This window comes from Streptomyces sp. NPDC088725 (assembly GCF_044751305.1).
In the GTDB taxonomy this organism is placed as follows: domain Bacteria; phylum Actinomycetota; class Actinomycetes; order Streptomycetales; family Streptomycetaceae; genus Streptomyces.
The window spans coordinates 285,179-329,428 of record NZ_JBIVLO010000008.1 but is presented as its reverse complement, the minus strand read 5'-3'; the positions used below and the strand labels follow the sequence as shown (position 1 = coordinate 329,428).

The 44,250-nt window shown below is 68.5% G+C and carries 38 protein-coding genes, 1 tRNA gene and 4 pseudogenes (1 of these 43 running past the window's edge); 29 read left to right on the top strand and 14 right to left on the bottom strand.

Features of this window, described 5'->3' with window-relative positions; genetic code table 11:
• From ACIP6N_RS22145 to ACIP6N_RS22120, 6 genes and pseudogenes are all read left to right on the top strand, one after another.
• Nucleotides 1-109, top strand: a pseudogene (locus ACIP6N_RS22145) (IS5/IS1182 family transposase); the annotation flags it as partial.
• Between the two features lie 79 nt (nt 110-188).
• A complete protein-coding gene (locus tag ACIP6N_RS22140; protein WP_401817859.1) occupies nt 189-365 on the top strand; it encodes a hypothetical protein in 177 nt (58 codons plus the stop codon).
• Nucleotides 366-446: 81 nt separating this feature from the next.
• The gene (locus tag ACIP6N_RS22135; RefSeq protein WP_401817857.1) at nt 447-1,739 is read left to right on the top strand and encodes an aspartate aminotransferase family protein; all 1,293 of its coding nucleotides are present in this window, start codon (nt 447-449) and stop codon (nt 1,737-1,739) included.
• A 159-nt stretch (nt 1,740-1,898) separates the two neighbouring features.
• The gene (locus tag ACIP6N_RS22130; protein ID WP_401817854.1) at nt 1,899-3,221 is read left to right on the top strand and encodes a UDP-glucose dehydrogenase family protein; all 1,323 of its coding nucleotides are present in this window, start codon (nt 1,899-1,901) and stop codon (nt 3,219-3,221) included.
• 13 nt (nt 3,222-3,234) lie between these two features.
• Complete coding sequence (locus ACIP6N_RS22125; RefSeq protein ID WP_401817852.1) at nt 3,235-3,696, top strand: GNAT family N-acetyltransferase; 462 nt, start codon at nt 3,235-3,237, stop codon at nt 3,694-3,696.
• Nucleotides 3,697-3,789: 93 nt separating this feature from the next.
• Nucleotides 3,790-4,632 (top strand): SDR family oxidoreductase, encoded by an 843-nt coding sequence (locus ACIP6N_RS22120; RefSeq protein WP_401817849.1) that lies wholly within the window; start codon nt 3,790-3,792, stop codon nt 4,630-4,632.
• Nucleotides 4,633-4,669: 37 nt separating this feature from the next.
• Here the strand turns inward: ACIP6N_RS22120 and ACIP6N_RS22115 are convergent.
• From ACIP6N_RS22115 to ACIP6N_RS22105, 3 genes and pseudogenes are all read right to left on the bottom strand, one after another.
• A pseudogene (locus tag ACIP6N_RS22115) lies at nt 4,670-6,363 on the bottom strand (mobilization protein).
• A gap of 4 nt (nt 6,364-6,367) precedes the next feature.
• Nucleotides 6,368-6,829 carry a plasmid mobilization protein gene (locus ACIP6N_RS22110; RefSeq protein WP_401817847.1) on the bottom strand — a complete coding sequence of 154 codons (462 nt, stop codon included), beginning with the start codon at nt 6,827-6,829 and terminating at the stop codon, nt 6,368-6,370.
• 339 nt (nt 6,830-7,168) lie between these two features.
• On the bottom strand, nt 7,169-7,831 hold the full coding sequence (locus ACIP6N_RS22105) for a hypothetical protein (RefSeq protein WP_401817845.1): 663 nt from the start codon (nt 7,829-7,831) through the stop codon (nt 7,169-7,171).
• 854 nt (nt 7,832-8,685) lie between these two features.
• Between ACIP6N_RS22105 and ACIP6N_RS22100 the strand changes: the two genes are divergently transcribed.
• On the top strand, nt 8,686-9,486 hold the full coding sequence (locus ACIP6N_RS22100; protein WP_401817842.1) for a hypothetical protein: 801 nt from the start codon (nt 8,686-8,688) through the stop codon (nt 9,484-9,486).
• Nucleotides 9,487-9,864: 378 nt separating this feature from the next.
• On the opposite strand, the gene ACIP6N_RS22095 is transcribed toward ACIP6N_RS22100, so the two are convergent.
• The 3 genes from ACIP6N_RS22095 to ACIP6N_RS22085 form a co-directional block, all read right to left on the bottom strand.
• Nucleotides 9,865-10,266 carry a DNA-binding protein gene (locus ACIP6N_RS22095; RefSeq protein WP_401817840.1) on the bottom strand — a complete coding sequence of 134 codons (402 nt, stop codon included), beginning with the start codon at nt 10,264-10,266 and terminating at the stop codon, nt 9,865-9,867.
• Nucleotides 10,263-10,511, bottom strand: coding sequence for a hypothetical protein (locus ACIP6N_RS22090; protein ID WP_401817838.1), 249 nt, complete (start codon nt 10,509-10,511; stop codon nt 10,263-10,265). Before ACIP6N_RS22090 ends, ACIP6N_RS22095 begins: the two co-directional genes overlap by 4 nt.
• A 306-nt stretch (nt 10,512-10,817) precedes the next feature.
• Nucleotides 10,818-11,777, bottom strand: a complete 960-nt coding sequence (locus ACIP6N_RS22085; RefSeq protein WP_401817900.1) for a YDG/SRA domain-containing protein — start codon at nt 11,775-11,777, stop codon at nt 10,818-10,820.
• 1,178 nt (nt 11,778-12,955) lie between these two features.
• Here ACIP6N_RS22085 and ACIP6N_RS22080 point away from each other — a divergent pair.
• Nucleotides 12,956-13,279, top strand: a pseudogene (locus ACIP6N_RS22080) (site-specific integrase); the annotation flags it as partial.
• 173 nt (nt 13,280-13,452) lie between these two features.
• On the opposite strand, the gene ACIP6N_RS22075 reads toward ACIP6N_RS22080, so the two are convergent.
• The 4 genes from ACIP6N_RS22075 to ACIP6N_RS22060 all read right to left on the bottom strand — a co-directional run bounded on the left by ACIP6N_RS22075 (nt 13,453) and on the right by ACIP6N_RS22060 (nt 15,486).
• Complete coding sequence (locus ACIP6N_RS22075; protein WP_401817835.1) at nt 13,453-13,581, bottom strand: hypothetical protein; 129 nt, start codon at nt 13,579-13,581, stop codon at nt 13,453-13,455.
• A 310-nt stretch (nt 13,582-13,891) separates the two neighbouring features.
• A complete protein-coding gene (locus ACIP6N_RS22070; protein ID WP_401817833.1) occupies nt 13,892-14,242 on the bottom strand; it encodes a hypothetical protein in 351 nt (116 codons plus the stop codon).
• 109 nt (nt 14,243-14,351) lie between these two features.
• The gene (locus ACIP6N_RS22065) at nt 14,352-15,014 is read right to left on the bottom strand and encodes a hypothetical protein (RefSeq protein ID WP_401817831.1); all 663 of its coding nucleotides are present in this window, start codon (nt 15,012-15,014) and stop codon (nt 14,352-14,354) included.
• A gap of 398 nt (nt 15,015-15,412) precedes the next feature.
• Nucleotides 15,413-15,486, bottom strand: a tRNA-Gly gene (locus tag ACIP6N_RS22060).
• A 484-nt stretch (nt 15,487-15,970) separates the two neighbouring features.
• On the opposite strand from ACIP6N_RS22060, the gene dcd reads away from it, so the two are divergent.
• Together dcd and ACIP6N_RS22050 are read left to right on the top strand one after the other, a co-directional pair.
• Nucleotides 15,971-16,546 carry a dCTP deaminase gene (dcd, locus tag ACIP6N_RS22055; RefSeq protein WP_401817828.1) on the top strand — a complete coding sequence of 192 codons (576 nt, stop codon included), beginning with the start codon at nt 15,971-15,973 and terminating at the stop codon, nt 16,544-16,546.
• A gap of 19 nt (nt 16,547-16,565) precedes the next feature.
• Nucleotides 16,566-17,057: pseudogene (locus ACIP6N_RS22050) on the top strand (phosphoribosyltransferase); the annotation flags it as partial.
• A gap of 284 nt (nt 17,058-17,341) precedes the next feature.
• On the opposite strand, the gene ACIP6N_RS22045 reads toward ACIP6N_RS22050, so the two are convergent.
• The 3 genes from ACIP6N_RS22045 to ACIP6N_RS22035 form a co-directional block, all read right to left on the bottom strand.
• Nucleotides 17,342-18,298: a Yip1 family protein gene (locus ACIP6N_RS22045; RefSeq protein WP_401817826.1), complete on the bottom strand. Its 957-nt coding sequence runs from the start codon at nt 18,296-18,298 to the stop codon at nt 17,342-17,344.
• A 327-nt stretch (nt 18,299-18,625) separates the two neighbouring features.
• Nucleotides 18,626-20,893, bottom strand: a complete 2,268-nt coding sequence (locus ACIP6N_RS22040) for a (Fe-S)-binding protein (RefSeq protein WP_401817824.1) — start codon at nt 20,891-20,893, stop codon at nt 18,626-18,628.
• Between the two features lie 90 nt (nt 20,894-20,983).
• Nucleotides 20,984-21,547, bottom strand: coding sequence for a sugar transferase (locus ACIP6N_RS22035; protein ID WP_401817822.1), 564 nt, complete (start codon nt 21,545-21,547; stop codon nt 20,984-20,986).
• A 474-nt stretch (nt 21,548-22,021) separates the two neighbouring features.
• Between ACIP6N_RS22035 and dnaK the strand changes: the two genes are divergently transcribed.
• From dnaK to ACIP6N_RS22015, 4 genes are read left to right on the top strand one after another with little or no spacing between them, the layout of a single operon-like run.
• Entirely contained in the window at nt 22,022-23,875 is a 1,854-nt protein-coding gene (gene dnaK / locus ACIP6N_RS22030) for a molecular chaperone DnaK (protein WP_401817819.1), read from the top strand.
• Nucleotides 23,872-24,528 (top strand): nucleotide exchange factor GrpE, encoded by a 657-nt coding sequence (grpE, locus tag ACIP6N_RS22025; protein WP_401817816.1) that lies wholly within the window; start codon nt 23,872-23,874, stop codon nt 24,526-24,528. Before dnaK ends, grpE begins: the two co-directional genes overlap by 4 nt.
• 55 nt (nt 24,529-24,583) lie before the next feature.
• Nucleotides 24,584-25,774, top strand: a complete 1,191-nt coding sequence (dnaJ, locus tag ACIP6N_RS22020; RefSeq protein WP_401817813.1) for a molecular chaperone DnaJ — start codon at nt 24,584-24,586, stop codon at nt 25,772-25,774.
• A 5-nt stretch (nt 25,775-25,779) separates the two neighbouring features.
• The gene (locus ACIP6N_RS22015) at nt 25,780-26,280 is read left to right on the top strand and encodes a heat shock protein transcriptional repressor HspR (protein ID WP_401817811.1); all 501 of its coding nucleotides are present in this window, start codon (nt 25,780-25,782) and stop codon (nt 26,278-26,280) included.
• 103 nt (nt 26,281-26,383) lie between these two features.
• Here ACIP6N_RS22015 and ACIP6N_RS22010 read toward each other — a convergent pair whose 3' ends face one another.
• Nucleotides 26,384-27,391, bottom strand: a complete 1,008-nt coding sequence (locus ACIP6N_RS22010; RefSeq protein WP_401817808.1) for a helix-turn-helix transcriptional regulator — start codon at nt 27,389-27,391, stop codon at nt 26,384-26,386.
• A 129-nt stretch (nt 27,392-27,520) separates the two neighbouring features.
• On the opposite strand from ACIP6N_RS22010, the gene ACIP6N_RS22005 reads away from it, so the two are divergent.
• The 15 genes from ACIP6N_RS22005 to kynU form a co-directional block, all read left to right on the top strand.
• The gene (locus tag ACIP6N_RS22005; protein ID WP_401817805.1) at nt 27,521-27,853 is read left to right on the top strand and encodes a hypothetical protein; all 333 of its coding nucleotides are present in this window, start codon (nt 27,521-27,523) and stop codon (nt 27,851-27,853) included.
• The gene (locus ACIP6N_RS22000; RefSeq protein WP_401817803.1) at nt 27,850-28,170 is read left to right on the top strand and encodes a (2Fe-2S)-binding protein; all 321 of its coding nucleotides are present in this window, start codon (nt 27,850-27,852) and stop codon (nt 28,168-28,170) included. The genes ACIP6N_RS22005 and ACIP6N_RS22000 overlap by 4 nt, the downstream gene beginning before the upstream one ends.
• A gap of 530 nt (nt 28,171-28,700) precedes the next feature.
• Nucleotides 28,701-31,325, top strand: a complete 2,625-nt coding sequence (clpB, locus tag ACIP6N_RS21995) for an ATP-dependent chaperone ClpB (RefSeq protein WP_401817801.1) — start codon at nt 28,701-28,703, stop codon at nt 31,323-31,325.
• 269 nt (nt 31,326-31,594) lie between these two features.
• Nucleotides 31,595-32,122, top strand: a complete 528-nt coding sequence (locus ACIP6N_RS21990; RefSeq protein WP_401817798.1) for a YbjN domain-containing protein — start codon at nt 31,595-31,597, stop codon at nt 32,120-32,122.
• Nucleotides 32,123-32,428: 306 nt separating this feature from the next.
• Nucleotides 32,429-33,568, top strand: a complete 1,140-nt coding sequence (locus tag ACIP6N_RS21985) for an aminotransferase class I/II-fold pyridoxal phosphate-dependent enzyme (protein ID WP_401817796.1) — start codon at nt 32,429-32,431, stop codon at nt 33,566-33,568.
• Nucleotides 33,569-34,411: 843 nt separating this feature from the next.
• On the top strand, nt 34,412-34,930 hold the full coding sequence (locus ACIP6N_RS21980; RefSeq protein WP_401817793.1) for a DUF2617 family protein: 519 nt from the start codon (nt 34,412-34,414) through the stop codon (nt 34,928-34,930).
• Between the two features lie 54 nt (nt 34,931-34,984).
• On the top strand, nt 34,985-36,655 hold the full coding sequence (locus ACIP6N_RS21975) for a polyamine aminopropyltransferase (RefSeq protein ID WP_401817791.1): 1,671 nt from the start codon (nt 34,985-34,987) through the stop codon (nt 36,653-36,655).
• Between the two features lie 164 nt (nt 36,656-36,819).
• The gene (locus tag ACIP6N_RS21970; protein ID WP_401817789.1) at nt 36,820-37,830 is read left to right on the top strand and encodes an SRPBCC domain-containing protein; all 1,011 of its coding nucleotides are present in this window, start codon (nt 36,820-36,822) and stop codon (nt 37,828-37,830) included.
• 9 nt (nt 37,831-37,839) lie between these two features.
• Nucleotides 37,840-38,658 (top strand): aldose 1-epimerase, encoded by an 819-nt coding sequence (locus ACIP6N_RS21965; RefSeq protein WP_401817786.1) that lies wholly within the window; start codon nt 37,840-37,842, stop codon nt 38,656-38,658.
• A 111-nt stretch (nt 38,659-38,769) separates the two neighbouring features.
• Entirely contained in the window at nt 38,770-39,309 is a 540-nt protein-coding gene (pyrE, locus tag ACIP6N_RS21960; protein ID WP_401817784.1) for an orotate phosphoribosyltransferase, read from the top strand.
• Between the two features lie 216 nt (nt 39,310-39,525).
• Entirely contained in the window at nt 39,526-40,557 is a 1,032-nt protein-coding gene (gene fbaA, locus ACIP6N_RS21955) for a class II fructose-bisphosphate aldolase (RefSeq protein ID WP_401817783.1), read from the top strand.
• Nucleotides 40,558-40,683: 126 nt separating this feature from the next.
• A complete protein-coding gene (locus tag ACIP6N_RS21950; RefSeq protein ID WP_401817781.1) occupies nt 40,684-42,198 on the top strand; it encodes an MFS transporter in 1,515 nt (504 codons plus the stop codon).
• Between the two features lie 26 nt (nt 42,199-42,224).
• Entirely contained in the window at nt 42,225-42,638 is a 414-nt protein-coding gene (locus ACIP6N_RS21945) for a DUF3151 domain-containing protein (protein ID WP_401817779.1), read from the top strand.
• A gap of 232 nt (nt 42,639-42,870) precedes the next feature.
• Nucleotides 42,871-43,701, top strand: coding sequence for a tryptophan 2,3-dioxygenase family protein (locus ACIP6N_RS21940; RefSeq protein WP_401817778.1), 831 nt, complete (start codon nt 42,871-42,873; stop codon nt 43,699-43,701).
• Nucleotides 43,694-44,250: the beginning of a kynureninase gene (gene kynU / locus ACIP6N_RS21935; RefSeq protein WP_401817776.1), read on the top strand. 733 nt of this gene lie beyond the right edge of the window; 557 of the gene's 1,290 nt are visible here — the first part of the coding sequence; the start codon lies at nt 43,694-43,696; its stop codon lies beyond the right edge, outside the window. Before ACIP6N_RS21940 ends, kynU begins: the two co-directional genes overlap by 8 nt.

Below are 44,250 nucleotides of genomic sequence, written 5' to 3'. Positions count from 1 at the left end.
GCGCGGCATCGCCACCCGCTACGACAAGACCCCCGAGAGCTACCTCGCCGGACTCCATCTCCGCGCCTCCATGATCTGGATCAAGGACCTCGCCCGGACCATTCATTGATCACAACTCGATACAGGCCCTAGTCGTCGGCCTGCACGCCGACCGGCGGTCGGTCGAGAAGCGGGCCCGCGAACGCGGCATGAAGGTCTTCTACGTCGACACCGAGGGCCTGGAGGAGTTCGGCGAGTACATGCCCTATCCGCTGGAGGGCCCGCAGGACGGCGACGTGATCGTGAAGGCCGAGGCCATCCCCACGCTCGTCCAACTGTGCAACCAGCTCGGCGTGAGCGTCCCAGTCGCCCAGGCCACCGCTTGACCGAACGTCTTCGCCGGGGCGGCGCAGGGCGCTCGTGCGCGGCCCCCTCCCCGTGAGCACACCCGAGAAGGGATTCCTCAAATGGACTTGTACGCCCAGAACCGTGATCGGCTGCTGACGTCGTCCAGGCCGCTCCCCGACTTCGAAGTCGTGGGAACGCAAGGATCATGGCTGCATCTTGAGGGCGGAAGCCGGATCTTCGACGGATCGAGCGGTCTGCTGTGTGCCAACGTGGGCCAGAGCAGTGCCAGGGTGCACGCCCGAATCGAGAGGCAGTTCTTCCGCTACTCCTTCGGTGGCGCTGCCGTCGTCCAGCCCCGCATCCAGATGGAGCTGATGGAGCGTCTGTGCCGGGCGGTCGGCCGCCCCGACGATTCCGTGGCGCTGACCACCTGCGGGACGCTCGGCGTCGAGGTGGCCGTGAGCCTCGCTCGGAACATCACCCGCGTGCGCGACGGGAAGCTGCGCGGCGACATCCTGACCTCGACGTTGAGCTACCACGGGATGTCGGCACTGACCCTTGCTCTGGCCGGGAACCACGCCCGTCGGCCCCGCCCGGAGGACGCGCTCGGCCTCGGGCCCGGTTTTCCGGCGCCCTACCCGCCGACGCACCCCCACGCGGACCGCGACTGCGACGCCTCGTGCGCCGACGAGATCGCACAGGAGATCGACCGCCGCGGCGCCCAGAACGTTGCCGCGGTGCTCATCGAGCCCATCAACGGGACCACGGGCGGTGCCTTCGTACCGCCCGACGGCTATCTCCGGCGGGTCTCGGAAATCTGCCGGGAGAGGCACGTCCTCGTGATCCACGACGAGGTGCTGACCGGGCTCTGGCGCACCGGAACACCGCTGGCCAGCCACTACTGGGACGGCTGCGAACCCGACATCGTGATCCTCTCGAAAGGACTGGGTGCCGGCTACACCAGCGTCGGCGCGGTGCTGGTCTCGCCCGAGATGGCGTGGTGGGTCCGAGATGCGGACGCCGCCCCGCTCCCCGCGATGGGCACCATGGCCACCCATCCCCTCATGGCAGCGGCGTGCCTGGGCGTTCTTGACGAGCTGGAGGTAATGGACTTGGCCGCCTTCGCCGCGCGCGGTGAACGCCTCCGGGAGGCCATGACGTCGCTGAACGGCGTTGGGCCGGTGCGGGACATCCGTGGGCGAGGCTTCCTCTACGGGGTGGAGGTCGCCCCGGGACAGCTCTGGCCCGTGATGAAGGCCGCCGAGGAACGCGGCGTGTTCTTCTACCCGTTCACCGGCGCCGGAGAACCCAAGAGCGAGGGGCTGGTCGTCGCGCCCCCGCTGACCTCGACGGACGAGGACATCGAGTTCCTTGCCACCGCCCTGTCCAGCGCTCTGGACGCCGTGAACTGAACCGTCGGTGCCCGCTGGCTGGCATCCCGGCCGGACTCGTACCACCTGATCGAACAACTCCAGCAAACCCGCGAGCAACCCGACTCGGATCCTGCTCGCCGATAGCGTCTGAGGGACACCGAAGTCGGTGTGCCCTCGACCAGACAAGGACGACCTGCAATGCGTGTTTCCGTGATCGGCTGCGGTCACCTCGGCATCCCGCACGCTGCGGCGATGGCCGAACTCGGCCACGAAGTGATCGGTGTGGACGTCGACCAGGCCAAGGTCGACCGGCTCAACGCCGGCGAGTGCCCCATCTACGAGATCGGTCTGCCGGAACTACTCGCCCGCCACACCCAGAGCGGACGTCTGCGCTTCACCACCGACATCCGCGAGGCCGCCGGCTTCGCCGAACTGCACTTCATTGGCGTTGGCACTCCCATCGACGCTGACGGCCGCTCCTACGACACCGCGCAGGTCTTCGGCGCGATCCGTCAGCTCGCCCCCCACCTCGACCGGGCGTGCACGATCGTCGGGAAGTCCACCGTCACCGTCGGTACCACCACCCAGGTCACCGCCCTCGCGCAGCGTCTGGCTCCTGCGGGCGACCGGGTCGACGTCGTATGGAACCCGGAGTTCCTGCGCGAGGGGCACGCCGTCGAGGACACCCTCCGGCCGGACCGGCTCATCGCCGGAGTTGCCACTGCGGAGGGTGAGAAAGCGATCCGCGCGGTGTACGCCGGGATCATCGACGCGGGTGTACCGATCTTCATCACCGACCCGCAGACCGCCGAGCTGGCCAAGGGCGCCGCGAACACCTTCCTCGGACTCAAGATCAGCTACATCAACGCCGTCGCCGACATGTGCGAAGCTGCGGGCGGCGACGTCTCCCAGATCGTGGACATCCTCGGCATCGACCCCCGCATCGGCGCGGGCGGCATGAGGCCCGGCATCGGTTACGGCGGCGGCTGCCTCCCCAAGGACGTCCGCGCCTTCACCGCTTCCGCCCGGCAACTCGGCGCCGACCGGGCCGCGACCCTCCTGCGCGCTGCCGAGGAGATCAACGAGCACCGTACGGACGTCGCCCTCGGACTCATCACCCGCGCCCTGGGCGACCGCCCCATCAAGGGCGCCCGAATCACCGTGTGGGGCGCCGCGTTCAAGCCCGGCACCAACGACGTGCGCGAGTCGCCGGCCCTCGCCCTCTCCCAGGCACTCCAGCAGACTGGCGGCGTCATCACCGTCCACGACCCGCAGGCCGTACCCACGGCGATGATCCGCAACCCGGAGCTGGACTACACCAACGACCTCGCCGCCTCCCTCGACGACGCGGACCTCGTCGTCCTGGCCACCGAATGGCCCGAATACGGGCAGGCCGACCCCCACGCCCTGGCGGACCGCCCGGCCAACCCCCTGCTCGTCGACTGCCGCACCACGCTCGACCCCGAACCCTGGCACGCTGCGGGCTGGACCGTCCACCAGCTCGGGCGTCCGGGAAAGTAGACCGGGCCGCGCAATGAACAGCGATGACGTGGTCCTTCGCCGTGCAGCCGCAACCGACGCGGGTGCCGCGGCGGACGTGTGGCTCCGCTCGTACGCCGCGGCGCTGCCCTCCGTACGCTGCGCACACGACGAAGCAGACGTGCATGACTGGTTCGCCCGCGTGCTCGTGCCGCAGTACGAGACCTGGGTCGCCGTCACCGGGAACACCGTGGTGGGCGTCCTGGTGCTCAAAGGGAAGGAGCTGAAGCAGCTCTACCTCGAACCGGAATGGCGCGGGCGGGGCCTCGGCGACAGGTTCATGTCCCTGGCCAAGCAGCAACACCCTGACGGCCTGTCGCTATGGACCTTCCAGGTCAACAGCCCGGCCCATCGCTTCTGCCAGCGGCACGGCTTCATCGAGGCCGAGCGCACCGACGGTCAGCACAACGACGAGCAAGAGCCTGACGTCCGGTACGTCTGGAAGCCGCCGACGTAGTCGCTTTCCGCCTCGCCGGATGATGACGGACGGTCACACGAGCACTGAGTGGCCGCCCGCCATCGTGGGGCTCACGGGGCTACGGTTACGCGCATGACAATTCTGATCGTCGGTGGGTCCGGCTTTCTGGGGTCCGAGCTGGTCCGGCAGGCGAGAGCGGCGGGTCACACGACGGTCGCGACGTACGCGACCAAGCCGGGCACCGCCTCCCCCACCGCGTGGTGCCCGCTCGATCTGCGGGACGCGGGAAGGCTGGACACAGTCATGGCCGAGGTGAACCCGCACGTTGTCATCAACGTTTCAAGCGGCCGGGCCGACTGGGCGGTTACGGCGGAAGGTCCGCTCCAGCTCGCGATAGTCGCCGCGAAGCACGGAACCCGCATGGTGCACATGTCCACCGACGCGGTGTTCTCCGGCGTCGGCCGGGTCCAGTACGACGAGTCCTGTCTCCCGGACCCCGTCACCCCGTACGGCGCGGCCAAGGCAGCGGCGGAGACAGGGATTCTCGCGGTGCATCCGAAGGCCGTGGTCGCCCGTACGTCGCTGATCATCGGGCACGGGCGTTCCGTTCACGAGCGCCTGGTGCACCAACTCGCCGCCGGAGCCGTCGACGGTGCCCTGTTCACCGACGACATTCGCTGTCCCGTCCATGTCTCGGACCTGGCAGCCGCGCTGCTCGAACTGGCGACGAGCGGTGCGGCGGGTATCCACCACCTCGCGGGGTCCGACGCCCTGAGCCGACATGAACTCGGCGTTCTGATCGCCAAACGCGACGGCATCGACGCCTCCCGTCTGCCCGCGAGCCTGCGGGCAGAGAGCACCGTTCCCGGAGCCCTCGACGTACGCCTTGACAGCCAGAAGACCCAACGGTCGTTGCGCACCCACCTGCGCGGCGCTCGGGACTTCCTCCGCCTTCGCGATGCGGGCCAGCTCTAGATCGATGTTTCCAAGTGCCCTGTGACAGGTCGGCCGATCAACGTCGGCGTACGTGGGAGGACTGCTGTGCGGCCGTCGGTGTGACAGCCGGCGTCTGGGTCGGGACGGCGGGGAGTCGTGTGGTGCTGCGGGCCGTGGCTGCTTGGGCGCGCGGGCTGGGTGTGTGGCGTTGGCCGAGACGATGGACGCGCCAGGTCAGGGCGCGGGCGGGGTTGCGGACGTCGTCCAGGGTGCGCTGGCCGAGGGCCTGTTCGAGGAGGGTGGTCGGGTTGTGACCGGCGGCCTCTGCGTCGGCGATGGCAGTGGCGAGGGCGTCCCGGCGGCGTCTTCCAGGATGCGGTCGGCGTGTTCGGGGGCGGCCTGCTTGACGTGGCGGGCGTAGCGGTGCTTGGTCTGGAGGCTGGGGGTGCGGCGGGCGAGGGCGTCCAGGGCCGGGACTGCGACGTGGGTGTAGGCGGTCTGGAGGTGGATGAGGGTCTGTTGGGCGGCTGCTTCCTGGTGGGTGCGGTGCCAGTGCCTGGCGAAGGCTACGGCGATGAGGGCGGCGTCCAGCAGCATGGCCAGCCCGGTGCCGTCGGGCGTTGTGGTGGGGGTGCGCAGGATCGTCTGGATGCTACGGCGCAGGACGCGGGTGCTATTGAGGTCGGCTGTGATGCGGGAGCGAGTGGCGCGCTCGAAGGCGGTGGCGGCCCGTTCGAGTACCCGCTTGGCTTCGGCCGGTGCGGTGAGCGGCAGCAGGTCGAGTGCTCCGCCGAGGGCGACGAGCTGGCCCTGGGCGATGTGGTCGTTGCTGTGGCTGAGGTGGTCGGGGATGCGTTCGATGGCGGCGGTGGCCTGGTGCCACGGGTCGGCCATCCGGGCGGGGACGGGTTCGGGGTCGGTGTGGGTGAGGCGGCGGCGGATCTTGGGGAGGGAGAGGTCGCCGGCGAGGGTGGAGCCGGAGAACCGAACCGGTTCGCCGTGTTTGTTGAGGTCGCCGGGCAGGGCGACGCTGTAGCCGAGGACTTCGCCTGACGGGCCGGTCTTGGGCCGTACGTCCACTCCGGTCGCTTCCAGCAGGGCGAAGAACTCCGTCTCACTGGAGGCTGCGGCCACCGCTCGACGGACACGCCGGCGCAGGATCTCACGGGTCGTGGTGTCCTGGCCCTGACGCTTGGCCTTGAAGTGTTCCTTGTTGGTGTGGCGTTTGGCGGCGGTGCCGTCACCGGGCTTGAGTCGGCGCAGGCCGAAGTCGGTCTCGATCATGTGTGCTTCGCGCTGGACAGCGCGGATGTCGTGGTCGCGGCGGGGGCGGCGGCCGTCCTGGCGGACGAGGGTGGCGGCGAGGTGGATGTGGTCATCGGCGTGTCGGACGGCGACCCACCGGCAGGCTTCCTCGTCGCCGTCGGGGGCGATGCCGGCGGCGGCCACGATCCGGCGGGCTATGTCCGCCCACTGGGCGTCGGTCAGGATCGAGTCCTCGGGCGCGGCACGGACCGGGCAGTGCCACACCGTGGTTGCCGGGGCCTTGTCGCCGAGCATTTTCACGGGCTGGTCGAGCTGCGCGGCGAGCTGGTCCTCGACGTCCTTGGGGTCGCGGTGGGGGCTGCGGCCGGGGTCGGGGGCGAAGCCGTTCCAGGACGCCACCAGGTGGGGGTCGGTGTGCTCGTTGGCGCTGCCCGGCCCGTACAGGTAGCCGATCAGACGGCGGGCGGCGCGGACGCCCTTGCCGAGGATGATCTTCGGTATCACGCGGTCACCGTCCCGAGGTCACTTGGGCGACGGCCACGTCCACTCCGGTGATTGACGCCTCGATGTGGCGCAACAGCCGCCACACGAGGTCCGCCTCGGGCCAGGGGGCGTCCCGGTTGAGGTGGCGGGTGAGCTGGTTGAGATTGGTTCCGATCTTGGCGAGCTGCCCGTTGGCCGCCATGAGCGCCTTGACCATGGAGCGGTAGTCGGCGACCGCGGCGATGGGGTCGTCTGCGCGGGCGGCGGCGAGCGAGGTCTCGGCGACGTAACCGCCGACCGGCATGCGGCTCAGGTCGGCGGCCTTCGTGAGGAGGGTGAACTCGCTGCCGCTGTAGCGGGGGTGGACGCGCTTCTCGCGCAGCGTGGGCTCACGCAGGCGACGACGCGGAACGGACGACTGCGTGGCTTCTTCCCGAGTCGGCTCCCCCGGGCCGGCCGACACCGGCGCTCTCTCGGCGCCGGACACCTCCGCCTCCCTGGGGGCGGAGGTCGGGTAAGGACTCCTTACCCGACAACTTGCTCCGCCTGAAAGTGGGTTGTGGTGTATCGGGTGGGGCTGAGGAACCGTTTCGTGGTTCTGCTGGGACATCGTCGTCTCGTTTCCTTGGGTTTCGTGGGGTGTGGCTGCTCGCAGCACGGTTTTCTGCGGGCGCCGGAGTGCTGCTTGTTGTTCGTGGGGGCCGGGGAGAGGCGGACCGCAGCCCTTTCGTGTAAGCATTTCGCCGGAGTCGCCCTGGCTAGAGGTCCGTTGACCGGGAGGCGGACCGGAGTGACCGGTCCGCCCGTGACCTGCGGAGACTTTCGGTCAGTGGCCGTCCTGATCAGGACGCAGTGTGGCCATGACCTGGGTGAGGCGGTCTTCGCTGAGGCTGTGGCCGGCGGACCGTACGGCTTCGCGGACCTGTGCGCGCGTCGGGCTTTCGTGCGCGGCGAACACGGGGCGCGCGCCAGGTCGAGGAGTTCGTCGAGTTCCGCGCTGGGCGGCCTGCCGATCCGGCGGACCGGACTGGATTCGCTGCCCCGGGTGTCGCATCCGGGCGGGTGTGCTGGATCTCCTGCTCGGGGCGTACTGGGGTCTGAGGCTGGTGTTCGCCAGCGACGTGGCCGGTGCGGGCGGACGGCGGCGGCGTCTTCGCGCGGTGATGAGGATGTGGAGGTGGACGGCCCCGGCGAGGGCGAGTGGGGCGATCGTGGAGAGGAGGCCGACGGTGTTGTCGCCGAGCCGCAATCCGGCGGCGTGGGTTTGCTGGTTGAGACGGACGGCGTGGAGGGCGTTGGCCCAGACGCTGGCCGTGGTCGCGGAGGCGAAGAGCAGCCAGACGTAGAGGCGGGCACGGAAAGGAGCGTTGCGCAGAACGAGGAGGGCGCGGACACCGTAGGCGATGAAACCGTCGATGACCAGGGGAAAGAGGTAGGTCAGTGCGGGGCGTACGTGGAGGGCGATGGGTCGCGGTCGGACTCGACGCACGCGTGCGCGCGGAACGGCATTACGTGGCCGAGGCGGAGGCAAGCGGTGCGGAAGTGGTGCGCCGGGCCTGATCCTGGATTGACCGACCGTTCGGAGGCTGACGTGACGCGACGTCAGCCTCCGAAGCTGCCTACCGCCACGCAGAGTGCTCGGCCCTGTCCGCCCGATGGCTGCCTGCATCGGCACCAACACGGCTTTCTAGCAGTTGTGTTGGCTGATGTGGGTGCTCGTGTCGCGATTAACAGTCGTGACGGGCGGTAGCTTTGGAGCGGCTAGAGGTGTGGCGCGCGTCACGCGAAGTCAATCTCAGAATTCGAGAACGTGCTCGAATGAATATTCGACAGGTCTCCGAAGCGTGCTTCGTTGCTCCTATTGACCGCCAGATGTGGTGCACAAGTGGTGCACGGTCCTCGGATTGGACTAGACAACAAGGAAGCCCCGGGCCGCTGGCCTGGGGCTTTTGTGTGGAGCGGGTGGCGAGAATCGAACTCGCGCTCTGAGCTTGGGAATCACCTGGCGCTCGGGCCGCTAATTGGGCCCTGAACTGCGGAAACGAGTCCAACCAGCAAAGGGGGTGGCGTCTTTCCCTGGCTGCTGTTGACCGCTGTTTACTGCCTCTACTGGCACGTTGTGGCACGCCCTTCCTTCCTGCTCGGCTATGGCCCCCTGCGGTCGGCACCTGTGACGTACCGCCGCTGTCGGTGCCAGGTGGCATGCTCGCGGCCATGAGTCTGGATATCTCGTTACGGGCGCGGTGGGGACGGCGTGTACGGGGCTGGGGCGACGAGTCGGTAGCTGAATTTCGCGTCGACCTTGATCGGTTGGGATATGGATGGTGGCCCATCCCACCGCGAATGAAGGTTGCTCTCAGACACACGTCCGCAGCGGAGCTCCCGTGGTTCTTCTTCATGCTTGCTGCGGTCATGCTCGCGTACGTCGTGGTCGTGTACTTCGTGATTGTGCTGGGTTTCTACCGCGGGCGGGAGCCACATTGGCACTGGGTGGCAGCCTGGGTCATCTTGGTCACGCTGCTCATGAAGCTGTGTGTGAAGACGAGAGGCGCCGGTCTTCCGTTCGTCCGCAACCAGCTCACCTTGGCATGCAGGGCAACGATTCGAGCCTGCGCGGAAGCGCATGGCTCCAGCCACGCTCAGCGGCCGGAGAAGCTCTTCGCTGTGGGGACCGCGCTGCGCCGTCTCGAAGGGAACGTGATGCGAGCGCATCGCCGTTCGGGAACAGTCGCCTTCCTGTCTCCCCGCCGGCGAGAGCTGAAGGCCCATGCTGGCCAGGTGGTGGCCAAGCTGCGCGAGGCGGAAGCTGCTCTGGATCACAGCCCCCAGGCCGAAGCGCTTAGCGAGATCGCCGGCTTGGTCGCGACGATCGCCGAACAGTACGTGGACGGATGCATTGGAAGGCTCCTCCCCAAGCCTTTGCTGGAGGGCAAGAAGCCGGTCCGCGACCGAGAGCTGCTACGGGTAGCCGCCGCCGTTGTGCTGATCGCTGGAGGCGTTGTCGGGTTGGCCTTCCTCGGCTTGCCGGACGTGGCGATGGCTGCTGTAGGAACTGCCTGGTCCGTGTTGATACTCATGGCTTTGTTTGGCAGCAATTGGGCGAACCACCTGCCCGTCTTCGAGCTCCTCAAGCCGGGCCCCTGACGGCCCAGGCGGGATGAACAGGGTTCCTGGTGTTGACCATCTTGATGCCGCTGACTTCGCGATGGGCGCAGCGACGAATGTGTGGAAGCCGAGGACTGCGGTGGCCGGTCTCGCGTCGCGCGATGTCGAACGCAAACAAGGCCCGGGTCGATGACCTGGGCCTTTGTCGTGGAGCGGGTGACGAGAATCGGACTCGCGCTCTGAGCTTGGGAATCAGCGGTGCTCGAACGATCGTATTGGCTCTGACCTGCGTGTTTGGTCGAGACGCGCGCGGTTGCAGTGGTCTCTGGGCGCCGTTGTCCGCTCCGCTGGGCACGGATGGGGCAAGGGGCGGTACGGCAGGACCTGCCGAGGCCCGTGCTCGGGTGGGCCGGAGGGTCAGAGAGGAATGACGCGAACCTGGCTGCCGCAGAGCTTGGCCATGTCGTCGCTGTCGGAGGTCAGCAGGGCGACGGGTTTCGGCTGGCGGAGCGCGACCTCGGCGACCGTGGCGTCGATGGCGTACTTGTGCCCGTGCAGTCCGGCGCCCTTGAGGAACTCGGCCGCCGCTTTCGCCGCCTGCTCGGTGACCGGCTCCACCTTGATGCGGGACAGGGCCCAGTTCAGGCGAGGCATGTTGGTACGGGAGTGGGCTACTTCCACGATGGTGTTCGCCCCGATTACCAGGTCGGCTCCCATTTCGTGGAAGACCCTCAGCATCGCGAGGAGCTTGCGGTCCTGCGCGATCCAGGCGGAGAGCCCTTCCGAGTCCAGGACAACGGTTTCGATGCGCTCGCTCACGCGGCGTCCGCCTCGTTGGATGAGCCGGCGGCACCGAAGATCTTCGTGTGGGCGTCGGCGAGTTCCTCGTCGCTGAAGTGTCCGTGCTCCTCCTCGTAGCGGTGGAGATCATCGCCCAACAACTGGTGCCGAATCTGGCGGGCTACGGCCTCCGCCACGTAGCCGGAGACGTTGTCCGTGAGCTTGCGGAGCTCCGCCACCTGGTCGCTGGGCAGCGTGACGGTGATGCGAGTCGTAGAGGACATACCGCAAGCATACTAGAGTATGCGCTGAGAGCTTGCGGCCTCGCCTCACCATCCGCAGCCGAGGTCGCAGGACTAAATCGGCCTTTCGGTCGGCTCCCCCTGTCGCTGACGGCCGCACCGCGCCCGGGTGGATCTTGTCGCGGACGCCTTCGCTCAGCAGGTGCTCGAAGCGGTCGGTGCGGCACGGCATGGTCTCCCCCTCGCGCGGGCGTCCCAGAGGCGCGTACAGGAGGTGGTCCAACGTTGTCGCGCAGCGGTGCGCCCCGCAGCCCTCAGCGCAAGGATCTTCCTAAAGTCCCGTACTCGCTATTCCGTATTGCCATGCTGAATGCGATGGTATGCAATCGACTCCCGGTCAATCTGATGGCTAGGAATCTCTCGGATTACCCCACGCATCGTGTTGTCTGTCCGATTTACAACTGTGAGATCATCATTGATAAGAAGGGTTCCCGTGTTCATTAGTACGTGGCAATTTGCGCACAGGCAAAGAACATTGCTGAGAGAATCTTGGCCGCCCATCCCGAGTGGCCGGATATGCGCACTCTCGGCGTACGCCTGACCATCTTGAAGCGTAAGGCGAGTGCCACACACCTGACACGTGAAGTCGTGAATTTCCTTTACAGATCTGGCGACAGCTGTGCTACGGACAACCCTCTGGATCAAAAGCGGTGATCGCCTTGTTTCGACCGAGCTCCCGGTATCGATGCTCGTCCGATGGCTTAGGCGAACGAGGCGGAACTGCCATACCCTACGGGCATCCAGTCCCTCTTGAGACCAATAATCATCAACTGTGTAGAGCCCCTCGTAACGATAGGCAGTGCTACCACCGTCGTCAGTGCGGCGTACTACGCGGACGGGGATGCGGGTGGACGCGCTCGTCGCCAGCGCTGCGTTGCCGCGGGTGAGTTGCTGGTCTCCCTCCCCGCCCTCGCCGGTATAGATGAGGTCGCTATTGGGTTGCTCATTGATGCCGGTATGCTCTTCGCGGGCAATGATCGACTCCGCGCCAAATCTTTCGGTGCCAGAAATGCTCGCCATCAACGGTCGGTGAAGGCCAGCCTCTCTCAGAGCTTGGCGATTGGAGAACCGCCGTCCCGGAGGCACTCCCGCTACCTCTCCATATCCTGGAGGGAGATTCGGAGGTTCCGCCGTGGAAAGCGACGCGGATTCGGGTAGAGCGGTGGCGAGTTCTCGCACCCGGGCTCGTTCGCCCTTGCGTGCCGTGCGTGCTCGTAACAGCAGCTCTCGTAGCGCGTGGACGGGCATGGCATCCTGGCCCGCGAGTGCTTGATCTGCTCCCTCTTCTGGTTCAGTGGCTGAGGCCAGCCCAAGAAGGAGCTGATCGAGTCGCTCCAGAGTCGGGAAGGTCCGCCCAGCGAGATACGAATCGAGGGTGCGAGCGCTCACGTCACACCGGCGCCCCACCTCCTCAGTTGCAGGGTTTCCATGGTCTCTCCAAACCTCACGAAGCTTGCTGGTGAAGTCGTCCTCTTCGGGCGTGCGACGCGTGGTCGCGACGCCCGTCAGGCGTGATTGCTCGGCAAGGGCCTCCGCGGTCATGCGTCGGCGCTCGTGCCACCTTGCCCGCTCCGCGGCAGACCCCCCTGCCCAGGCGTCGAGCATCTGGTCCAACGTCTGCGCACTCGGCAGTCGCTTTCCGCTCAACGCCGCGTAGACCGCGGTCTTCGATGCGCCAAGCGTGATCGCTGTCTCGACCGTGCCGCGGGCTCTGTCTCGGAGTTCGCGAAGCGAGCGCGCGAAGGCAGACAGAGGGCCGTCCCCCTGTACGGGCATGGGGCGAGTCATGGTTTCACTGTGAAATGCATCACTTAACCCTCCGGCGTGTGTGTGATCTGAGTCATATTCTTGGTTATTGCGGTGTCCTGACCTGCCATTACTTCAATGTATCTGAGTCCCGCGATGTTTTCTGCGGTCTCTGGAGTGCTGGGATCTGTAAGGCTACCGCCAGCGGCTGAGACGATTGCTCTGCAACGAGCGACGGCTCCCTGCGCCAACAGGAAGCCGTCCTCTGCTCGTAGCCCCCATCAACCGGTACGGAGAACTACATGTCTGAGGGTACGGGGAATGCCCTGCCTGGCGAAGTGGGCCAGGTCATGAATAGCCCCATCGTCGTGGAACCGCTTAGGCGTTCCCTCCGCTGGCCGGCTTGGGCTGGTCTTGCTGGGCTGCCAAGCGCCGGGGCAGTTGCTGCTGGGTTTTCGGGCGACGTGGCCCTTGTCGTACTGTCGGCGGTGGCTCCAAGCGTGATCTTTGGCTCGTTCTTTTTCTTCGGGGTTGTTTGCCCGGCGATCTGGTCTCGGAGGCCCCGGCGTCAGAAAGCCGCTCTGGCTGTGATGACCTCACTCCTCGGAAGGGCTCCGCAAGGGAACAATGTTTCCTGACACCGAGATCCGAACCTCCCGGACAGGGCTTCGTCCGGGAGCGGCCGGAAGTGGCGCAGTGCCCGCGACACGATCGGCCTGCCGAAGGAGTTCCGCTTCTACGACCTCCGGCACACGGGCAACACCCTCGCCGCCGACACCGGCGCCAAGCTGAAGGACCTGATGGTCCGCGCCGGCCAGTCCTCGGAACGGGCCCAACTGATCTACCAGCACTCCACGAAGGCGCATCAGCGCAGGCTCGCCGACGACATCGACGCCGGCGTCCGCCGCCAGCGCGCGGCGGGCCGGCCCCTCGGCGCAGCCACTGCCCCCCGAGGCACTCCGGCGCCGCAGATGGGCTCCGGTGGAGCTGCGCGAGCGAGGTAAGTGGCAACGGGTGGAGGTCCAAGCAGACCTCCACCCGCTGCCACTCGGAATGGTCGCTAGGATCCGGCGCTGGCGTTAGCAAGTCAAGGAAGGAATCCTTGTCGTCGACGACCTAGCCCCCGCGCCGATCACGCAGGCGACGCTTCGGAGGCGCCAGATGTCCGGCCCGAGACTCACCGTGCGCGAATCAGTTCACGCATGATCCGTTCTGCGTCAGGTTTGGCGATCTCCCAGCTATCAAGATCTCCATGGACCTTGTAGAAGGGTTCAAGTGCCGCGAGCGCCACTTTGGCCTCAGACATGGCGTCGATGTATCGGTCAACGCTCCGTTCCCGAAGCCGCAAGCTGTAAGCCTCCGCCAGCGCGACATCACCCCCAGATAGGTGGCGTGCACGCCGGTTGGGAGGTGCCTGGCTACCTGAGCGACGCGAAGCGCGGAGATGGCTTGGTTGAACGCCTCCTTCCTCGTGCGTCTCCATGACAGGTGCGACGTCAGCCATGGGGACAGTGAAGCGCCGGTGAATGCACCTACCAGACCAGCAATCGGTGTCACCCAAGCGATAGCTCCGGCCATGATTTCCCCTGTTCGATACGGCCGTATGGCCACGGCCCTTACAGCCACAGGGAGAGGACACTTCCCGCAGCACTCAGCAGAACCCCCGCCACAGCCAGCAGCGCTGGCCATTTGAGCCCTTGGGCAACGAGCGTCAGAGCATTCAACTGGGCGTGCTCGTCGAGGTACTCCACCATCCCCCAGTTCCCATGCGGCGTTCGGATGGCATGTCGAAGAGCAGACTTCTGCTCATCTGGAATCGACTCGTCACGAGCGATGTCATCTAGACGCTGAAGGTCGGACTTGAGCGACCGATAGTTCCTCAGCGCCCCAGCCGCACCCCAGTAGACGCCGGCAACGGAGAGCACAGCGCCAACGCACACCACGACGACGGTGATCACAAACAGCACGTGAGGATGCTACGTGGCTCTGCGGAGAGAATCACTTGATCTGCACGTCCCAAGACCAAGGTGCTGGGCGCAGAGTGTTGCCCTCCAGACTGCTTCGCCTGAGCCCATCTCATGCTGTGTCGCCAGAGCTGGGTCGCCGCTGGTGTACGGGCGCAGCATGTGTCCTCGAAGGCGACGATCGGCGGTTGTTCGGAACTAGTGCGTGCACGGCTTTCTCGATCTTGCTCAGCTTGTCTTCCACACGCTTGGTGGGCCGCTCTTCGAGGAGGACCCACTTCAGAGCGTCGAGATCAACGGTGTACTGAGCCGTCTCTACCTCCCCTTCGGGTCCGTTAGCGTCCACCGTGAAGGTGTAGACGCGGGGCAGTTGAACGTTCTCGAACCGATCTTGGTTGTCCAAGAGGAAGGTCAGACGGCGGCGCGGCGGAAGGATGGGGATCGGCCGCGCCAAGATCTCTTGCATGACCTGAGTGAGATCCGGCTCTCCAGGTCGCGGCTCCCACCCGGACTCAAGCGGTGGGTCGCAGGAGATGCGAACGTCGCGGGCAACGGTCGGACCGGTGTTCTCGATGATCAGCAGAAGCGACCCGTGGTTGCCGTCGGGCTGAATGTCGACGATGACGTATGGCTCGTTCTGCTCCCGGTGAATACGTTCTGAGAGAACCAGTTGCTTGTTTGCGGCTACGCGTGCGATAGCGGCTTGCCAGGTGGCGATAAGGGCGGCGACGACGGCAACGATGACCGTCCACTGGTCGGTCGTAAGTTGATCCATGAGCTGACGTTACCGACAGGGGCCGACAAGGCAACGCTTTGCGATGAGAGCGAGACTGCCAATGCCGGGTGCTCGATCGTTGTGGCGAAGGGGCGCGTCCCTAGCTGGTAGTCGCTCGCGTCCACGACCCCCGCAACAAGTGAGCCTGGGGAGCGCGCTTCGCGCCCAGCGGCTTGTGCCGAGCCCGTAGCCGCTTGGGCGGCCCGCGGATGTGTCCCTCGGCCCGCGAAGCTCAGCCAGACCATCTCCGCCCAAGGCTCCCGCCTTCGGTGATGCCGGCCGGGTCGTCCTCTGCTTCGACATCCGTGAGGCCCCCTCTATGGCACGCGAATGGCACGCCGCCTCGGACAGGTCTAGACAACAACAAAGCCCCAGATCATTGACCTGGGGCTTTCTCATGGAGCGGGTGACGAGAATCGAACTCGCGCTCTGAGCTTGGGAAGCTCATGTTCTACCATTAAACTACACCCGCGTACCGAGCCGCTGACGGCTTCGTAGCGTTGCTCACTCTACCTCATGGCAGGCCCCGGTCGACGTAATGGCTCGGGGCCTGTGGTGTGTTCGGGGGTGGGTCCGGATGTGGGCGTGGGTGTGGACGTGCGTGTGGCGGGCGGGAGTTGGGCGTAGCGTGCGGGGCGGAGTGCCGGGTGGGGTGCGGGGTTGTTCATCCCCTAATGTGGGCGTTCGTCCGCGTTTGTTTGGGGAAGGGACCTGATGGACTTGATGGACCGCACCGTCGTCCGCTGTGCCGAAGGGCACGTGTTCAGTACGACGTCGTTCCCGATGCAGCAGCTTCATGCCGGCCGGATCGGGCCCGGACGGCTCATTCGGTGTCCGCGGTGTGCTCGGTTGCGGCATGCGGTGCCTGTGAAGGCCGAGCAGGGCTGATCCTGATCGCGGGGCGCGCGGGGATGCCCGGTTCGGGTGGGCTCGCGCGCTCTGCGTATCCTCGGGGCGTGCTTCTCTCTGACAACGACATCCGGGCCGAACTCGCTTCCGGACGCGTGCGCCTCGAACCGTACGACGAATCGATGGTGCAGCCCTCCAGCATCGACGTGCGGCTCGACCGGTTTTTTCGCGTGTTCGAGAACCACCTCTATCCCCACATCGATCCCGCCGTCGAGCAGGTCGACCTCACCCGGCAGGTCGAGCCGGTCGGGGACGAAGCGTTCATCCTGCACCCCGGCGAGTTCGTCCTCGCGTCGACGTACGAGGTCATCTCGCTGCCCGACGACATCGCGTCGCGGCTTGAGGGGAAGTCCAGCCTCGGCCGGCTCGGGCTGGTGACGCATTCGACCGCCGGCTTCATCGATCCCGGATTCTCCGGGCACGTCACGCTTGAGCTGTCGAACATGGCGACCCTGCCCATCAAGCTCTGGCCGGGGATGAAGATCGGGCAGCTGTGCCTGTTCCGGCTGAGTTCGCCCGCGGAGTTCCCGTACGGGTCCGAGCGGTACGGCTCGCGCTATCAGGGGCAGCGGGGGCCCACGGCCTCGCGGTCCTTCATGAACTTCCACCGCACCCAGGTGTGAGGCAGAGTGTGAGGACGATATGACAAGCGCCCGCGAGAACCTGTCCTACGAGCAGTTCGGCCGCGCCGTGCGCGAGCTGGCGCAGAGCGTCGCCGACGACGGGTTCGAGCCCGATCTCGTGCTGAGCATCGCGCGCGGCGGTGTCTTCGTCGCAGGGGGGCTCGCGTACGCCCTGGACTGCAAGAACATCCACCTCGTGAACGTCGAGTTCTATACGGGGGTGGGCACGACGCTGGAGATGCCGGTCATGCTGGCGCCCGTGCCCAACGCGATCGACTTCTCCGACAAGAAGGTTCTCATTGCGGACGACGTCGCGGACACCGGCCGGACGCTGAAGCTGGTGCATGACTTCTGCCGGGGGCATGTCGCCGAGGTGCGCAGCGCGGTCATATACGAGAAGCCGCAGTCGTCCGTGAAGTGCGAGTACGTCTGGAAGCGGACGGACGCCTGGATCAACTTCCCCTGGAGCGTCGAGCCCCCCGTCGTGCGGCGCACCGGGCGGCTCGCGGAGGGTCCTGCGCGGGGGCTCGGGCAGGGGCTCGCGGGGGGAGAAGGCGGGGCGTCCCCTTCCCCCTCCCACTCCTAGGGTCTTTCGTTCGGATCAGGCTGGATGGGGAGCGTGGTCTGGTGCCGTGCATCGCAAGGCGGAGAAGGCAGGCGACGCGGAGCGTCGCCGACCGGCGACAACGCCGCGAGGTGCTGCGGCAGGGCACGCGAGCCCAGCATGATCCAAATGAAAGACCCCAGGTCCTGTCCGGCCGGACAGGACCTGGCTCGCCGGTGCCATGAAGGGCACTAAATGGTGCCCAGCTTGATCAGCGACAGGATCGCGACCAGCTGAATCGCCGACGCGCCCAGCGCCTTCGGCCACGGCAGGTCGTGCGACTTGCTCACCATGACGGTGAACAGCGCGCCCGCCGCCAGCCACGTCGCCCAACCCAGCACCTGCACCAGCGAGTTGTCGCCGCTCAGGAAGAGGGCGAAGATCAGGCGCGGGGCGTCCGTGATCGCCATGATCAGCATGGCCAGGCCGACGGTCGGCTGCCAGGCGCCGTCGCCGCCCAGCTGGCGGGCGAGCGTGTGCGTCACCACGCCCAGGATCAGGCTGCCGATGACGAAGGCGACGGCCGTCGTCAGGACGTACGGGACGGCCGTGGAGAGCGTCGCGTTGATCGCGTCGTCGCGCGCCGTGTCGAAGCCGAAGAGCGCGAGCAGGCCGTAGATGAACGTCACGGTCAGCGCCGTGCCCCAGACCGGGTAGTCCCGCATCTGGAGGAAGGTCGCGCCGGGGCGCAGCACCGTGCCGCTCAGCAGGGCCTTCCAGCCCAGGCGCGGACCGGCGGGCGGCGCGGGCGGGCCCGCGTGGTACGTGGCGCCCTCGCCGTACGCGTCCTCGTCGATGCTGAACGCCTGTGTGTGGCCCGGGTTGTTGGCGAACGGGTCACCGTGCGGACCACTCTGCGGAGCGCCCTGGTGGCCGCCCAGCGGAGCGCCCTGCGGGTGCTGGGGATACTGCTGTGAGTGCTGTTGCGGGTGTTGTTGGGGTTGCTGGAATTCGTCGCCGAAGTACTCCGGCTCTCCGTGCCCGCCACCTCCCTGTCCGCCGCCCGTGGGAGGCCACTGCTGCTGGCCGCCCCCGTACGCCGGGGGCGGCGCCTGCCGTCCGTACGGCTGCTGTTGCGTCTGCTGCCGCTGCGGTTGTTGTTGCGGGTCGCGGTTGTCCCGGCCGCGTCCGTTCCTGAATCCAGCCACGTCATCGAACGTACCCGCTCCTGACGGGCCGTAGCGCTGCGGTACGGGAACGCGTGTACCTTTGCGGCCGAGCTGTGACATCCCCTAGGGGTACGGCCGGACCCGCTGAGACCTGCGGGGGACGTGCGCGACCTACCGGGTGCGACCTGGGAACGGTGGCCTGCGAAGGGTGGCCCGGGAACGGTCATCTGCGAACGGTGACCTGCGAACCGTGATCTCGCTGCCCGTGACCGGTTACCCGCAACCGGTCGCCCGCGAACGGCGAACGGCCGGCCCCGCCTCCTCGGCAGGTCCGGCCGTTTACTCACGCACGCTTACAGAAGGCGGCTACTTCACCGGTTCGGGCTCCGGCTGCGCCTCGGTCTCCGCAGCACCAGCCGGGTCCGCCGGCGTGCGTACGGAGTCCAGCAGCAGCTGCGCCACGTCGACCACCTGGATCGACTCCTTCGCCTGGCCGTCGTTCTTCTTGCCGTTGACGGAGTCCGTCAGCATCACCAGGCAGAACGGGCAGGCCGTCGACACGATGTCCGGGTTCAGCGAAAGCGCCTCGTCCACCCGCTCGTTGTTGACGCGCTTGCCGATCCGCTCCTCCATCCACATCCGCGCGCCGCCCGCGCCGCAGCAGAAGCCCCGTTCCTTGTGGCGGTGCATCTCCTCGCTGCGCAGGCCGGGCACGCTCGCGATGATGTCGCGCGGCGGTGTGTAGACCTTGTTGTGACGGCCCAGGTAGCAGGGGTCGTGGTACGTGATCAGGCCCTCGACCGGGGTCACGGGCACGAGCTTGCCCTCGTCCACGAGGTGCTGGAGCAGCTGCGTGTGGTGGATGACCTCGTACTCGCCGCCCAGCTGCGGGTACTCGTTCGCGATCGTGTTGAAGCAGTGCGGGCAGGTGGCGACGATCTTCTTCGACGCCTTGGGCTTCTTCGTCGAGGCGTCCTCGTCGTCCTCCCCGTACGCCATGTTCAGCATCGCGACGTTCTCCTGGCCGAGCTGCTGGAACAGCGGCTCGTTACCGAGGCGCCTGGCGGAGTCGCCCGTGCACTTCTCGTCGCCGCCCATGATCGCGAACTTCACGCCGGCCATGTGCAGCAGTTCCGCGAACGCCTTCGTCGTCTTCTTCGCCCGGTCCTCCAGAGCGCCCGCGCAGCCGACCCAGTACAGGTAGTCGACCTCCGTGAGGTCCTCGACGTCCTGGCCGACGACCGGTACCTCGAAGTCGACTTCCTTCGTCCACTCCAGACGCTGCTTCTTCTGCAGCCCCCAGGGGTTGCCCTTCTTCTCCAGGTTCTTGAGCATCGTCCCGGCCTCGCTCGGGAAGGAACTCTCGATCATCACCTGGTAACGGCGCATGTCGACGATGTGGTCGATGTGCTCGATGTCGACCGGGCACTGCTCCACACACGCGCCGCAGGTCGTGCAGGACCACAGCACGTCCGGGTCGATGACGCCGTTCTCCTCCAGCGTCCCGATCAGTGGGCGCTCGGCCTCGGCGAGCGCCGCGGCGGGAACGCCGGCCAGCTGCTCCGGCGTGGCCTTCTCCTCGCCCTCCATCGTCTTGCCGCCGCCGGCCAGCAGATACGGCGCCTTCGCGTGCGCGTGGTCGCGCAGGGACATGATCAGCAGCTTCGGGGAGAGCGGCTTGCCCGTGTTCCAGGCCGGGCACTGCGACTGGCAGCGGCCGCACTCCGTGCAGGTGGAGAAGTCGAGGAGGCCCTTCCAGGAGAAGTGCTCGATCTGCGAGACACCGAAGGTGTCGTCCTCGCCCGGGTCTTCGAAATCGATCGCCTTGCCGTCGCTCGTCATCGGCGGCAGCGCCCCGAGGGCCGTCCCGCCGGCAGCGTCCCGCTTGAACCAGATGTTCGGGAAGGCGAGGAAGCGGTGCCAGGCGACGCCCATGTCGGTCTTGAGCGCGACCGTGATCATCCAGACGAAGGACGTCCCGATCTTGATCATCGCGATCAGGTAGACGAGGTTCTGGAGCGTCCCGAGGCTCAGTCCACGGAAGGCGGCGACCAGCGGGTACGAGATCAGGTACGCGGCGCCGTACGTGTCCGTGTGGTGCAGCGCGCCCTCAAGGCCGCGCAGCAGCAGGATGCAGACGCCGATGACGAGGATGACGGCTTCTACGAAGTAGGCCTGTCCGAAGTTCGAGCCGGCGAAGCGGGACTTGCGGCCCGCGCGGGTCGGCAGGGACAGCTGGCGGATGACGATGAGCGTCAGGATGCCGAGCGTCGTCAGGGCGCCGATGAGTTCGACGAAGACTTCGTACGGCGTCCAGCCGCCGATGACCGGCAGGAGCCAGTCGGCCCGGAAGAGCTGGCCGAAGGCGTTGACCAGGGTCAGCACGAGCGTGAAGAAGCCGACCGCCACGAACCAGTGCGCGACGCCGACGACGCCCCAGCGGTTCATCCGGGTGTGGCCCAGGAACTCCTTGGCCACGGTCAGGGTGCGCTGTGCGGGTTCGTCGGTCCGCGTGCCCGCGGGGACGTCCTGGCCGAGCCGCACGAAGCGGTAGATCTGCGCGATGGCTCGGGCGAACAGCGCCACACCGACGACGCCGAGCACCAGCGACACGATGATCGCGGCGAGTTGCATGGGGTGGCTCCTCGGGCCTGCGTACTAGCTGTGTGCTGAATAGCTGCGTACTAAGCGGTAACTTAATTGGAATGGGGTGAGCGTACCCACTTATCGCAGAGCAATGTAGCGGCGAAGCCGGTGATCTGTATCGCTCAGGGTTGCCTCAGGTGCCGGTCTCCTGCGGGGCGGCGTGCGGGGCCGTCGGCCCAGGGGGTCGCGGAGCCTGGCCCGGGTGTGCAGCACGCGCGGGCGCAGGTGTGCCAGGTGCAGGGCGGGGAGTGTGCGGAAGAGGATCGCCAGGTCCAGGCCGATCCAGTGGTGTTCGACGTAGTGCTGGTCGAGCAGTTCCGGCTCGTCCCACGGCAGCCGTGAGTGGCGCTTCACCTGTGCGAGGCCGGTCAGTCCCGGGCGTACGGCCTGGCGCCAGGGGGCGGCCGCCCGTGCGGTACCGAGGGGCAGTGGTGCGGGGCCGACCAGTGAGAGGTCGCCGCGTACGACGTGCGGGAGCCGGGAGAGCAGGTCGAGGCGGAGCAGCCGGGTGCGCAGGGAGCGCAGAACGAAGGGGCGGCCGTACTGGCCGGTCCGGTATTCGCGTACGAGGACGCCGCCGGCCGGCCGGGAGACCGCGAGCGCGAGCGCGGCGGCCGCGAGCAGCGGCGCGGCAGGAACCATCAGGGCGGCGCCGAGCGTTACATCGACGAGGCGCTTGGGGCCGGGGCGCCGGGTGAGCCTGAGCGGCGGCCCGAGGCCGGGGTGCCGGGCAGGCCCGAGGCGCCGCGGGCCGTGAGTGGCCCGGCCTTGAGCCGCCCGCCACTCCCGTGCTTCTCGCCGTTCCCGCCGCCGTTCCTGTCGCGGCGTTGCTGGTTGTTCTCGCCGTACCGAGCGTCCGAGCCGTCCGTCCATGTGTCGCCCCTGACCGTAATGAGCCTTTCGCGAAAGTTGTGAAAGAACGATCGCATGACCGGGAGAGAGGGGCGGGCAACCGCTCTCACCAGGCGCGTTCTGGCGAGTTGATGCCAAACGGGAGACCTCGGCCGGAGAGTGTCCGCATAATTGTTGAGTCTCATCGGCTCATGCTCTTTGACGTGTCGAGATCTGTGATGCATCCTTGAGCCTGTTCCACTCAAGTCAGCTGGAGGAATCGAAATGGCACGTGCGGTCGGCATCGACCTGGGCACGACTAACTCCGTCGTCAGCGTTCTCGAAGGCGGCGAGCCCACCGTCATCACCAACGCCGAGGGTGCCAGGACCACGCCGTCCGTCGTCGCCTTCGCCAAGAACGGCGAGGTGCTCGTCGGAGAGGTCGCGAAGCGCCAGGCGGTCACGAACGTCGACAGGACCATCCGGTCGGTCAAGCGCCACATGGGCACTGACTGGAAGATGAACCTGGACGGCAAGGACTTCAACCCGCAGCAGATCTCGGCCTTCGTGCTGCAGAAGCTGAAGCGGGACGCGGAGTCGTACCTCGGCGAGAAGATCACTGACGCGGTGATCACGGTCCCGGCGTACTTCAACGACTCCGAGCGCCAGGCGACCAAGGAGGCCGGCGAGATCGCCGGTCTGAACGTCCTGCGTATCGTCAACGAGCCGACGGCGGCCGCCCTGGCCTACGGGCTCGACAAGGACGACCAGACCATCCTGGTCTTCGACCTCGGTGGCGGTACCTTCGACGTCTCGCTGCTGGAGATCGGCGACGGCGTCGTCGAGGTGAAGGCCACCAACGGTGACAACCAGCTCGGTGGTGACGACTGGGACCAGCGGGTCGTCGACTTCCTGGTGAAGCAGTTCGCCAACGGACACGGCGTGGACCTGTCCAAGGACAAGATGGCTCTCCAGCGTCTCCGCGAGGCCGCGGAGAAGGCGAAGATCGAGCTGTCGTCCTCCACGGAGACCACGATCAACCTGCCGTACATCACGGCGTCCGCCGAGGGCCCGCTGCACCTGGACGAGAAGGTCACCCGTTCTCAGTTCCAGCAGCTCACCTCGGACCTGCTGGACCGCTGCAAGGGCCCGTTCCACAACGTCATCAAGGACGCCGGCATCCAGCTGTCCGAGATCGACCACGTGGTCCTGGTCGGCGGTTCGACGCGTATGCCCGCCGTCGCCGAGCTGGTCAAGGAACTGACCGGCGGCCGTGACGCCAACAAGGGCGTCAACCCGGACGAGGTCGTGGCCATCGGTGCCGCGCTCCAGGCCGGTGTGCTGAAGGGCGAGGTCAAGGACGTCCTGCTCCTCGACGTGACCCCGCTGTCCCTGGGTATTGAGACCAAGGGCGGCATCATGACCAAGCTCATCGAGCGGAACACCACGATTCCGACGAAGCGCTCCGAGATCTTCACGACGGCCGAGGACAACCAGCCGTCCGTGCAGATCCAGGTCTACCAGGGCGAGCGCGAGATCGCGGCGTACAACAAGAAGCTCGGCATGTTCGAGCTGACCGGTCTGCCGCCCGCCCCGCGCGGTGTGCCGCAGATCGAGGTCGCCTTCGACATCGACGCCAACGGCATCATGCACGTGGCCGCGAAGGACCTCGGCACCGGCAAGGAGCAGAAGATGACCGTCACCGGTGGCTCCTCGCTGCCGAAGGACGAGGTCAACCGGATGCGCGAAGAGGCCGAGCAGTACGCGGACGAGGACCACAAGCGCCGCGAGGCCGCCGAGACGCGCAACCAGGCGGAGCAGCTCGTCTACCAGACGGAGAAGTTCCTCAAGGACAACGAGGACAAGGTTCCCGGCGACGTCAAGACCGAGGTCGAGGAGTCCCTCACCGAGCTGAAGGAAAAGCTCAAGGGCGAGGACACCGCCGAGATCCGTACGTCGACCGAGAAGGTCGCCGCCGTCTCGCAGAAGCTGGGCCAGGCGATGTACGCCAACACGCCCGACGGTGCCGCCCCCGGGGCCGACGCGCCCGGTGCGGAGCAGCAGGGCAAGGGCGATGACGACGTCGTAGACGCCGAGATCGTGGACGACGAGCGTGACCCGAAGGGCGGTGCGGCGTGACCGAGGAGACTCCGGGCTTCGAGGAGGAGCCCGACGTCCCCTCCGGCGCCACCCCCGAAGACGCCACGCCGAAGGCCGCCGAGTCCGACTCCGCCAAGGAGTCGGCCCCGGCGGCCCCGGCCGGGGACGTATCCCAGGACGTAGCCCTGACAGCGCAGCTGGACCAGGTGCGTACGGCGCTCGGTGAGCGCACGGCGGACCTCCAGCGGCTTCAGGCCGAATACCAGAACTACCGCCGTCGGGTGGAGCGGGACAGGGTCACGGTCAAGGAGCTGGCTGTCGCCAAGCTGCTGACCGAGCTGCTGCCCGTGCTCGACGACATCGGCCGCGCACGCGAGCACGACGAACTGGTCGGCGGATTCAAGTCCGTGGGCGAGTCGTTGGAGACGATCGTGGCGAAGATGGGCCTCCAGCAGTTCGGCAAGGAGGGCGAGCCCTTCGACCCGACGATCCACGAGGCCCTGATGCACTCGTATGCGCCCGATGTCACCGAAGACACGTGCGTCGCGATCCTGCAGCCTGGGTACCGGTTCGGCGAGCGGACCATCAGGCCCGCTCGCGTCGCGGTGGCCGAGCCCCAGCCCGGGGCCCAGCCCAAGGCGGCGGACGAGCAGGCCAAGGAAGAGGAGAGCGGTGGCCCGGACGAGGGCTGACGCGGTGGCATGACAGGTAGAAAGCAGTGACAGGCGGAGAGGAGGGACGTCGGGAATGAGCACCAAGGACTTCGTCGAGAAGGACTACTACAAGGTTCTCGGCGTCCCCAAGGACGCCACAGACGCCGAGATCAAGAAGGCGTACCGGAAGCTCGCCCGCGAGTTCCACCCGGACGCCAACAAGAGCGACGCCAAGGCCGAGGAGCGCTTCAAGGAGATCTCCGAGGCGAACGACGTCCTCGGTGACACCAAGCGGCGCAAGGAGTACGACGAGGCGCGCGCCCTCTTCGGCAACGGCGGCTTCAGGCCGGGACCCGGTGCCGGAGGCGGCGGCTCCTTCAACTTCGACCTGGGCGACATCTTCGGTGGAGCGCAGGGAGGTGGTGCGCAGCAGCCGGGCGCGGGCGGCTTCGGCGGCGGACTGGGTGATGTGTTCGGCGGCCTCTTCAACAGGGGCGGCGCGGGCACCACCCGTACGCAGCCGCGCCGCGGCCAGGACATCGAGTCCGAGGTGACGCTCAGCTTCACCGAGGCGGTCGACGGGGCCACGGTCCCGCTGCGGATGTCCAGCCAGGCGCCCTGCAAGGCGTGTTCGGGCACCGGCGACAAGAACGGCACCCCGAGGGTCTGCCCGACCTGTGTCGGAACGGGACAGGTCTCGCGCGGTACCGGCGGCGGGTTCTCGCTCACCGACCCGTGTGTGGACTGCAAGGGCCGCGGGCTCATCGCGGAGAACCCCTGCGACGTCTGCAAGGGCAGCGGCCGCGCCAAGTCGTCGCGCACGATGCAGGTCCGCATCCCGGCGGGTGTCAGTGACAACCAGCGGATCCGGCTGCGCGGCAAGGGCACGCCCGGCGAGCGCGGCGGCCCGGCCGGCGACCTGTACGTCGTCGTCCATGTCGACGCCCACCCGGTCTTCGGCCGCAGGGGCGACAATCTGACCGTCACCGTGCCCGTCACCTTCGTGGAGGCGGCGCTCGGCGGCGAGGTGAAGGTCCCCACCCTGGGGGGCCCGCCGGTCACGCTGAAGCTCCCGGCCGGAACACCCAACGGCCGTACGATGCGCGCCCGCGGCAAGGGCGCCGTACGTAAGGACGGCACGCGCGGCGACCTCCTGGTCACCGTGGACGTGGTCGTTCCCAAGGACCTCGAGGCGTCCGCTCGTGACGCGCTGGAGGCCTACCGGAAGGCGACAGCTGACGAGGACCCGCGGGCGGAGTTGTTCCAGGCCGCGAAGGGAGCATGAATCCCGTGGACAGGTCTGACCGGTCGGACAGGCCGGACAGGGACGGGCGGCGCAGACAGCCCTCGTCGTCGTTCAACAGGGCGTACGAACTGACCGAGGAGACGCCGGTCTACGTCATCTCGGTGGCGGCCCAGCTCTCCGGGCTGCATCCGCAGACCCTCAGGCAGTACGACCGCCTCGGCCTGGTGTGCCCCGACCGTACGCCGGGCCGGGGGCGGCGCTATTCGGCCCGCGACATCGAACTGCTCCGTACCGTGCAGGCGTTGTCGCAGGACGAGGGCATCAACCTCGCGGGTATCAAGCGGATCATCGAGCTGGAGGACCAGGTCGCGGCGCTCCAGGCGCGGGTCGCCGAGCTGTCGACGGCGGTCGACGGCGCGGCGGTGGCGATGCGGCAGCGGGAGGCGCAGGTGCATGCCTCGTACCGCCGGGATCTGGTGCCCTATCAGGACATGCGGCAGACGAGCGCGCTGGTGGTGTGGCGGCCCAAGCGCCCGGCGGACTGAGGCGGGTTCGAGGGGCTCGGCGGGACGCGCCGGCTGAGGCAGCCGGGCAGAGAAGCAGACGGCTGTGGGGCCCCGGGGCCGGGCGAGGCCCGGCGCCGGGCGCCTAAAGGCCGTCCGAGAGCCCGTCCGAGGCCGCCTGTTCGAGAATGCCCGACTGCGCGATGAGATACCCGAGCTGGGCGCGGCTGCCGCTGCCCAGCGCCGTCGCGAGCTTGGCGATGTGCGCGCGGCAGGTGCGTACGTTCATTCCGAGGCGCCGGGCGATGGCCTCGTCCACGATGCCTTCGATGAGCAGCTTGGCGATGGAGCGCTGGACGCTGGTGATGCCGTCCAGTTCCGGCGCGTAGGACAGCTGGTGGTCCCACGGGACGCCGTGCAGCCAGAACTGCTCGAAGACCCCGACCAGATAGCTGACCAGCCCTTCGTGGCGCAGCTCAAGAGCGACCTGGCGGTCGTCGCGCGCGGGGACGAACGCCACCTTGCGGTCCACGATGATCAGCCGCTCGATGATCTCTTCGAGCGTGCGCACCTCCACGCCGTACGGCGAGACGCGCTCCACATAGGCCAGCGTCGACGGATGGTGCCTCGCGGTGTGCTGGTACAGCGTGCGCATCTTCACCCCCCGGTCGAGCAGCGGGTCCACCCTGCGCAGTGCGCCCTCCAGCGTGTCCGGCCGGCGCCCGCTCCCCGGCTGGACGGTCAGCAGCTCCTCGGTGCACTCCGCGGTGGCCTGGTCGAGCGTGGAGTTGATCAGGCTCAGCCCCTCCAGCACGTTGATCGCGTTCGTCGTCGACGGATCGTGGGCCGTGAGCGTCATGAATGGCTCGAACGCGTCGGTGATCGAGAGCGCGAGCTGTCTACGCTCCTGTATCTCACGCTCGATCGGGTGGATGAGCTGGTTGAGCGCAAGGGACGGGGGAATGGGGAGCAGCCACTGGGCGTCGTCCGGGTCGGGGCGCAGGAGGGCGAGATCGATCAGACACGGCGCCTCCGCTATGTCCGACCGCGATATCCGGCCTGTCCGCAGAGCGGCCGCGTAGAGCTTGTTGCCCGATTCACACAGCTTGTCGCGACTGTGTGTATGCCCCACATCGCCCCTTTTGATCTGCATTTGCGCCCCCCTCAGGGTCCTGCATTACAGGAACATGATGCCTGTACTCGCTGGTGGAAGGGTGGGGAGTGGGCCATGGTCTTCTTGCGGGGGGAGGAGGAACTGATCAGAATGGGGTGGAGACCGGTCATGAGCAGGATAGTCCGTAAAGTCTGCGTACTCGCTGTCGCTGCGGCTGCTTTCGGTGTGGTCGGCGCGAGCGGCGAACCCTCATGGGAGACCCAGCCGTCGGGCTCGGTGAACGCGGCCCCCGGTGAACCCTCTTGGGAGACCCAGCCGGCCTTTGCGGTGCTCGCGGCAGCCCCCGGTGAGCCTTCCTGGGAGTTCCAGCCTGCCGATGAACCCTCGTGGGAGTTCCAGCCCACTGACGAACCTTCGTGGGAGTTCCAGCCGGCCTCCGCGGCCGACTCTGTCATCGGTGAGCCCTCCTGGGAGAGCGCGCCGGTGGATATCGACGCATGACCGTCCCACCGGACGACCGGGTCTTCCGGCGCGAGATGGCGATGGCCTACCGATCGGGATGGCACTTCATCGACCTCGTCACAGCGATACCGCACCGTGGCGATTCCTTGATGGTGACCCTGTTCGGCGAGCCGATCGTCGTCGTACGCGAGGAGGACGAGGACGTCCGTGCCTACCGGTGCCTACGGAGGCCGCGGGGGGCTCCGCAGCCGGTCCGGTGCGCCGTCAGATACGACATGATCTTTGTGAATCTCGACAAGCGTGACCACCGGCTCGTCGAACCGCAGACCATCACCGCCACCCCCCGCAGTGCCTGAGCGATTCCCCCGTCGTTATTGATCGCTCGGGCACTTCCCCCACACAGCGGCGCCATCGTGGACCTGAAACACGATGGCGCCGCTGTGCTTTTCCTGTAACCGGCCGTTTCCGGCCACTCGCGGGCCACTGGCCATTCGCGGCCTCACGTCGCCCGCCGTGCGCCGCCGTCCGCCGGGCGTACCCCGCCGTGCGCCGCCGTCCGTCGCCCGGCGTACGTACCGCCGCCCGCAGCCCGCCGGCGTACGTACCGCCGTCCGCCGTGCGAGCCCCGGCGTGCGCCCCTCCAGTGCGACCCGATGCCGCTCCTGGCGCCGCTCTCGCACTCATCCGGACGTACGCGCGTACCGCGACCCGTGTTCCGTCCGGGCCCGCCACCTGCGGTCCCAGTCGCTCCGGGATGTCGGTGGCCTCCTGCTGCCCTTTCCCCCGGAGCGCCCGCGGGTGACTGCTCGTTTCAGGCTTGAGTGGAATAGACTCAACTTTGCACACGTTGCACGAGTCAGACCGCGCAAGAATGGAGAGAGCGCACGTGGACGCCGAGCTGACCAACAAGAGCCGGGACGCGATCAACGCGGCGAGCGGCCGCGCCGTGGAGGCGGGACATCCCGATCTGACCCCCGCGCACCTGCTGCTCGCGCTGCTCGACGGCCAGGAGAACGAGAACATCCTCGATCTGCTGGCCGCGGTGGACGCGGACGGGTCCGCGGTACGGTCCGGGGCCGAGCGGCTGCTGACCGCGCTGCCCAGCGTGACAGGCTCCACGGTCGCACCCCCGCAGCCCAACCGCGACCTGCTGGCCGTCATCGCCGACGCCGACCGGCGGGCCAAGGAGCTGGGGGACGACTACCTCTCCACCGAGCATCTGCTCATCGGTATCGCCGCCAAGGGCGGCCAGGCCGGCGACCTGCTGGACAAGCAGGGGGCCGGCGCGAAGCAACTGCTGGAAGCGTTCGAGACATCAAGGGGAGGGCGCCGGGTGACCACACCCGACCCGGAGGGCCAGTACAAGGCCCTGGAGAAGTTCGGCACCGATTTCACCGCCGCGGCCCGCGAGGGCAAGCTCGATCCGGTCATCGGCAGGGACCAGGAGATCCGGCGCGTGGTGCAGGTCCTGTCGCGCCGTACGAAGAACAACCCGGTCCTGATCGGCGAGCCCGGCGTCGGCAAGACCGCCGTCGTGGAAGGCCTCGCGCAGCGCATCGTCAAGGGAGACGTACCGGAGTCGCTGAAGAACAAGCGGCTGGTGTCGCTGGATCTCGGCGCGATGGTGGCGGGCGCGAAGTACCGCGGCGAGTTCGAGGAGCGGCTGAAGACCGTCCTCTCCGAGATCAAGGAGAGCGGCGGGCAGATCATCACGTTCATCGATGAGCTGCACACGGTCGTGGGCGCGGGCGCCGGCGGCGACTCCGCCATGGACGCGGGCAACATGCTCAAGCCGATGCTGGCGCGCGGTGAGCTGCGTATGGTCGGCGCGACGACGCTGGACGAGTACCGCGAGCGGATCGAGAAGGACGCCGCGCTGGAACGGCGTTTCCAGCAGGTGCTGGTCGCCGAGCCCTCGGTGGAGGACACGATCGCGATCCTGCGCGGGCTCAAGGGCCGCTACGAGGCACACCACAAGGTGCAGATCGCGGACGCGGCCCTCGTCGCCGCGGCCGGACTCTCCGACCGCTACATCACCTCGCGTTTCCTGCCGGACAAGGCCATCGACCTCGTGGACGAGGCGGCCTCCCGCCTCCGTATGGAGATCGACTCCTCGCCGGTCGAGATCGACGAGCTGCAGCGGTCCGTCGACCGCCTCCGTATGGAGGAGCTGGCGCTGAAGAACGAGTCGGACCCCGCCTCCAAACAGCGGCTCGAAAAGCTGCGCCGCGACCTCGCCGACCGCGAAGAGGAACTGCGCGGCCTCAATGCCCGCTGGGAGAAGGAGAAGGAAGGCCTCAACCGCGTCGGTGAGCTGAAGGAACAACTCGACGACCTGCGGGGACAGGCCGAGCGTGCCCAGCGTGACGGGGACTTCGACACCGCCTCCAAGGTGCTGTACGGGGAGATCCCGAACCTGGAACGCGAGCTGGAGGTGGCCGCGGAGGCCGAGCAGGAGGCCGCCAAGGACACGATGGTCAAGGAAGAGGTCGGCCCGGACGACATCGCCGACGTCGTCGGTTCCTGGACCGGCATCCCGGCGGGCCGGCTGCTGGAGGGCGAGACCCAGAAGCTGCTCCGTATGGAACAGGAGCTGGGCCGGCGGCTCATCGGCCAGAGCGAGGCCGTCCAGGCGGTCTCCGACGCCGTACGCCGTACCCGCGCGGGCATCGCGGATCCGGACCGTCCCACCGGCTCGTTCCTCTTCCTCGGCCCGACCGGCGTCGGCAAGACGGAACTGGCCAAGGCGCTCGCGGATTTCCTCTTCGACGACGAGCGGGCCATGGTCCGCATCGACATGAGCGAGTACGGCGAGAAGCACTCGGTGGCCCGTCTGGTCGGCGCTCCGCCCGGCTACGTCGGCTACGAGGAGGGCGGACAGCTCACGGAGGCGGTACGGCGCCGCCCGTACAGCGTCGTGCTCCTGGACGAGGTGGAGAAGGCCCACCCGGAGGTCTTCGACATCCTGCTCCAGGTCCTGGACGACGGCCGCCTCACGGACGGCCAGGGGCGGACGGTGGACTTCCGCAACACCATCCTGGTCCTGACGTCGAACCTCGGCAGTCAGTACCTGGTGGACCCGCTCACCTCGGAGGAGACGAAGAAGCAGCAGGTCCTGGAGACGGTACGGACGTCATTCAAGCCGGAGTTCCTGAACCGGCTGGACGACCTCGTGGTCTTCTCGACGCTGTCGAAGACCGAACTGGCCCGCATCGCCAAGCTCCAGATCGACCGCCTGGCCAAGCGCCTCGCGGAGCGGCAGCTCACGCTCGACGTCACCCCTTCGGCCCTGGAGTGGCTGGCGGAGGAGGGCAACGACCCGGCCTACGGGGCGCGGCCGCTGCGCCGCCTGGTCCAGACGTCGATCGGTGACCGGCTCGCGAAGGAAATCCTCGCGGGCGAGATCACGGACGGCGACACGGTCAGGGTGGACCGCTTCGAGAACGGTCTGATCGTCGGCCCGGCGGCGGGTGAGGCGGCGGAGCCGGTGGGTCTGGAGAAGAGGCCGTAACGGGCGCGGACGGGCCGGCGGGGTGCGGGCGCTCGCCGTTACGGCGGGTTCACGGCGGGGCTCCGGCAGGTTTGCCGGCGGGGGTGCGGGCGGATGGTTGCTCACACCCCCGCCCGCACCTTCGCGGGACCCGCGCCGGAGCCCCGAGGAGTAGATTCGGCTGTCAGGGCCGTCCCGCTGTTTCGGCCCGGGCCGCAGGGTTTCCGGTGCACGATCGCGGCTAGGGTCGTTGTCAGACAATGGCATGCCATCCTCAGGAGTATCCAGCGATGTCTATCGACCCGTCCTCGATTCCGAATTTCGGGGGCCAGCCCCAACCGCAGGGCGAAGGACCGACGGGCCCCGTCGTCCCCGACCAGGACCTGGTCAAGCAGCTCCTCGAGCAGATGGAGCTGAAGTACGTCGTCGACGACGAGGGTGACCTCGCGGCGCCGTGGGAGGAATTCCGTACGTACTTCATGTTCCGCGGCGAGGAGGACCAGCAGGTCTTCTCGGTGCGGACGTTCTACGACCGGCCGCACGACATCGAGGGCAAGGCCAGGATCCTCGAGACCATCGACGACTGGAACCGCCGCACCCTGTGGCCCAAGGTCTACAGCCACATCCACGAGGAGGACGACGGTCCCCCCACCGTCCGGCTCATCGGCGAGGCCCAGATGCTGATCGGCACGGGCGTCAGCCTCGACCACTTCGTGTCGTCGACGGTCAGCTGGGTCCGCGCGTCGATCGAGTTCGACAAGTGGCTCATGGAGCAGCTCGGCCTGGAGCCCGGCGACGAGAACCCCGAGGACGTCTGAGCGACGCCCGCGGACGCGCCTCGTGGCGGAATCCGTTCCGCGGCGGGCGGTGGAATCCGTCCCGTAGCGGAACGACAGCCCGGTCGAGGGCCGTGATCACCACGATCGCGGCCCTCGACCGGGCTTTTCACGTGAGGGGTCCGCGTTCCGGCCGCGCCCTATCGTGAGGGGCGAAACTGCCGGCGGACTCGGGAAAGCGGGATCGATCGCATGGACACGGCTGACAGGGACACGGCTGCCACGGACACGGCCGAACGCGTTTCAGCAGGTGCCGGAAGCTGGAGTCCCGCGGCGCGCGTGCGCGGTATGGGCACGTCGATCTTCACGGAGATGACCGAACTCGCCCGCACCACCGGCGCCTTGAACCTCGGGCAGGGCGTTCCCGAACTGGACAGCCCGCAACTCCTGCTGAGGGACGTGGCGGACGCGGTGCTCGCGGGCAGCAACCAGTACCCGCCCGCCGTCGGCTTCCCCGCCCTGCGCGGGGCGGTCGCGGCGCATCAACTGCGCCGGTACGGCCTGACGTACGACCCCCAGGGCGAGGTGCTGGTCACGACGGGCGCGACGGAGGCGCTGGCCGCCGCCGTGCTCGCGTTCTGCGATCCGGGGGACGAGATCATCGCCTTCGACCCGTGTTACGACGCGTACGCGGCCGACGCCAGGCTCGCCGGGGCCCGGCTGGTGGCCGTACCGCTCGTTCTCGACGGCGACGGCTTCACGCTCGACGCGGACGCGCTGCGGGCCGCGGTCTCCCCGCGTACGCGCGTGCTGCTTCTCAACACCCCGCACAACCCGACGGGCAAGGTCTTCACGCCGGCCGAACTGGACGCGATCGCCGACGTCTGCCGCGAGCACGCGCTGACGGTGATCACCGACGAGGTCTACGAACACCTCGTCTACGAGGACGGCGTCCGCCACCTGGCCATCGCCGCGCTGCCCGGTATGAGGGAGCGGACCGTGGTCGTCTCCTCTGCGGGCAAGACGTTCAACACAACCGGGTGGAAGGTCGGTTGGGTGTGCGGACCCGCACCGCTGGTGGCCGCGGTGGGCGCGGCGAAGCAGTTCCTCACGTACGCGTCCGGTACGCCGTACCAGGAGGCGCTGGCGCGGGCGCTCGGTTCGGTGGAGGAGTGGGCGGCCGGGCTGCGCGGAAAGCTGCGCGCCAACCGCGACCTGCTGAGCGCGGGCCTGGAACGGGCCGGACTGCGCACCTTCCGGGCGGACGCGGGCTACTTCGTACAGGCCGATGTGCGGCCTTCCGGATACGCCCACGGCGTCGAATTCTGCCGGGAGTTGCCACGGCGCGCGGGCGTCGTCGCCATCCCTACCTCGGCCTTCTACGTGAGCGGGGGCGCGCCCGACTGGCTGGTGCGGTTCTCGTTCTGCAAGAGCGAGGACGCGATCAGAGAGGCCGTCGAGCGGCTGGCGGTTCTGGCGAAGGCCTGAGCCGGAGGCGGTGCAGGTGCCCGGAGGGCCCCAAACGGGCGTGAAAGCTCTGTAGTTGCTCAACTCGGCTTTGGCCCGGCGTCACCTGGGGGACATTCGTCTCATGCGAAGGCGGGGGCCTTGCTTCGGGGGAATGGAAGGACGGTGACGGCAATGCCGGTTCTGGGACTGGTGGCGGTACTGGCCGTAGCGGTGTTCATCGGAGCCATGGCGAGGAAACGGCGGCGCGACGCCTTGCGGCAGCAGTCGCACGGCAGCCCCCTGGTGAAGAAGGGCGCGAAGCGCCCATCGAGCTCCAGCAGTTGGTGGGCGGGAGGCGGCGCGGCCGCAGGTGGGTCCTCCGGCGGAGGCGGTCTCATGGGAGACGTCGGGGGCCACTCGGGCGGCCATTCCGGCGGGCACTCCTGCGGCGGTGGCGGTCACTCCTCCTGCGGAGGAGGGTCGTCGTGCGGCGGCGGTTCGTCGTGCGGCGGTGGTTCGTCGTGCGGTGGCGGTGGCGGCTGACACGGGGCAGCTGGTCCGCGGCGAACAACGGTGCCCGGTGGGGTGAAATCCCACCGGGCACCGTCATGTTGACGATTCCGGCGTGCGGCGGCCCGCCGGTTCAACGGTTTTCCGTTGAACAGGTGAACCGTGCAGCCCCCCAGGGGATGGAAACCCCGTCAAGTTGGGTAAAAACGCTGTGAGCGGGGCGCGGTTCATGATTCCCTCGCTGTTGAGAGCTTCCAGCCCTCGGACCTCTTCCTTCGGGAGCCGAGCAGGCGATCTCCCCACAAGTTCCCCTCGCTCAGCCTCCGGGGCGACCCCGGTCCACCCGTCAAGCGTGTTTTGCGGAGCCGATCCATGCTCACGACCCTGAATACCGCCTACACCGACACCCGAGCCGCCGATCTGGCCTGGGCGCTGGGTCGGGATCCGCTCCCCGCCCTGGCCGTCCTCGATCTCGACCTCGCCGGTGCCGCACTCCAGCTGAGACTGCTCGGCGCCTCCCACCAGGTGCTGCTGAGGGAGGAGCAGGGTGCCTGCTCCGAGACGGTCGCCTGCATTCCCGGCAGCAGCACGCCGCTGCCGCTCGGTGTCTCCAAGCGTCTCGGCGCGTGGGAGTACGAATTCGCCGCGCGCGTCGAGACGCTCTCGCACGGCTCGTTCGCCGGGCGCGCCCAAGAGCTGCTCGCACTGGTGTCCGATCATCCGAACGGGCTTGCCGGCACGTTTCCCGGTTCGCCGCACGCCTTCACCGCGATGCTGGCGCAGCGCGACGAGGGGCAGGTGCGGTGGCGTACGTGGCACGCGTACCCGCAGGAGGGAAAGCTCGTGGTGACACGGACGCGGGTAGGGATCCGGATGCCTGCCGCGTTGTAGTTGCACCCTTGTGGGTGACAAACCGCACCGGCGTAGTGACGTAGCGTTACGGTCATGACCGAGCAGATCATGTCCGCGACCCGCCAGGGCTCGACACCCGAGGGCCCTCCGAGCCGGCGGAGCCCCCAGGTTTCCGGGGGTCTCCGACGCTTCGGGAGCGGTGCGCGGCTGCCTGTGCGCGCGGACGCGGGCCGGTTCCTGATCCTCGGTGTCGTCTTCATCTGCGCCGCGTGCGGACTGGTGTACGAGCTGGAGCTGGTCGCGCTCGCCTCGTATCTGATCGGCGATTCCGTGACGCAGGCGTCGGTGGTCCTCTCGCTGATGGTCTTCGCGATGGGCATCGGCTCGCTGCTCGCGAAACGGCTGCGGTGCCGGGCGGCGGTCGGCTTCGGCCTGGTGGAGGCGGCTCTCGCGCTGGTGGGCGGCTATTCGGCGCTGGTGCTCTACGCGAGCTTCGCGTGGATGGGCGAACCGCGCTACGCGCTCGTGGGCTTCTCGCTCACCATCGGCGTACTCATCGGCGCGGAGATCCCGCTGCTCATGACGCTGATCCAGCGGGTCTCCCGGCAGGACGCGGACGGGACGGTCGCCGACCTGTTCGCGGCCGACTACGTGGGCGCGCTGGCGGGCGGTCTCGCCTTTCCGTTCCTGCTGCTGCCGTGGCTCGGTCAGCTGACGGGCGCGCTGGTGACCGGGGCGCTCAATGTGGCGGCGGGCGGCGCGCTCGTCCTCTGGGTCTTCGGCCGCGATCTGACGCGCCGCTCACGCTGGCTGCTGATGACCGCCAATGTCGTCGTGCTGTCGCTGCTGGCCGTCGCGACCGTACTCGTCGGGGACTTCGAGCGTGCGGCGCGGCGCGCGGTGTACGGAGACCGGGTGCGGGTCGCCGTCCATACGGACCTCCAGGAGATCGTCCTCACCGGCGACCGGAAGGGCCCGCTCGACCTGTATCTGGACGGCAGGCTGCGGGTCAGCGGCCGTGACGAATACCGCTATCACGAGGCGCTGGTGCATCCGGCGATGCGCGGCCCGCACGCGCGGGTGCTGATCCTGGGCGGCGGGGACGGCCTGGCGGCCCGCGAGGTCCTGCGGTACGCGGACGTCAGGACGGTCACCGTGGTGGAGCTGGACCCGTGGGTCGCCCGGCTGGCGCGTACGGACCCGGCGCTGGCCGCGCTCAACGGCCACGCGTACGGGGACCCGCGGCTGCGCGCGGTGTACGAGGACGCGTTCACGTATCTGCGGACCGCGCGGAGCGAGGCGTACGACGTGATCATCTGCGACCTGCCGAATCCGGGCATCACCCCGAGCACGAAGCTGTATTCGGAGGAGTTCTACGGTCTCGCCGGCCGGATGCTCTCCGACGGTGGCCGGCTGGCCGTGCACGCGGGCTCGCTCACGTCGCGGCCGCGCGCGTACTGGACGGTGGACGCGACGCTGCGCGCCGCCGGGTTCGGGACGAGCCCGTACCGCGCGACGGGCCGGCCTTCCGGGTTCGCGGCCGGCCCCGACCGGGCCCGGGACCGCAGACCCGTGGCGAGCGACTGGGGATTCGTCCTCGCGGGCCGCGGCGCCCGCCCGCCGGATCTCGGGCTGGCGGCGGACGCGCCGCCGCTGCGTTCGCTGGCGGCCTCCGTGCTCACGGCCGACGCGCGCGGCGCGGAGCGCGGACGGATAGCCGGTCTGCCGCCGTCGACGCTGGTGCACCCGCGGTACATGGAGTGAGGCGTCACGACCGGAGGGGGCGCGACCGGAGGGGGCGCGGTCACGATCCGAGGCATGGGCGTCCGCTGCGGGCGGTCCGCGCGTTGGCGATCTGGTGCCGGTTGTGCGCAGGAGGAGGCCGGAGCCGCGCTGTCTGAGTAGGCTCGGGTCCTATGGAGCATGAGGTGTTCGTTCCGGTTTCGCCAGAGACCCTGAGGCAGACACTGCGGGACCCGGCACGGGTGGCCCGCTGCGTCCCCGGGCTCCAACAGGACGCGGAGGCGTCCGCGTCCCCGCTCTCGGGCCGGGTCAAGGTCCGCGTCGGTGGTCACACGATCACCTACCGGGGCTCGATGACGCTCGCGGAGCGCAAGGGCGCCTTCACGATCGCGGGCGAGGGTGCTGAGGTGCGGGGCGGTGGCTCGGTCGAGCTGACGCTGACCGTACGGCTCAAGAGGAGGCCGAACGGTACGACACTCGCCTTCACCGGCGGCTCGCAGCCGGTCGGCCGCCTCGCGGAACTCGCCCCGGACACGACGAAGGCAGCGGCGCGCCGGCTGCTGGACCGGTTCGCCGCGCGTCTCGCGGAGGAGTCGTCGGCCACGGAGGCGGAGGTCGGAGAGGGCGCGGCGGAGACTGCGGCGCAGGGGCCGGTCGCGGTGGCGGAGGTGGACGCCGATTTCGACACCGTGACTCGGGACGCCGACGGAGACGCGTCGGACGTGAACCCGGAGGACCCCGGCGCGGAGGCCGGTCCGGACGGGGACGCCGGTCCGGAGCCGGATCCCGGGTCCGGCTCGGACACGGACCCGGACGCTGACGTGGACTTCGACGCTGACGTGGATCTCGACTCCGACGTGGACCTGGAGGCCGAGGCCGACGTGGACGCCGATGTGGACGCCGACTCCATCTTCGATGTGGCCGTTCCGCCGTCCCTCCGGGGGGAGACCACCTCCGGCGACGGCGATTTCCTCGTTCCCGACGAGCCGGCCGCCGAGGCGGCGCACGCACGGCGGACCATGATCGGGCGCAGCGCCGAAGAGGTCGATCACGCGCCGCCGCGCGGGCGTTACGCGCCGATGCCCGCGCCGGAGACCGCCGGAGCCCGGGCCACGCTGCGCTGGGTGGCGCCCGCCGCCGCGCTCGCGCTCGCCTCGGCCGTGGTGGTCGGGCGCGCCCTGCGCCGTCGCCAGTAATCTCGTCATGTGACGAGCAGCGAAGAGAGCATCCGACTGGCGGCGGGCAACGCCGAGTTGACCATCAACCCGGCGAACGGCTGCCGGATCAGCAGTCTCAGCGTCGACGGGACCGAACTGCTGCGCCAAGGGGAGCGCTACGGCTGCTTCCCGATGGTGCCGTGGGTCGGGCGCATCGACCACGGGCAGTTCCGCAACGGCGGGGCGGTCCACCAGATGCCGCTCAACTCCCCGCCGCACGCGATTCACGGCACCGGGCGCGACACCGCCTGGCGCCGCGTCCGTCCCCGCGCCGATGTGGACGAGAGCGAGCAGCGGAGCAAGGCCGCGTTCACGTACGACCTGGCCGAGCCGTGGCCCTACACGGGCCGTGTCACCCAGACCTTCGAGCTGACCCCTGACAGCCTGAGCCTGGCGCTCGCCGTCGAGACGTACGACACCTCGTTCCCGGCGCAGGCCGGCTGGCATCCGTGGTTCCGGCGCAATCTCGGGGGCGCCGACGCGCGTGTGGACTTCACCGCCGAGTGGCAGGAGGAGCGCGGCGACGACCACCTCCCCACCGGCCGCCGTATCCCGCCGCGCCCCGGCCCCTGGGACGACTGCTTCGGAATGCCCGACGGCGTCGACGTCACCCTCACCTGGCCGGAACAGCTGGAGCTGAAGGTCGCCAGCCGCGCCGAGTGGGTCGTGCTCTACGACGAGCAGGAGGAAGCGGTCTGCGTGGAGCCGCAGTCGGGCCCGCCGAACGGGCTGAACACCGCGCCGCAGTTCGTCACTCCGCTGGAACCGCTGGAAGTGGCGACGACCTGGAGCTGGCGCCGGCTCTGAACCAGGAGAGCCGGAGCGGAGAAAGCCGGATCGGGAAGAAGCTGAGCCGGCGAGGGCCGAGCGGAGAGCTGCCGGTCCGGTCCGGCAGCGGCCGCGTTTAAGCTCATGGCCATGACTGACGCACGTGCTGAGCTGCTCCAGCTGATCAAGGACATCGCCGTAGTACACGGCAAAGTGACCCTCTCCTCGGGGCTCGAGGCCGACTGGTACATCGACCTGCGCCGCATCACCCTGGACGGTCACGCGGCTCCGCTGGTCGGTCAGGTGATGCTCGACGCGACCGCCGACCTGGACTTCGACTGCGTGGGCGGGCTGACCCTCGGCGCCGACCCGGTGGCGACGTCGATGCTGCACGCCTCCGCCGCACGCGGAAAGCGGCTCGACGCGTTCGTCGTCCGCAAGGCGCAGAAGGCGCACGGAATGCAGCGCCGTATCGAAGGAACGGACGTCAAGGGCCGCCGCTGCCTGGTGGTCGAGGACACCTCGACCACCGGCGGCTCACCGCTGACGGCCGTCGAGGCGGTACGGGAGGCCGGCGGCCTGGTCGTCGCCGTCGCCGTCATCGTGGAGCGGGGGGCCGCTCCCGCCGTCGCGGACGCGGGGCTCCCGTACGTACACGTGTACTCGGTGGACGACCTCGACCTCGCGTGAGCGTTTCGACCGCTCTGATGGGTCTGCCCCCTCCGGCCCCGACCGCTCTGACCTGCGCATCCGGCTGTTTCACGTGAAACAGCCGGGCCCATGCCATCGTCTCCGCAGTGCTCAGGGTGGAGCCCGACAGAGAGTCTGGAAAGATGGGGGCGACGATGACGTCGCCCCCAGGTCAGGGACAAGCACCTCCACCCGCACATCACAAGGAGCGGCCCGATGCCCATCGCAACCCCCGAGGTCTACAACGAGATGCTCGACCGGGCGAAGGCAGGCAAGTTCGCCTACCCGGCCATCAACGTGACCTCGTCCCAGACGCTGCACGCCGCGCTGCGCGGTTTCGCGGAGGCCGAGAGCGACGGCATCATCCAGATGTCCACCGGTGGCGCTGAGTTCCTGGGCGGGCAGTACAACAAGGACATGGTGACGGGCGCCGTCGCCCTCGCCGAGTTCGCGCACGTCGTGGCGGCGAAGTACGACATCACGGTCGCGCTGCACACCGACCACTGCCCCAAGGACAAGCTCGACACGTACGTCCGTCCGCTGATCGAGGTCTCCGCCGACCGCGTCAAGGCCGGCCGCAACCCGCTCTTCCAGTCGCACATGTGGGACGGCTCCGCCGAGACCCTTGCCGACAACCTGTCCATCGGCCAGGAGCTGCTGGCCAAGGCCGCTGCCGCCAAGATCATCCTTGAGGTCGAGATCACCCCGACCGGTGGCGAGGAGGACGGCGTCAGCCACGAGATCAACGACTCGCTCTACACCACGGTCGACGACGCGCTGCGTACCGCCGAGGCTCTTGGCCTGGGCGAGAAGGGCCGCTACCTGCTGGCCGCGTCCTTCGGCAACGTCCACGGCGTCTACAAGCCGGGCAATGTCGTGCTCCGCCCCGAGCTGCTGAAGGACCTCCAGGAAGGCGTCGCCGGCAAGTACGGCCAGGCCGCGGGCAGCCAGCCCTTCGACTTCGTCTTCCACGGCGGTTCCGGCTCCTCCGCCGAGGAGATCGCCACGGCGCTGGAGAACGGCATCGTGAAGATGAACCTCGACACCGACACCCAGTACGCCTTCACCCGGCCGGTCGCGGACCACGTCCTGCGCAACTACGACGGTGTCCTGAAGGTCGACGGCGAGGTCGGTGACAAGAAGACGTACGACCCCCGCACCTGGGGCAAGCTGGCCGAGGCGGGCATGGCCAAGCGTGTCACCGAGGCGTGCGCCGCCCTGCGCTCCACGGGTACGAAGCTCAAGTAAGAACAGCGGGTCCGCCGGACGGGGACCCACGCTCGCCGGGCCCGGTGTCTTCCGACGCCGGGCCCGCGCTGATTCGCGCGCATCGCCGACTGGCCACGCGGTCCCCCTGCGGGGATGATCCGGGATATGGAGATCCCGGATGCGGAGGTCCCGGGCACCGGCGTCAGACTGTCCTCGGCCAAGGGCCGCTGGGTCCTTCTCACCACGGTGCTCGGATCCAGCATGGCGCTGCTGGACTCGACCGTCGTCAACGTGGCGCTGCCCCATATCGGCGACGATCTGCACGCGACCCTGGGCGCTCTCCAGTGGACGCTCAACGCCTACACGCTCACGCTCGCCGCGCTGATCCTCCTCGGCGGATCGCTCGGCGACCGTTACGGACGGCGGCGCGTCTTCGTGCTCGGCGTGGTGTGGTTCGCGCTCGGCTCACTGCTGTGCGGCATCGCGCCGAGCCCCGCCGTGCTGATCATCGCGCGTGCGCTGCAGGGCGTGGGCGGCGCGCTGCTGGTCCCGGGGTCCCTCGCGATCATCCAGGCGAGCTTCCATCCGGATGACCGGGCGCGGGCGGTCGGGGTGTGGTCGGGGCTCGGAGGTGTCGGCGCGGCGGTCGGACCGTTCCTCGGCGGCTGGCTGGTCGACGGTCCCGGCTGGCGCTGGGTGTTCCTGATCAACCTGCCGCTGGCCGCGCTGTGCGCGCCGGTGGCGCTGCGGCACGTACCGGAGTCCAGGGACCCGGCACACCACGGCAGGTTCGACGTGACGGGCGCGGCGCTCGGCGCCGCGGCCCTGGCACTGGTCACGTACGCGCTGATCGCCCGGAACGTCTGGGCGGGAATCGCGGGCGTGCTGGTCGCGGTGGCCTTCGTACGGGTCGAGAAGCGGCGGTCGGACCCCATGCTGCCGCTGTCGATCTTCCGGTCCCGGCTGTTCACCTCGGTGAACCTGGTGACGCTCTGCGTGTACGCGTCGTTCGGCGGGTTCTTCTTCCTGATCGCGCTCGAGCTCCAGGTCGTCGTCGGCTACTCGGCGCTCCGCGCGGGCGCGGCCCTGCTGCCGACAACCGTGCTGATGCTGCTGCTGTCCGCGCGGTCCGGCGCACTCGCCGTAAGGATCGGCCCGCGCATCCCGCTCACGGTGGGCCCGCTGCTGTGCGCGGCCGGGATGCTGCTGATGCTGCGCATCGGCGTGCACGCCTCGTACCTCCGGGACGTGCTGCCCGCGCTGGTGGTGCAGGGCATGGGCATGGTGACCCTGGTCGCGCCGCTGACGGCGACGGTGCTCAGCTCCGTGTCGGACACCCGCGCGGGCCTGGCCAGCGGCATCAACAACGCGGCCGCCCGTGCGGCCGGCCTGCTCGCGGTGGCCGCACTGCCGCTGCTGGCGGGCATGGGGCCGGAGGCGTACCACTCTGCGACGCAGTTCGGCGCGGCCTTCCACCGGGCGATGCCGATCTGCGCGGGGGTGCTGGTGCTGGGGTCGGCGATCGCGTTCTTCCGGGTCCGTACGCCTGCGAGTGAGCCGAAGGCCCTGGCGGACGTCGAGTCCAGGGTCCACTGCTGTCTGACGTCGCCGCCGGTCGAGACCACACCGTCCGGGGAAACCGGAGAGGTCGCGGGAAGACCCGGCGAGAGTCCGGCGTAGCCCGGCGGGCAGGGCAGACTGTAGGCATGGCCATTCACGAAAACCTCCTGGGGGGACCGCCCCCCACCGAACTGCCCGACGATCCCGAACCGCGCGAGCTGCTCGCGAACGGAACGCCGCCGGCCGAGGTCGCCGCGAAGTATCCGACCTCGTCGCTGGCCTGGGCGCAGCTCGCCGATGTCGCGTTCGAGAACGGATCGGTCGTCGAGTCGTACGCGTACGCGAGGACCGGCTACCACCGTGGGCTCGACTCGCTGCGCCGCAGCGGCTGGAAGGGACACGGCCCGGTGCCCTGGGAGCACGAGCCGAACCGCGGCTTCCTGCGCGCCCTGCACGCGCTCGCGCGCGCCGCGCAGTCGATCGGTGAGCAGGAGGAGTACGAGCGCTGCGCGACGTTCCTGCGCGACTCCTCGCCGGCGGCCGCCGACACGCTGGGCTGAACCGGGGAACCCGCCCCGCGGCGCCGGAAGCCCGCCCTGAAGACCCGCTCCGAAGGCTCACCTCACGCACACGACGAGGTGGGCCTTCGGCGTACGCGCGCCTGATCCAGAGGTTATCCACAGGCCCGGCGGGCTGATCGGCCCCGGATTATGATGCTCGCAGGGGACCGGAGCTCCGAAACCACATGGAAGGGGCGGACCGCTACCCGGTAGCGATACCGAGGAGACAGAGATGTCGCACGACCCCGAAATGGACGCGCCCGATCTCGACTTCGCGGGGACGACCCCGTACGAGGACTACGTACAGGCGGATGTCCTCACCCATCTGCAGCACCCGCTCTCCGACGACCCCGGCGAGATGGTCTTCCTGGTCACCACCCAGGTCATGGAGCTGTGGTTCACCGTCATCGTCCACGAGTGGGAGACGGCCTGCCGCATGCTGCGCGAGGACCGGATCCAGGGGGCGGTCGACGCGCTCAAGCGGTCCGTGCGCGAGTTCGAGGCACTCAACGCGTCGTGGACGCCGCTCGGGCAGTTGACGCCCGCGCAGTTCAACTCGTACCGCAGCGCGCTCGGTGACGGCTCGGGATTCCAGTCGGCGATGTACCGGCGTATGGAGTTCATGCTCGGTGACAAGTCCGCGTCCATGCTCGTTCCGCACCGCGGCGCCCCGCGCGTGCACGCCGAGCTGGAGAAGGCCCTCCAGGAGCCGAGCCTGTACGACGAGACGCTGCGGCTGCTCGCGCGGCGCGGTCTCCCCGTCCCGAAGGCGGTGCTCGACCGCGACCTGTCACAGAAGTACGACCCGTCAGCCGAGGTCGAGGCAGTCTGGGCCGGGATCTACTCCGACGCCGACCAGCAGGGCGAACTGATACGGCTCGGCGAGGCGTTGACGGACGTCGGCGAGCTGGTGTGGCGCTGGCGCAACGACCACCTGGTGGCGACCCGCCGCGCGATGGGTTCCAAGACGGGCACGGGCGGCTCCGCCGGCGTCGCCTGGCTGGAGAAGCGCGCGACGAAGAACGTTTTCCCCGAACTCTGGACGGCCCGCAGCCATGTCTGACAGCTCGCAGTCACCCACGTCACCCACGTCACCCACGTCACCCACGCGGTCCCTCGCCGCCAGGGCCGCGGCCCTGGACGCCGCGGATCAACTGGCCGATCGCCGCAAGCTCTTCGCGCTCGACGACGACACCGTCTACCTCGACGGGAACTCACTGGGCGCGCTGCCCCGCCACGTTCCCGAGCGTCTTCAGGACGTCATCAGCCGTCAGTGGGGAGAGCTGCGCATCCGCTCCTGGGACGAGAGCGGCTGGTGGACCGCGCCCGAGCGGATCGGCGACCGGATAGCACCCCTCGTGGGCGCGGGACCCGGCCAGATCGTCGTCGGCGACTCCACCAGCGTCAACGTCTTCAAGGCCCTGGTGGCGGCCGTACGGCTCCTCGACCCCACCGACCCGGCGCGGGACGAGATCCTGGTCGACGCCACGACCTTCCCGACGGACGGGTACATCGCGCGGTCCGCCGCCAGGATGACCGGCAAACCGCTGGTCCCCGTCGATCCGGCGGACCTGCCCGGCGCACTGGGCCCGCGGACGGCCGTCGTGCTGAT

Excerpts from the sequence above, each read along its gene's own strand:
- ACIP6N_RS22140 (WP_401817859.1), top strand. The coding sequence starts at position 189 with ATGAAGGTCTTCTACGTCGACACCGAGGGCCTGGAGGAGTTCGGCGAG.
- ACIP6N_RS22135 (WP_401817857.1), top strand. The coding sequence starts at position 447 with ATGGACTTGTACGCCCAGAACCGTGATCGGCTGCTGACGTCGTCCAGG.
- ACIP6N_RS22130 (WP_401817854.1), top strand. The coding sequence starts at position 1,899 with ATGCGTGTTTCCGTGATCGGCTGCGGTCACCTCGGCATCCCGCACGCT.
- ACIP6N_RS22125 (WP_401817852.1), top strand. The coding sequence starts at position 3,235 with ATGAACAGCGATGACGTGGTCCTTCGCCGTGCAGCCGCAACCGACGCG.
- ACIP6N_RS22120 (WP_401817849.1), top strand. The coding sequence starts at position 3,790 with ATGACAATTCTGATCGTCGGTGGGTCCGGCTTTCTGGGGTCCGAGCTG.
- ACIP6N_RS22100 (WP_401817842.1), top strand. The coding sequence starts at position 8,686 with ATGAAGGTTGCTCTCAGACACACGTCCGCAGCGGAGCTCCCGTGGTTC.
- ACIP6N_RS22090 (WP_401817838.1), bottom strand. The coding sequence starts at position 10,511 with ATGTCCTCTACGACTCGCATCACCGTCACGCTGCCCAGCGACCAGGTG.
- ACIP6N_RS22085 (WP_401817900.1), bottom strand. The coding sequence starts at position 11,777 with ATGCCCGTCCACGCGCTACGAGAGCTGCTGTTACGAGCACGCACGGCA.
- ACIP6N_RS22075 (WP_401817835.1), bottom strand. The coding sequence starts at position 13,581 with ATGTCTGAGGCCAAAGTGGCGCTCGCGGCACTTGAACCCTTCTACAAG.
- ACIP6N_RS22065 (WP_401817831.1), bottom strand. The coding sequence starts at position 15,014 with ATGGATCAACTTACGACCGACCAGTGGACGGTCATCGTTGCCGTCGTC.
- ACIP6N_RS22040 (WP_401817824.1), bottom strand. The coding sequence starts at position 20,893 with ATGCAACTCGCCGCGATCATCGTGTCGCTGGTGCTCGGCGTCGTCGGT.
- ACIP6N_RS22035 (WP_401817822.1), bottom strand. The coding sequence starts at position 21,547 with ATGGTTCCTGCCGCGCCGCTGCTCGCGGCCGCCGCGCTCGCGCTCGCG.
- dnaK (WP_401817819.1), top strand. The coding sequence starts at position 22,022 with ATGGCACGTGCGGTCGGCATCGACCTGGGCACGACTAACTCCGTCGTC.
- dnaJ (WP_401817813.1), top strand. The coding sequence starts at position 24,584 with ATGAGCACCAAGGACTTCGTCGAGAAGGACTACTACAAGGTTCTCGGC.
- ACIP6N_RS22010 (WP_401817808.1), bottom strand. The coding sequence starts at position 27,391 with ATGCAGATCAAAAGGGGCGATGTGGGGCATACACACAGTCGCGACAAG.
- ACIP6N_RS22005 (WP_401817805.1), top strand. The coding sequence starts at position 27,521 with ATGAGCAGGATAGTCCGTAAAGTCTGCGTACTCGCTGTCGCTGCGGCT.
- ACIP6N_RS22000 (WP_401817803.1), top strand. The coding sequence starts at position 27,850 with ATGACCGTCCCACCGGACGACCGGGTCTTCCGGCGCGAGATGGCGATG.
- ACIP6N_RS21990 (WP_401817798.1), top strand. The coding sequence starts at position 31,595 with ATGTCTATCGACCCGTCCTCGATTCCGAATTTCGGGGGCCAGCCCCAA.
- ACIP6N_RS21985 (WP_401817796.1), top strand. The coding sequence starts at position 32,429 with ATGGGCACGTCGATCTTCACGGAGATGACCGAACTCGCCCGCACCACC.
- ACIP6N_RS21980 (WP_401817793.1), top strand. The coding sequence starts at position 34,412 with ATGCTCACGACCCTGAATACCGCCTACACCGACACCCGAGCCGCCGAT.
- ACIP6N_RS21975 (WP_401817791.1), top strand. The coding sequence starts at position 34,985 with ATGACCGAGCAGATCATGTCCGCGACCCGCCAGGGCTCGACACCCGAG.
- pyrE (WP_401817784.1), top strand. The coding sequence starts at position 38,770 with ATGACTGACGCACGTGCTGAGCTGCTCCAGCTGATCAAGGACATCGCC.
- fbaA (WP_401817783.1), top strand. The coding sequence starts at position 39,526 with ATGCCCATCGCAACCCCCGAGGTCTACAACGAGATGCTCGACCGGGCG.
- ACIP6N_RS21950 (WP_401817781.1), top strand. The coding sequence starts at position 40,684 with ATGGAGATCCCGGATGCGGAGGTCCCGGGCACCGGCGTCAGACTGTCC.
- ACIP6N_RS21945 (WP_401817779.1), top strand. The coding sequence starts at position 42,225 with ATGGCCATTCACGAAAACCTCCTGGGGGGACCGCCCCCCACCGAACTG.
- ACIP6N_RS21940 (WP_401817778.1), top strand. The coding sequence starts at position 42,871 with ATGTCGCACGACCCCGAAATGGACGCGCCCGATCTCGACTTCGCGGGG.